General features: G+C 57.7%; 48 protein-coding genes, 1 other RNA gene and 3 pseudogenes (1 of these 52 only partly in view). 25 read left to right on the top strand and 27 right to left on the bottom strand.

The features are described from left to right. Positions 1-388: 388 nt before the first annotated feature. The 3 genes and pseudogenes from CKW25_RS27420 to CKW25_RS26340 all read right to left on the bottom strand — a co-directional run bounded on the left by CKW25_RS27420 (position 389) and on the right by CKW25_RS26340 (position 2,548). Positions 389-1,252, bottom strand: coding sequence for a methyl-accepting chemotaxis protein (locus tag CKW25_RS27420; RefSeq protein ID WP_371855193.1), 864 nt, complete (start codon positions 1,250-1,252; stop codon positions 389-391). Next, positions 1,247-2,173 (bottom strand): annotated as a pseudogene (locus CKW25_RS27415) (methyl-accepting chemotaxis protein); the annotation flags it as partial. The pseudogene CKW25_RS27415 and the gene CKW25_RS27420, both read right to left, overlap by 6 nt. A gap of 171 nt (positions 2,174-2,344) precedes the next feature. Beyond that, positions 2,345-2,548, bottom strand: coding sequence for a hypothetical protein (locus CKW25_RS26340; RefSeq protein ID WP_143497376.1), 204 nt, complete (start codon positions 2,546-2,548; stop codon positions 2,345-2,347). Positions 2,549-2,627: 79 nt separating this feature from the next. Here CKW25_RS26340 and CKW25_RS19685 point away from each other — a divergent pair, with 79 nt between their 5' ends. Both CKW25_RS19685 and CKW25_RS19680 read left to right on the top strand, forming a co-directional pair. Then, a complete protein-coding gene (locus CKW25_RS19685) occupies positions 2,628-3,302 on the top strand; it encodes a histidine phosphatase family protein (RefSeq protein WP_095081727.1) in 675 nt (224 codons plus the stop codon). 27 nt (positions 3,303-3,329) lie between these two features. Then, a complete protein-coding gene (locus CKW25_RS19680; protein WP_172736577.1) occupies positions 3,330-4,163 on the top strand; it encodes a phosphatase PAP2 family protein in 834 nt (277 codons plus the stop codon). A 23-nt stretch (positions 4,164-4,186) separates the two neighbouring features. Here CKW25_RS19680 and CKW25_RS19675 read toward each other — a convergent pair whose 3' ends face one another. Next, positions 4,187-5,641 carry a glycosyltransferase family 39 protein gene (locus CKW25_RS19675; protein ID WP_095081725.1) on the bottom strand — a complete coding sequence of 485 codons (1,455 nt, stop codon included), beginning with the start codon at positions 5,639-5,641 and terminating at the stop codon, positions 4,187-4,189. 75 nt (positions 5,642-5,716) lie between these two features. Here CKW25_RS19675 and CKW25_RS19670 point away from each other — a divergent pair, with 75 nt between their 5' ends. Beyond that, positions 5,717-7,084, top strand: a complete 1,368-nt coding sequence (locus CKW25_RS19670; protein ID WP_095081723.1) for a TonB-dependent siderophore receptor — start codon at positions 5,717-5,719, stop codon at positions 7,082-7,084. A 103-nt stretch (positions 7,085-7,187) separates the two neighbouring features. Here the strand turns inward: CKW25_RS19670 and gstA are convergent, their stop codons facing one another. Further along, entirely contained in the window at positions 7,188-7,823 is a 636-nt protein-coding gene (gene gstA, locus CKW25_RS19665; RefSeq protein WP_095081721.1) for a glutathione transferase GstA, read from the bottom strand. 151 nt (positions 7,824-7,974) lie between these two features. On the opposite strand from gstA, the gene CKW25_RS19660 reads away from it, so the two are divergent. Beyond that, the gene (locus CKW25_RS19660) at positions 7,975-8,298 is read left to right on the top strand and encodes a helix-turn-helix domain-containing protein (protein WP_095081720.1); all 324 of its coding nucleotides are present in this window, start codon (positions 7,975-7,977) and stop codon (positions 8,296-8,298) included. Positions 8,299-8,375: 77 nt separating this feature from the next. Here CKW25_RS19660 and CKW25_RS19655 read toward each other — a convergent pair whose 3' ends face one another. Continuing rightward, the gene (locus CKW25_RS19655; RefSeq protein ID WP_095081717.1) at positions 8,376-9,332 is read right to left on the bottom strand and encodes a threonine dehydratase; all 957 of its coding nucleotides are present in this window, start codon (positions 9,330-9,332) and stop codon (positions 8,376-8,378) included. Between the two features lie 96 nt (positions 9,333-9,428). Between CKW25_RS19655 and CKW25_RS19650 the strand changes: the two genes are divergently transcribed. From CKW25_RS19650 to CKW25_RS19635, 4 genes are all read left to right on the top strand, one after another. Then, the gene (locus tag CKW25_RS19650) at positions 9,429-10,235 is read left to right on the top strand and encodes an AraC family transcriptional regulator (RefSeq protein WP_095081715.1); all 807 of its coding nucleotides are present in this window, start codon (positions 9,429-9,431) and stop codon (positions 10,233-10,235) included. 636 nt (positions 10,236-10,871) lie between these two features. After that, entirely contained in the window at positions 10,872-12,101 is a 1,230-nt protein-coding gene (locus tag CKW25_RS19645) for a hypothetical protein (protein WP_143497374.1), read from the top strand. A 53-nt stretch (positions 12,102-12,154) separates the two neighbouring features. Then, a complete protein-coding gene (locus tag CKW25_RS19640; protein WP_095081711.1) occupies positions 12,155-12,349 on the top strand; it encodes an AlpA family transcriptional regulator in 195 nt (64 codons plus the stop codon). Between the two features lie 407 nt (positions 12,350-12,756). Next, a complete protein-coding gene (locus tag CKW25_RS19635; protein ID WP_095081709.1) occupies positions 12,757-13,755 on the top strand; it encodes an inovirus-type Gp2 protein in 999 nt (332 codons plus the stop codon). A 4-nt stretch (positions 13,756-13,759) separates the two neighbouring features. Here the strand turns inward: CKW25_RS19635 and CKW25_RS27410 are convergent. From CKW25_RS27410 to CKW25_RS19610, 4 genes and pseudogenes are all read right to left on the bottom strand, one after another. Continuing rightward, positions 13,760-13,957: pseudogene (locus tag CKW25_RS27410) on the bottom strand (WYL domain-containing protein); the annotation flags it as partial. Positions 13,958-14,279: 322 nt separating this feature from the next. Then, positions 14,280-14,480: a hypothetical protein gene (locus CKW25_RS19620; RefSeq protein ID WP_095081707.1), complete on the bottom strand. Its 201-nt coding sequence runs from the start codon at positions 14,478-14,480 to the stop codon at positions 14,280-14,282. A 239-nt stretch (positions 14,481-14,719) separates the two neighbouring features. Then, the gene (locus CKW25_RS19615; RefSeq protein ID WP_256577994.1) at positions 14,720-15,781 is read right to left on the bottom strand and encodes an McrC family protein; all 1,062 of its coding nucleotides are present in this window, start codon (positions 15,779-15,781) and stop codon (positions 14,720-14,722) included. Continuing rightward, the gene (locus tag CKW25_RS19610; protein ID WP_218192556.1) at positions 15,756-16,805 is read right to left on the bottom strand and encodes a hypothetical protein; all 1,050 of its coding nucleotides are present in this window, start codon (positions 16,803-16,805) and stop codon (positions 15,756-15,758) included. The genes CKW25_RS19615 and CKW25_RS19610 overlap by 26 nt, the downstream gene beginning before the upstream one ends. 265 nt (positions 16,806-17,070) lie before the next feature. On the opposite strand from CKW25_RS19610, the gene CKW25_RS19605 reads away from it, so the two are divergent. The 4 genes from CKW25_RS19605 to CKW25_RS19590 all read left to right on the top strand — a co-directional run bounded on the left by CKW25_RS19605 (position 17,071) and on the right by CKW25_RS19590 (position 25,464). Continuing rightward, positions 17,071-17,955, top strand: a complete 885-nt coding sequence (locus tag CKW25_RS19605; RefSeq protein WP_095081798.1) for a WYL domain-containing protein — start codon at positions 17,071-17,073, stop codon at positions 17,953-17,955. 129 nt (positions 17,956-18,084) lie between these two features. After that, on the top strand, positions 18,085-20,949 hold the full coding sequence (locus CKW25_RS19600) for an SNF2-related protein (protein ID WP_095081705.1): 2,865 nt from the start codon (positions 18,085-18,087) through the stop codon (positions 20,947-20,949). Then, positions 20,949-22,637 (top strand): site-specific DNA-methyltransferase, encoded by a 1,689-nt coding sequence (locus tag CKW25_RS19595; RefSeq protein WP_095081703.1) that lies wholly within the window; start codon positions 20,949-20,951, stop codon positions 22,635-22,637. The genes CKW25_RS19600 and CKW25_RS19595 overlap by 1 nt, the downstream gene beginning before the upstream one ends. Before the next feature lies 1 nt (position 22,638). Then, a complete protein-coding gene (locus CKW25_RS19590) occupies positions 22,639-25,464 on the top strand; it encodes a DEAD/DEAH box helicase family protein (RefSeq protein ID WP_095081701.1) in 2,826 nt (941 codons plus the stop codon). Positions 25,465-25,510: 46 nt separating this feature from the next. On the opposite strand, the gene CKW25_RS26685 is transcribed toward CKW25_RS19590, so the two are convergent. The 6 genes and pseudogenes from CKW25_RS26685 to CKW25_RS27110 all read right to left on the bottom strand — a co-directional run bounded on the left by CKW25_RS26685 (position 25,511) and on the right by CKW25_RS27110 (position 29,208). After that, the gene (locus tag CKW25_RS26685; RefSeq protein WP_172736575.1) at positions 25,511-25,684 is read right to left on the bottom strand and encodes a hypothetical protein; all 174 of its coding nucleotides are present in this window, start codon (positions 25,682-25,684) and stop codon (positions 25,511-25,513) included. A gap of 10 nt (positions 25,685-25,694) precedes the next feature. Next, positions 25,695-26,192, bottom strand: coding sequence for a DNA repair protein RadC (gene radC, locus CKW25_RS19585; RefSeq protein ID WP_095081699.1), 498 nt, complete (start codon positions 26,190-26,192; stop codon positions 25,695-25,697). 27 nt (positions 26,193-26,219) lie between these two features. Further along, positions 26,220-27,119: a hydrolase or metal-binding protein gene (locus CKW25_RS19580; protein WP_095081698.1), complete on the bottom strand. Its 900-nt coding sequence runs from the start codon at positions 27,117-27,119 to the stop codon at positions 26,220-26,222. 90 nt (positions 27,120-27,209) lie between these two features. Next, positions 27,210-27,821, bottom strand: a pseudogene (locus CKW25_RS19575) (YqaJ viral recombinase family protein); the annotation flags it as partial. Then, positions 27,820-28,785 carry a DUF932 domain-containing protein gene (locus tag CKW25_RS19570; RefSeq protein WP_095081697.1) on the bottom strand — a complete coding sequence of 322 codons (966 nt, stop codon included), beginning with the start codon at positions 28,783-28,785 and terminating at the stop codon, positions 27,820-27,822. The pseudogene CKW25_RS19575 and the gene CKW25_RS19570, both read right to left, overlap by 2 nt. 72 nt (positions 28,786-28,857) lie before the next feature. Beyond that, positions 28,858-29,208: a hypothetical protein gene (locus CKW25_RS27110; protein WP_095081696.1), complete on the bottom strand. Its 351-nt coding sequence runs from the start codon at positions 29,206-29,208 to the stop codon at positions 28,858-28,860. Between the two features lie 326 nt (positions 29,209-29,534). On the opposite strand from CKW25_RS27110, the gene CKW25_RS19560 reads away from it, so the two are divergent. Together CKW25_RS19560 and CKW25_RS19555 are read left to right on the top strand one after the other, a co-directional pair. Further along, complete coding sequence (locus CKW25_RS19560; protein ID WP_095081695.1) at positions 29,535-31,844, top strand: AAA family ATPase; 2,310 nt, start codon at positions 29,535-29,537, stop codon at positions 31,842-31,844. After that, a complete protein-coding gene (locus CKW25_RS19555; RefSeq protein ID WP_095081694.1) occupies positions 31,841-33,790 on the top strand; it encodes a UvrD-helicase domain-containing protein in 1,950 nt (649 codons plus the stop codon). The genes CKW25_RS19560 and CKW25_RS19555 overlap by 4 nt, the downstream gene beginning before the upstream one ends. Before the next feature lie 96 nt (positions 33,791-33,886). Here the strand turns inward: CKW25_RS19555 and CKW25_RS19550 are convergent, their stop codons facing one another. The 8 genes from CKW25_RS19550 to CKW25_RS19515 all read right to left on the bottom strand — a co-directional run bounded on the left by CKW25_RS19550 (position 33,887) and on the right by CKW25_RS19515 (position 44,086). After that, the gene (locus CKW25_RS19550) at positions 33,887-35,143 is read right to left on the bottom strand and encodes an integrase domain-containing protein (RefSeq protein ID WP_095081693.1); all 1,257 of its coding nucleotides are present in this window, start codon (positions 35,141-35,143) and stop codon (positions 33,887-33,889) included. Between the two features lie 184 nt (positions 35,144-35,327). Then, positions 35,328-35,721: a transfer-messenger RNA gene (gene ssrA, locus CKW25_RS19545) on the bottom strand. A 97-nt stretch (positions 35,722-35,818) separates the two neighbouring features. Beyond that, complete coding sequence (locus CKW25_RS19540; protein ID WP_095081692.1) at positions 35,819-36,094, bottom strand: hypothetical protein; 276 nt, start codon at positions 36,092-36,094, stop codon at positions 35,819-35,821. A 398-nt stretch (positions 36,095-36,492) separates the two neighbouring features. Then, positions 36,493-39,303, bottom strand: a complete 2,811-nt coding sequence (locus tag CKW25_RS19535) for an FAD-binding and (Fe-S)-binding domain-containing protein (protein ID WP_095081691.1) — start codon at positions 39,301-39,303, stop codon at positions 36,493-36,495. Continuing rightward, positions 39,300-39,971 carry a lactate utilization protein C gene (locus tag CKW25_RS19530; protein ID WP_095081690.1) on the bottom strand — a complete coding sequence of 224 codons (672 nt, stop codon included), beginning with the start codon at positions 39,969-39,971 and terminating at the stop codon, positions 39,300-39,302. Before CKW25_RS19530 ends, CKW25_RS19535 begins: the two co-directional genes overlap by 4 nt. Further along, positions 39,968-41,425 (bottom strand): LutB/LldF family L-lactate oxidation iron-sulfur protein, encoded by a 1,458-nt coding sequence (locus CKW25_RS19525; protein ID WP_095081689.1) that lies wholly within the window; start codon positions 41,423-41,425, stop codon positions 39,968-39,970. Before CKW25_RS19525 ends, CKW25_RS19530 begins: the two co-directional genes overlap by 4 nt. Then, a complete protein-coding gene (locus tag CKW25_RS19520) occupies positions 41,422-42,246 on the bottom strand; it encodes a (Fe-S)-binding protein (protein WP_095081688.1) in 825 nt (274 codons plus the stop codon). Before CKW25_RS19520 ends, CKW25_RS19525 begins: the two co-directional genes overlap by 4 nt. Before the next feature lie 145 nt (positions 42,247-42,391). Beyond that, entirely contained in the window at positions 42,392-44,086 is a 1,695-nt protein-coding gene (locus CKW25_RS19515; RefSeq protein WP_095081686.1) for a lactate permease LctP family transporter, read from the bottom strand. A 261-nt stretch (positions 44,087-44,347) separates the two neighbouring features. Between CKW25_RS19515 and CKW25_RS19510 the strand changes: the two genes are divergently transcribed. Further along, a complete protein-coding gene (locus CKW25_RS19510; RefSeq protein ID WP_095081684.1) occupies positions 44,348-45,115 on the top strand; it encodes an FCD domain-containing protein in 768 nt (255 codons plus the stop codon). 143 nt (positions 45,116-45,258) lie between these two features. On the opposite strand, the gene smpB is transcribed toward CKW25_RS19510, so the two are convergent. Continuing rightward, a complete protein-coding gene (gene smpB, locus CKW25_RS19505) occupies positions 45,259-45,741 on the bottom strand; it encodes an SsrA-binding protein SmpB (protein WP_095081682.1) in 483 nt (160 codons plus the stop codon). A gap of 118 nt (positions 45,742-45,859) precedes the next feature. Here smpB and CKW25_RS19500 point away from each other — a divergent pair, with 118 nt between their 5' ends. Genes CKW25_RS19500 through CKW25_RS19490 form a run of 3 tightly spaced genes read left to right on the top strand, consistent with a single transcriptional unit; the run spans position 45,860 to position 48,012 of the window. Beyond that, positions 45,860-47,263 carry a sodium-dependent transporter gene (locus CKW25_RS19500; protein ID WP_095081680.1) on the top strand — a complete coding sequence of 468 codons (1,404 nt, stop codon included), beginning with the start codon at positions 45,860-45,862 and terminating at the stop codon, positions 47,261-47,263. Positions 47,264-47,270: 7 nt separating this feature from the next. Next, positions 47,271-47,705 (top strand): type II toxin-antitoxin system RatA family toxin, encoded by a 435-nt coding sequence (locus tag CKW25_RS19495; RefSeq protein WP_095081678.1) that lies wholly within the window; start codon positions 47,271-47,273, stop codon positions 47,703-47,705. Continuing rightward, on the top strand, positions 47,698-48,012 hold the full coding sequence (locus tag CKW25_RS19490) for an RnfH family protein (RefSeq protein ID WP_095081676.1): 315 nt from the start codon (positions 47,698-47,700) through the stop codon (positions 48,010-48,012). The genes CKW25_RS19495 and CKW25_RS19490 overlap by 8 nt, the downstream gene beginning before the upstream one ends. Before the next feature lie 59 nt (positions 48,013-48,071). Here CKW25_RS19490 and CKW25_RS19485 read toward each other — a convergent pair whose 3' ends face one another. Further along, complete coding sequence (locus tag CKW25_RS19485) at positions 48,072-48,596, bottom strand: outer membrane protein assembly factor BamE (RefSeq protein WP_095081674.1); 525 nt, start codon at positions 48,594-48,596, stop codon at positions 48,072-48,074. 97 nt (positions 48,597-48,693) lie between these two features. Between CKW25_RS19485 and fur the strand changes: the two genes are divergently transcribed. Next, a complete protein-coding gene (gene fur / locus CKW25_RS19480; RefSeq protein WP_095081672.1) occupies positions 48,694-49,098 on the top strand; it encodes a ferric iron uptake transcriptional regulator in 405 nt (134 codons plus the stop codon). Between the two features lie 74 nt (positions 49,099-49,172). On the opposite strand, the gene recN is transcribed toward fur, so the two are convergent. Continuing rightward, positions 49,173-50,846, bottom strand: a complete 1,674-nt coding sequence (recN, locus tag CKW25_RS19475; RefSeq protein WP_095081670.1) for a DNA repair protein RecN — start codon at positions 50,844-50,846, stop codon at positions 49,173-49,175. A 250-nt stretch (positions 50,847-51,096) separates the two neighbouring features. Between recN and grpE the strand changes: the two genes are divergently transcribed. The 6 genes from grpE to carB all read left to right on the top strand — a co-directional run. Then, positions 51,097-51,663: a nucleotide exchange factor GrpE gene (gene grpE, locus CKW25_RS19470; protein WP_095081668.1), complete on the top strand. Its 567-nt coding sequence runs from the start codon at positions 51,097-51,099 to the stop codon at positions 51,661-51,663. A gap of 102 nt (positions 51,664-51,765) precedes the next feature. Continuing rightward, positions 51,766-53,682 carry a molecular chaperone DnaK gene (dnaK, locus tag CKW25_RS19465; RefSeq protein ID WP_095081665.1) on the top strand — a complete coding sequence of 639 codons (1,917 nt, stop codon included), beginning with the start codon at positions 51,766-51,768 and terminating at the stop codon, positions 53,680-53,682. A gap of 279 nt (positions 53,683-53,961) precedes the next feature. Further along, complete coding sequence (dnaJ, locus tag CKW25_RS19460) at positions 53,962-55,086, top strand: molecular chaperone DnaJ (protein ID WP_095081663.1); 1,125 nt, start codon at positions 53,962-53,964, stop codon at positions 55,084-55,086. 10 nt (positions 55,087-55,096) lie between these two features. Beyond that, positions 55,097-55,903 carry a 4-hydroxy-tetrahydrodipicolinate reductase gene (gene dapB / locus CKW25_RS19455; RefSeq protein WP_095081661.1) on the top strand — a complete coding sequence of 269 codons (807 nt, stop codon included), beginning with the start codon at positions 55,097-55,099 and terminating at the stop codon, positions 55,901-55,903. A 259-nt stretch (positions 55,904-56,162) separates the two neighbouring features. Then, positions 56,163-57,299, top strand: coding sequence for a glutamine-hydrolyzing carbamoyl-phosphate synthase small subunit (gene carA, locus CKW25_RS19450; protein WP_095081659.1), 1,137 nt, complete (start codon positions 56,163-56,165; stop codon positions 57,297-57,299). Positions 57,300-57,417: 118 nt separating this feature from the next. Further along, positions 57,418-57,671, top strand: partial view of a carbamoyl-phosphate synthase large subunit gene (carB, locus tag CKW25_RS19445; RefSeq protein ID WP_095081657.1) — the 5' portion only. It continues 2,968 nt past the right edge of the window; the window shows 254 of its 3,222 coding nt (coding positions 1-254); the start codon lies at positions 57,418-57,420; the stop codon falls past the right edge of the window.

Genomic DNA, 57,671 nt, shown 5'->3' with positions numbered 1-57,671 from the left:
GGGGTGTGCTTGAGTTCATCGTGAGCAATCGGGCATCGACCGGTTGCTCGCGTCAAGGCGTGGGAACACCGAGCGTAAATGCTGTGACGAGCGAGCTTACTCGCCACGGAGACAGCGTTCACGCTTGATTGAGCGGCGTGAGTGCGTGCACACCCTTTGTGGGAGCAACAGTCTGATCACATGGCTGCGCTCGTCAATGGCGGACTGCGGAATACCCTGTGGCGAGCGAGCTTGCTCGCGCTGGGCTGCGCAGCAGCCCCAAAACCGCTCACCGGGTGTTATCTGAAAGACTGCAATCGTCTTGTTGGGCGCGCTTCGCGCACCAGCGCGAGCAAGCTCGCTCGCCACAGAGCAAGGGCGGCACAGTGGCCGCCCTCGTCTCGGGGGATCAGACGCGGAAGTGGCTGACCATCATCTGCAACTGATTGCCCAGGCGCGCCAGTTCAACGCTGGACGCCGCGGTTTCATCGCTGGCGGCGGCGGTCTGTTCGGAGACGTCGCGCACGTTGATGATGCTGCGGCTGATTTCTTCGGCCACCGCACTTTGCTGCTCGGCTGCGGCGGCAATCTGCTGGTTCATCGACTGAATGTTCGACACCGTGCGGGTGATGTTCTCCAGTGACGCGCCGGCCTTGCGGGTCAGCTCGACGCTGCTGTCGGTCAGGCTGCGGCTGTTGTTCATCACGGTCGCCACTTGCTGGGTACCGTTCTGTAGCGCGGCAACCAGGCCTTCGATTTCCTCGGTGGACTTCTGCGTGCGCTGGGCCAGGCCACGGACTTCGTCAGCCACCACGGCAAAGCCACGACCGGCTTCACCGGCGCGCGCCGCTTCAATGGCGGCGTTGAGCGCCAGCAGGTTGGTCTGTTCGGCCACGGCCTTGATCACGTCCATGACGCTGCCGATCTTGTCGCTTTCCTGTTGCAGTACGGTCATGGCTTCGGTGGAACGCACCACCTCGCTGGCCAGGCGTTCGATCTGGGTGATCGCCTGGTTGACCACCTTGTCACCGTCACGGGCTTCACAGTCAGCCGCGGCGGCCGCTTGCGAGGCTTGCTCGGCGTTGCGCGCGACCTCCTGCACGGTGGCGGTCATTTCGTGCATCGCGGTGGCCACCTGATCGGTTTCCACCTTCTGGCTGTTGACCCCGGCGCTGGTTTCTTCGGTGACGGCGGACAGTTCTTCTGCGGCGCTGGCGATCTGGGTCACGCCATCGCGAATGCCGCTGATCAGGTCGCGCAGGGTCACCCCCATGCGGGCGATGCCTTGTTGCAGCACGCCGAGTTCGTCGCGGCGAGTCACGCGCACGTCCTGGGTCAGGTCGCCGCTGGCGATGCGCTCGACCACCGCCAGGGTTTCGCGCAGCGGACGGGTGATCTGCCGGGTGATGACCACGGCCGCCAGCACGCCCACCAGCAAGGCCAGCAGGGTGCTGATCAGTTGCAGGGTGCGCGCACGGGCGCTTTCGGTGTCGCGGCGATCCAGCTGGATCTGATACAGCGTGTCGCTGCGGCTGACGATGTCACTGCCCTGGACTGTCATTTCCTGACGAGCCTGGACGGCTTCACGGTTGGCAGCCTTATAGGCCTGCAACGCACTGCGGTAGCTGGTCAGTACGCGTTCGAGCTGGCGCAAGGCGTCTGGCTGAGTGTCGGCGAAGTGGCTGTTCAGCACCTTTAGGCTGGCAATGGCCGCGTCCAGTTGTACCGCGGCCTTTTGCTCGGTGGCCGGGTTGCTGTCGGCGGTGTAGCCCCGTACTTCGTAGCGGGCGAGCAAGAACTGCTCCTTGGCTTCGGTGATGACCTGGAACTGTTCGAAGCGCTCATCGCTCAGCGGCATCTGCCGCGCGCGGGTGTTGATGTCGTTGATCAGGGTGTTGGCGCCTTCGGCGTTCTCAGCCATGGCCTGACGCGCCGCGTTGGCGGTGCGGTAGGCGTTGCGCATCTTGTTCAGGGATTGCTGGTAGGCGTCGATGACGGCGCTTTGTTCCCTGAGCAGCTTGAGGTTTTCAGGGCTCTTGAAGCTCGACAGCAGGGACTGCTGTTGGGCCTTGAAGCCATCGAGGGAGGTTTGCACGGTCTGCGCCACGGTCTCGTCGCCGTTGGCCAGCATGTATTGCAAGCGGGTAATGCGCAGTTTGGTCAGGCTCGCGTTGAGCTGGGTGATGTCGCTCATCCAGTTGCTGCGGTCGATCAGCCCGCCCAGGCTGGTCCAGCCGGTCAGGGCAAGGATGCAGGTAAGGGCCAGCACCAGGCCGAAACCCAGGCCCAGCTTCAGGTTGACGCTGATATTGGCGAACCAGCTATTCATCGAAAATTCCTCCAGGAACGTTGCGCTTCTTGATCGTCAGTTGGCTGGAAGATTATTTTTTTTGGGAGCCAGCAAGGGGTATAGAAGGCCTGTATCGGCAGCCAGCGAGATAGCTGAACCTGTTTTCGTTACGAGAAATTGCAAGGGAAGCAGATTGCCGGCTGACAGTGGGTTTCGACAAAAAATGTCATCGCTCACGTTTTTTTTCACATTCATTTCACCAGCCTCCGACTTGCCCATCTTTATTGTCCTGCCATCGTCGGCATCAGGCCGACACATGCATTTATCTGGCTGGCAATGCCACAGGGGCGGTTGGGTCGTGGGGTCAAGAATCGAATCGCTGGGTGCCAGTCTCCCGCCCGGTCTGGCGGGGATCAGGCGTTACAAGCGCACCGTCATCGCGCTGTTGCTGGGGCTGTGCGTGCTGCTGTCGGCGGTTTACCTGTTGCGGCCGGCACCGGTTCCGGACCTGGCGCAGGGCAGTGCCTCGGATCTGGCGCGGCTGAAGGCTGACTGGGCGGCTGGCGAGATGATTGTGTTGGTCCGGCACGTTGAACGTTGTGATCATTCCAACGCCAGCTGTCAAAACACCCCGGATGGCATCACCGACCGTGCACGGGATGTGGCGGTGGAGCTGGGGGCACAGTTCAAACACTTGGGGCTGTCCCATACCGACCTCTACAACAGCCCCGTGACCCGTGCGGTACAGACGTCCAGCTACATGTTCAGCTCGGTCACGACCGGCCAGGACTGGCTGTTCAACTGCAAGGGGACCCTGCTACGGGATGCACTGGCCCACAAGGTGGCGGGACGTAACCTGGTGTTGGTCACCCACAGTGAGTGCATGGCCGGACTGGAAAAAGAGCTGAACGTGCCGGGCACCCGCTACGGTTACGGAACAGCGCTTTTTTTATCCACCGCCAAGGGTAACGCCAAGGCCCACCTCCTGGGGTTCCTCGACGCCACTGACTGGCGCTCGGTGTTCACGCAGTAATCGATCAACGTGCAGACGGGACGAACGATGCAGATATTTGTGCGCCAGCGGTTTTATTGGATGAACTTTGGTATCCCGCTGCTCTGCGCCGCGGTGGTGTTTCTGTTGTTCGACATGACCCACATCGATATTGCCTTCAGCAATCTGTTCTTTGATCCGCTGACCCAGACGTTCCCGATCGACCACATTCGACTCTTTGAAAAAATCACCCACAAGTGGACGCGCGTGATTCCGGACTGGACTGCCGAGGTCGCCTTGATCGGGGCGTTGCTGTCGTTTGTCTGGCCGCGCTTCAACACACAGAAACACCCGCGCCTGGGCGGTTTTCTGGAGCGGACCAAGGTAGCGTCGGTGCTGCGGTTTACCACCGACCATCGTCGTGACTTCTGGTTCGTGGTGCTGGCGTTCGCCCTTTGCACCGGCGTGATTCACTTCCTCAAGGCGCACACCAGCGTGTACTGCCCGATTGAAACCACGCTCTACGGTGGAAAAATCGCCCACATGGAGTGGTTCAACAACTTCCAGCTGTTCAAGGAGGCGGGCGACGGCCGTTGCTGGCCGGGGGGGCATGCCTCCGGTGGTTTCACCATGCTCGCCCTGTATTTCGTGGCGCGTCGTTACCAGTGGCGCTATTCGCAGGCCATCCTGTGGGGTTCGCTGCTGCTGGGCTTCATCTTTGGCACCACGCGGGTATTGCAGGGCTGGCACTACATGTCCCACACCTTCTGGGCCGGGATCTTTGTCTGGCTCACCTGTTTGCTGACGGCATTGGCGTTTTACGGTCGCGTGCGGCTGGATGTGCCGGTGCGGCAGAAGGTGACAGCCCGGGTCGGTGGTACCGAGGTGCAGGTGTCGGGCTGAATTCGGCGGCACTTTTTTTTATTTTACTGCGCCACGAAGTAATACGCCTGCCGGCTCACCCTCATGGTCTTCAGCACCTTCAAGGGCGGTCCGGGCTCGCGCTCGCTGGCGATCAGTGCCACATGAGTGGGGGACGCCGCGAGGAAGGTGGACAGTTGCGCCTCGGTCTGCAAATTCTTGAGCAACCCCTGGGTGTAGAAAACGCTCGCCCCGGCTGTCCGTTCGTTGGCCTGATACAGCGCCACGTCCTGCCCCATGGCTTGCATCGCCTGGATCTGCTCGATCAACGGCAGGAACGACAGTGTGCGGTCGGCGCGCGGGGCGGCCCATTGGGCGGCAGACAGATACGCCATGACGATCAGGCTGATGAGGCCGATCGCCCATGCACGGCGATGACGGGCCAGCTTCCCGAGCCGGCCTGACGCCTCCGTGTGCTGGCGCAGGCGCTCATACAGCACGGCGGCATACTCCGCAGCGATAACTGCCGCCGCCGGTGTCAGCGACATCAGGTACACGGTGCGCTTGCTGGAGGCCAGGGTCAGCATCACGAACTGGGCCAGCAACCACAGGGTAAAGAACAACAGGTAGCGGTTGTTCGCCAGGTGTTTGCGAAAGTGCCACAGCCCCAGGTAGACCAGGATGTTCCACGGCAGGAACGCTTCCGGCAGTTTGGCCAGGTAGTAAAGGAACGGCTCATAGTGCCCGGCCTCGACGAACGAGCCATTGAAGCGACCGAGACTATTGGTCAACAGCACTTCGGCCAGGGCCTGTGAGCCGCCGCGCTGATACAGCAGGAACAGCCAGATCAGCAAGGGGATCAAACCGAGCACTGTCACCAGCGCCGGTCGTGTCCAGCTTGTCAGTGTGAAGCGCTTGTCGATCAGGCTCTCGGTCAGCAGGTAGGCGAAGATCACCACGCCCGGCATTGCCAGGCCGAGCACGCCCTTGCTCAACGTGGCGATGGCAATGCCGAGGGCAAACAACAGCCAGCTGCCCGTGGCGGGTTGCTGCCCCGTCTGTTGCTTATGCGCCTGGTAGAACGCCAGCAACGCCAGGGTGACACCGAGACTCAGCAGGGCATCTTCACCGACCCCGCGTACGTTACCCCAGTAGCTGGCCATGGTTGCCAGCATGATCCCCGCAATCAGGGCGAGGTTCGTCGGCCGTCCCCATCGGCGCAGCATGGCGTACAGCAGCATCACGCTGAACAGCCCGGCAAAGGCCGACGCCAACCGAACCGCCCAGGGCGAGCCCCCAAACGCACGAATCGCCCCGGCGTCCAGCCATAGGCTCAGGGGTGGTTTTTCCAGGAAGGGTTGCCCCAGCAGGCGCGGCGTCACCCAGTCGTTGTCCAGGTGCATCTGCATGGCGATACCGGCCACCCGGGCTTCGGTGGAGCCTTGCAATTGGTGATTGCCGAGGGCGAAGAAGAACAGCAGGGCGGCGAGCAGGAACAGGAGCGGCGCGGGGCGTGACATGGGTATCAGGCTACCGAAAGGGTGGGCCGGGAGAGACAGGCTATAAAAGTATACGAGGGCAATTCTGAACCATTGATGAACTGCTCGCGTAGAGAGACCTGGGGCAAGTGCTCGGCCGCAAAGTCGGCTTGCGAGCGTGCATGTACCAACAGCACGGTCTTTGCCAATATCGAGCAGCAACTGGGCAATGACTGGCGAGCCAAAGTCGCGTTCAGCCATCAGTCCGACAAGGACGATTCGCTGATGATGTCGGCATCCGGTGGCTACCCGGATAAAACCACGGGTGAGGGTGTGTTCCAGTACCGTTGTCATTGCAATGGCGAGCGCCGCTCGAACAATGTCGATGCATATGTGCAGGGGCCGTTCGAGCTGTTAGGCCGGTTGCACGACTTGACCGTCGGCATGACGGGCAGTCGCTCGCACTTGATGCAGGACCGCTACCAATACTCCACCGACACCCGCGTGGACAACTTCTTCGAGTGGGAGGGCTACGGTCCGCGGCTGCAATACATGAACGATGGCAAGGACGAGCAGGAAGACACCCAGACGGGCTATTACGTCTCTGCGCGGTTCAAACCCTACGATCCGTTGTCGATCCTGCTGGGTGCGCGCGTTACCAACTTCAAGCGTGAAGCGACCAGCGAGCGTGTCGACCCCGAGAGCATCAGCTTGATGTACCCGGACCAGACGTATCAGGAGTCCGGGCGAGTGATCCCGTATGCCGGGATTGTTTACGACCTGAACGAGATATTCTCAGTCTATGGCAGCTACACCAGCATCTTCCGGCCACAGGGCTACCACGATGCCAGCGGCAGCTTCATCGATCCGGAGGAGGGCGACAATCTTGAGCTGGGTATCAAGGCCGAGTTCTTCGACGGTCGCCTGAATGCCAGCGCGGTGGTGTTCCAGGTGACTCAGGACAATTACGCCAGCTACGTCACCAGCATCACCTTGCCGGACGGCAGCCCGCGCGATGTCTACACACCGCTCGATGGCACCAAGACCAAGGGCTTTGAGCTCGAGGTGTCCGGTGAGGTGGCGATCGGGCTACAAGTGGCGGGTGGCTTTACCCATCGTGAGGCCAAGGACAAGGACGGCAACAAACTTCAGGGCGACCAGCCGGATGATCTGTTCAAGCTTTCCACGGCCTATAGCTTGCCCGGTAGCTGGAGTGCCCTGACCGTGGGCGGCAACATGACCTGGCAGAGCAAAGTGTTCCATGAGGCGGACGTTGGTTCGGTGAAGGCCCGTGCCACCCAGGACGATTACTACCTGGTAGGTCTGTTCGGTCGCTACAGAGTCGATGAACACCTGACGGCCAGCGTCAACGTCAGCAACCTGTTCGACAAACACTACTACAGCACCTTTGGCCGTGACTCCTACGGCAGCGTGCTGTACGGCGATCCGCGCGCGGCAGTGCTGTCGATGAGCTACCAATTCTGATTCTCGCGGACAGAAAAAAAGGCACTGGTGGGAATCGCCAAGTGCCTTTTTTGTGATCTCAGGTCATCCGTCATTCGGTTTAATGGTCACGCTTGCCGGTAACTTAAATCCCCCCCAATCTTTCCGCCTGGAGAGCCCTCTGAACGGAGGGTCGTTCATGCACTCGCCCATACCAGGCCTGGAGGCTTTTCAAATCGTCGAAATGAATGTCGGCCTGGTAATAGCTCTTCAGCCAGGAGGCTTGGCCCCAGCCAATCAATGCGAACAGATACGCATCGACCACGGTGAAGGTATCGCCCATCAGGAACTGCCTATCGGCCAATTGTTCGTTGATCCACGCGAAACGTTGTTCAAGCTTGGGCTTGGCAGTGTCCACGTACTTACCGGCCAGTCCCGCGTACAGCAGCGGGATAAAACCCTTGTGGATTTCGGAAGTCAGGAAGCTCAGCCACTCCTGCAGTCGGTAGCGATCCATGGTGCCGTTGGCCGGTGCCAAGCCTAGTTCCGGCTTCTGATCGGCCAGGTACTGCACGATCACCGCGCCCTCACGCAGGAAAGTACCGTCGTCAAGTTCCAGTACGGGGACGTAACCCAGTTCGTTCACGTTGTGATAGCTGTCGCCCAATTCAGTGGTCTGCTTTTTGTTGTCGACCTTGATCAGAGTGACATCAATACCGAGCTCGTTAAGCACGATATGGGGAGAAAGGGAGCAGGCGGCGGGGATGTAATACAACTTCATTTATGAATTCCAGATAGTGGCGGTGATGTATCGCATCCAATGAAGAGGCGCTCCACGTATTCTAGAGTCATGGTATAAAATCGGAAGAAGGCACTATTTTGTGGTGTAGGTACAAAATGTATACCGCTATCAGTACGGAGATTGTCTCACTGTGAAAGACAACGTATCGGGTTGCTCGGTAGAAGAAGCGATGCGCTTGTTGGGCGGTCGTTGGCGCCTTCTACTGGTGTCGTATCTGCTTGATGGCCCAAAGCGCTTCAATGTTCTGCGGCGCGACATCCCCGCGATATCGCAGCGGATGCTCACGCTTGATCTGCGTGCCCTGGAAGAAGCAGGTCTTGTAAAGCGCACGGTGTATCCCACCGTGCCCGTCAAGGTGGAGTACGAGCTGACCGAGGATGGCAGGCGCCTGGAACCTGTCGTTGAGGTGATGAAGCAGTTTGGATTATGGATCAAGAGCCGCCCGACGGCCTGACTCCTACAGTCTTTCATCCGTTGAGCTCACTCAGTGGTCACTTCGTGAGCTGCAGGCAGCCGAAATACGGCAGTCGTTCAGGTAATCACCCTCGCATACACCGGCCTGTCGATATTCCCGCCGGACAACACTACCCCGACCCTTTTCCCCTCCATCGCTTCACGTTCTTGCATCAGTGCTGCAAGTGCCGCAGCTCCCGCACCCTCGACCAGATTGTGGGTGTCGGTGTAGTACACGCGCATGGCCTCGGCAATCTCTTCTTCGCTGACCGATACGATCCGTGCCGCGCCTGCGGCATAGCATGCAAAGGCTTCGGGGACCGGTTTACGCACTGCCAGGCCGTCGGCAAAGGTATTTGCCGAAGCGGTTTCCCGTAGTTCGCACGCGTCGAACGATAACTTCGCGGCCTCAGCTTCGGTGGACACTACGCCGATCACCTGGGTCTTCAGGCCCAGCGCGTCGCGGGCCGCGATCACCCCGCAAATCCCCGACCCGCAGCCGATGGGGACGTAGACGCTGTCCAGGTTCGGCGCCGCATTGAACAGCTCCAGCGCATAAGTGGCGACACCCTTGACCAATTCACGATGGTAGGGCGGTACCAGATAGAGGCCCTGCGTCTCGGCCAGGCGCGCAGCCTCTTCACGGGCCTCGTCGAAATCCCGGCCGAACTCGACGACCTCGCCGCCAAAGCCGCGCATGGCGTTGTTCTTTTCTACGGAATTGCCCACCGGCACCACAATCAGCGCCCTCAGGCCCTGCGCCCGGGCGGCCAGGGCTAAGCTCTGACCGTGATTGCCGCGAGTTGCAGTAACAATACCCACGGTGGTTGGGTGTGTGCGCTTGAGCCAGTGCATGAATGTAATGCCGCCGCGCACCTTGAAGGCGCCTGTCGGGGTATGGTTTTCGTGTTTGACCCAAACGGTGCAGCCCAACCGTTCGGCCAGCAAGGGCCACGCGTATTGGGCGGTGGCTGGCATTACTTGATACACCTGGCGGGCAGCGTCTTCGATGTCGTCGCGGGTCACGTTGTGCATGGGCATTCTCCCTGAGGTTTTGCCCAGTCTAGGCAGCGACACGGGCCGCTGGCTTTCAGAAAACTGACCTGATCTTTGTGGTCGTCCTTCAGTAGTATGGTGTTCATGAACCGCCGAAGCTGCTTACCTTTGCCGCGCCTGCACGAACCGGTCCGTCGAGCCGAAGCAGGGCCGTGGGCGATCGAATTGCTGCCCAGCGCCGCCTACGAAAGCCGATACGTAGCGACCCAGGCGGCCATTGGCTTTGCCTTCGACAGCCAGCGAGGCGTCCACGCCATTGGCAGCGATCGGGTGCGCCAATTCAATGCCACGCCCAACGGCCTGGCATTCGTACCCGTCGGGTGTGACGTGTTTTCCGAGTCGCCCGAGGGCGGTGAATATCTACGGGTCATCCGAACCGATGGCACGCCCTTGATGGGGGACCGTGCTTTCAACAACCTCATCGATCGGCAGGCGATCATCATTGCGCAGCGAATGCGCGGAGCGCTGTTGCGGGCCTCGCTGGAAGACGACTGGGAGGCGTGGGCACTGGCATTGGCAGAGCGGACGAAGGGAGGCGAAGCGTTGCCGACGCCGCCCCGGGGCTCCATGACCGCCAAACGCCTGCACCTGCTTGATGAGTTCGTTGATGCCGGGCTCGACGGGCCACTGAGTGTGCAGGCGATGGCAGGGTTGCTGGGATTGTCCGAGGGATACTTCATACGCGCATTCAAGGCCGCAACGGGCAAGAGCCCGCACAGCTACCTGATCGACAGGCGCCTATTCCGGGCCCGGCTCATGTTGCGCGGCTCGGTGGACCGCTTGGCGGACATCGCCCAAGCCTGCGGATTCTCCTCCCAAGCGCATATGGCCACGGCCTTCAGGCAACGATTGGGGGTGAGTCCAGGAGAGCTGCGGGGGTGATGGAAGGCGACAGTCGGTTTACAACTCAATTTTTTTGAAAGGTGCGCGGGGGGATACACGGGCAGTGTTTATAGGCGTAGATAAGGAGATGCGGCCAGAAACAAGAAAGCCCGCACGGGGCGGGCTTCTTGGGGTGTTTCCGATCATGTGGGAACATGTGGAAACTGGTATTTGGTGGGCCGGGGTAATTTGAACTGACAACACAAGATATTGAATATAAAACAAATTATCGGTTTTATTTTTTTGTTGGAATGCCATTTGGAATGCCAGTGAGATTTGCTTGGTACCTTGGAGCTGCGTGATGGAGTCGGCTACCTGCGTTCCCGGTCATTGCCCGTCCTCCCGCTAATTTTCATTGATCAATTCTAGGGCTTAGTCTCTCCCTTCGCCATCGTTTGTGAACTGTTATTCGTTGCGTTATGCGGTAACGTTATTTGAATTTATACAGGGTGTATAATCTGTATTTTAAATCTGGATTATTTAAGAATGTCCCTGTGCATCGAGCCCTTCCTACAGAAGCTGACTGATTGCGGACCAGAGGCGCGATTTATATTGGAGGCCATCGCAAGGGGCGGCTCGTGTGGTGGGAGTGACGGCGAGTGCTTCCGATGCAAACCGCTTGCGAAACAGCTCCACATGGTGGAAGGAGTAGTCAGTGCTGCCTTGGGGGAACTTGTGGCGGTTGGTGTGGTGGAACGTTTGGAGTCGGCCCTTGCCGGGAAAGGTCGGCCAAAGGTCAGCTATCAAATTGCTCCGCAGTCGCTGGCGACTCTTGAGGGCCAACCATCTCCACATGCCTCTCACCCGGACCATCTGAAGCGGCTTTTTTCTGGAGCTGATATCCCGGCAGAAATATTGGGGCCGCAGCCGAAGTCCCAGAAGGAGAGGGCGATAGTTACCAGGCTTGGAAAGCCTGCGCCTCCGGGGGCTCGTAGTAGATTGAGCATCTGTAATCGATTGCTGCTGGGGGCGTTGCTCGCGAATGCCGATCAATTTGGTGTTGTGGCGGGCCTCAGCAACCTGGACCTGAGGCGACTGACAGGGCTCGACTCCGAGAGTTTGAGTCATCGACTGCGGCGTCTCAGGGGAGTTGGCTTGATCCGCAGCTACGTGCCAGGGGTGACGAGTTCGGTTTTTTGTACGAAGAAAGTCAACAGCACGTATTTCCTCAACCTAAATCATCCAGGCTATGGCTTGAGTGGAGAGGGGGCGGTTCTGGTGCACTGGCTGCCGCAGTCCAAAGTTCGGAATGATGCTTTCGACGTGTTATTGCGGGATGTTCAGGGGTTTCGCCGTCCTCCAGCGCTGAATCGCGCAAAGACGCCCAAGGAGGTTCTTCACTTTCTAGCTCGTGAGCGGCGACCTGTTTTCAATGTCTTGCGGCTCATGCTCTATCGATGCGCGTCCGAATTGCTCTCGCGCCACTGGTTTGATCTGGCCCGTGATGGTTCTGGAGATTATGACTGGCTACGCGATCGGATTGAGGCAGACCTGCAGCCTCCGCTCGGCTTTGGGGCAGGAGAGGTTCAGCCTGATCGGGCGTGGGGGGAAATCCTCCGCCATTTCTGCAAGCTGGTAGTGGGGATTGCTCAGACCTACAGAGCGAGATTTGGTGCGGCGAATTGGATTGGGTTTGACTCGGTTGGGCTCTGCATTTTGCCAGTGTTGGAGGGCGAAGGAGACGAAATCATGGTGCTGCTCCTGCAGCCACGGCCGGTGGAGATTTCCACATGCGCAATTCTGAGAGAGTCTCACCGTGGTGAGTTGGCCCTCGAGAGCTGGGGGGAAGAGTCGGAAATGCCGCTGGAGTATCGCTTCGGTTGCGGGTTGTTGACACCCCCAGCGAGACGGATACTGAAAAGCTAAGTCATTTTTTACCGCACCTGCAGATCCTCTGAGCCATACAGAGGAGCCCGCTCATGAGAATCATCCGCCTGAAAGAAGTCATCGATTCGACCGGTCTGGCACGGTCAACCATCTACAAGTACATCGGGGAAGGCCGGTTCGTCGCCCCAGTCTCGTTAGGTGATAGAACAATTGGATTTGTCGAAAGCGAGGTCCAAGATTGGATCCTGGCCAGGATCGAGGAGCGTGATCTGGCCGCGAGCGCGTGACCCAGCAAACCATGGCGAGTAAGTCTTTCCATCCAGCATAAACACCATGACCAGCTTGTTGTTGGTCATGGTGTTTATGCCGACTGGTGGTCATCAGCTCTCAGCTAACTCCCACAGACGATGGATTGACAAATTCCCCGGCTGGTTTGGTAATGTTGATCTTCATTGCCCTGTCAGGTCGGGAGCGTTCACTTGAGTCGGAGCTGCATCTATTTATATAGCAATAGATAGCTATAGCTCCTAGGTAGACATTCACGACCCAATCTACTCGCCATGAAGCACTCATCGACGATCTATGAATAATCTCCCTATGGTCCAGTCATCGCTGGTTATCAAGGGAGTAGGTTACCGGTTATAAATTGCACAGTCGGTATCTGGTATGTGAACAACCAACCAGGTACTCAACCATGAGCCATAGCAACCCCTATACCAGTCTCCCCCAATCCGATATCGCCATCCAGATTGAGAGACTCGTCAAGTCCATCGAGCGGCACGACACTCCAGCATTCCGGCTGCCAGGCGCACGCTCAAGGAGCCAGCAGATTGAATCGACCTGGCTTTCCAGGTACTTCAAGCACATCCGGCAAATGATGGACCTGTTCGATGATCGCTGCGCATACCAATACAGTGCGCACCTGCAAGCGTTCTGGGACGCCTGTCAGGACATTGGGCTGGAGCGGAGTCCTACCGGGCCTGTGTGCTTGAACGAGAGCGCTACAGCCTACCTGGACCATCATCGCAGCATGAACGTACTCGTCGAGCGCATCCGTCAGCTAACAGGTGAGCTATGGTATCGCCGAGAGAAGAGAGATCGTCGCGATTTGGCCAGGCAGCAGGCGGACCGTGTCTGTGATTACTCCGACGCGATGCTGGATCGCTACTCGCGGACCCTGATCATTCGGGTCAATCTGTATTACCACCAACAGGTCCAAGTTAGGCAGCGGGTCGAGCACGTATTCGACGATCTCGACCGGTTGCTAGCTGAGCGTGAGCGTAACCCGATATATGACCACCTCATTGGCTATATCAGCGCAGTGGAGCAGGGGGAGGATTGTGGCTACCACCTTCATGCCGCTTTCTTCTTCAATGGCAACCAGGTACGCGGGGACGTCTACAAGGCCCAGCAGATTGGTGAGTTGTGGGAGCGTATTACTCGAGGGCAGGGCTACTACCACAGCTGCAACCACGACAAGGAAAAGTACAAGGACGAAGACAGCGGAAAGGGCAAAGCCAAAGACAAAGACGAGAAAAAGCGCGGGCTGGGTATTGGCATGATCTTTAAGAACGACCAGGCGATTCGTGCCCATGTCCACTATGCGATGGTTTACTTGGTCAAGGATGCTCAGCACCTGCGGGTGAAGCCGCTCCGGAGTAAATGCCTGCGAATGGGGCTGGTAGGCAGCTAGCCCGTCACTGATAGAACCGTGGCTGCAGTTCATCCAGATTCGCTACCACGATCTGCTGCGCTGTAGCTTTTGCGTGCGCCCTAGTCGGATCAATTTGGTCGCGTTGCAGCACGTATTACACAAACGCACCACAAGTATTGATCACAAGCTGGCCGACACTCATGCCAACGTCAGTGTCGAGGATGGCTGTCTGCTCGCCTGTTACTCGCACAGCTGCAATCACGACAAGGGTCAATATAGCGACAAGTGTGGTATCGGTCGCATCCAGAGGGACGATCGAGCAATTCGGCTTAATACCGATGAGGCTATGATGCACCTGGTCAAGGATGATCAGCACTTGCGTCTTAGGCCGGAGGGGGCTCGCTGCCTGCGTAGGGGCACTCTGAGTCGTCTTCGTCGATGCTGAGGGGATAAGCCCGTTACAGGCGCCTGAGCTGTTACTAAGTCCATTTGGAGTCTTACGAGAGCTCGGCATCAATCGCGAGGGGCGCTTCGAGTGCTGCTTGGGGAGCTGGTCCATTAGGCTAGCGATTCATCCCAATCTCCGCCTCTACTCTATAGATCACTCCCCGCAGCAGGCGCTTTTCACTTTCGCTGTTTGGTGTATCTAATAGCTGAGATAGCCGGTCTTGAGCTTTGCGCAAAATCTTTCTTTCTGCCCGTTCTGTTTCGCGAGCGAGACCGTCCAGGTCAATCAGCAGCGCTTGTATCTCGCCGGTACTCATTGCCGCACTTCAGCCAGGCAGCGGCTGCGCAAAGCATAATCTTGGATGGCATAGCATCGACCGGGGCAATCGTGGGCGAGTGCCAGGCAATAGGTTCTGGCATCCGCTTCTGCCATGTTGTAGCAACTGGATGCGTCAGCGGCGTTTGCTGCTGACGTGAATCAAAGCAGCAAGCTTGCAAAATAGCGACTGATCATGGATACGGCTCCTATGGTTTGATCCTGTACAAGAAGTTGAGCTCAGGTGGTTTGGGAGAAAAGTTGGTCGAGGCTGCCGCAAGGCGGTAAGAGGATTCGCTTGGTATGCAAGCAGAAAGGCAGAACCCACAAGCGCATCCCTGGTGACTTGGGAAAGTCAAATACTGCCAGGGGCTGGCTGAAGGTTTCTGTTTTTGGATAGATCAGAACCACATCACCGTCTCCGTCGAGATAGCTCTGGCCGTAAGCTTGCAACTGGTAGAAATCGCTTTGATCTAGTCCGTACTTTTCCTTGCTGTTGGCTTTCTTTGCATCGACCAGCTTCCACTTGGTGTCGAGTACCAAGCGGTTGGTTTTGGCTGCCTGTACCAGGAGGTCAGGCTTGAGCTGAAACCAGTCCTGCTCCTTATGCCGGACAAGCCTTAGGCTTCGTGTTTGAAGGCGCAGGTCGAGGCTTGGGTTGAGTTGACGGGCAAGGTGTTTGGCGACAAAGGCTTCAAAGACCGCCTCCATTGGGAACAGCAGGGACGGTGCGGGATGTTGGCCCGTGCCAGTGAGCGGTGACTCGTCCTGAAGGATCAGGCGCGCCCAAGCCAATGCTGCATCGTAATGCGCCATGCCGCGATCTGGCCGAACCCTCGCAAAATCCGCGTTGCTTTGGTCTGATGTAGGAATGTCGGCGAACACGAAACACAGCTCTCGTGCTAGTTGCTGGCTTGCCTGTGAGGCAGTCCATGTCAGCGCACGCCTGAGGGCTGCGTGCAGTAGGCGGTTTTCCGGTCGGTTGAGGGAAAACTCGTCGAACTCGGTATAGAACCGGTCGCGGCGGCATAGGTTGAGGCGCAGGTGCTGAGCCATGTGTAGCTTGCCGCGCAGGGTAAACAGGTTGTCTTGTTGTGCAAGGTAATCACTGCGTAGGCCGCGCTTGACGGTGTGATCCACAGCCCGCAAGAATTCGCCGATAAATACCTCCAGCAGCGGCATGCGGCGGGCTAGTAATTGGGCGCTGCTGGTCTGTATGTGGCGGAAGGAGCCTAGGCAGCGCAGCATCTCGATTAGGAGATGCCGTGCATCTTCTTCACCATTCGTTTTGCCTAGGGTCACCAGCCAATGCTGCCAGTTCGGCTAAATCTGTGCCGAAGAACGGCTTGAGCAAAGTGCTCTCGAACTCCGGCAGGTCGTGAGCAGGCACTTGTTTGAAGGTCGAGCGGTAGTTGGGCGTCCAGCCTTTCTGGCCGCCTTGGTAGCCACCGAGCTTGATGCTCCGCTTCAATATTCTGTAGCGGCGTTGGAGCCAGCCTTCATCTTTGGCGCAGGGGGCCGGATCAGAGATGAACTGGCCGACCAGAGGAAGGCTTTCATTACCGTGGCACAAGTAGAACAGGCTTCCGATGGGCGCTTTCTGGAACTCCTTGCCCTGACCTTTAGCGGTATCACTGTGCATTACACCCAGTTCGTCCAGAAGGTACTGCTTGCGCTCTTCGGCGGGAAAGTCGCTTAGACCGTGTGAGAGCTTCCAGATTGCCAGATTTTTTTGGCTCCATGCCTCCCATACTTGTCGCCCGAACTCCAGAATACCAACGCCTTCAGGGCGCTTAGCGAGCGTCGCTTTCTGCAACGTTGCCATGCTCTGGCTGGAGGTGCCACCAACGAATACTGCCAGTGGCGCGCGCTTGAAAATGGCTACGATCACGGGCGTCTGCCGGTTCTGGTAGTGAAAAGCGATCTTCCACTTAAAGGCTTCGCCCAGATGCTCGAAAGACTCGATGGCTTCCAGATCGCCCGTGGCGGCCCAGCCCGCTACCTGCGCCACAAAACTGCGGACTTTTTCAAAGGCAGCTTCGGCCGATGTAGCTAGCGATGAGTACCAGCCGTGTGTTTCTGAATAGGAGAGTTTGGCGTCGGAGTTTTTGTTTTCACTGTCTTTACGTGAGAACACGCCAAATTTGAACGACGAGCCGCCCCAGATGCTACCCAGCTCATCGAGCCGAGATTCGATCCAGTAGGTGAAGCTTTCCTTCGATCCGGCCTGGCTGTATTCGTCCAACGTCATGGTGGCCAGTCGGGAGGCCGGCCAGGCCGACAGAAACTCATCCCACAGGGCGTATTTTTTTTGGAGGTCACTCATCGTGTTCGCGCCTTACATCTGCGACTACGAATGGTCAGGTCATCGCGCGCTGCTTTTCGCGCGACGGAAAAGAAGCTGAAATTGGTAAGTAGCCACATGTTGCGATCCCTCCCTGGAGTGGTGGGTCGAGCAGTGTGATGCTCGACGATTGCGCTAGGCTATTACGAATCAAAATGATCTGTAAATGATGCTTTCATGATTTTTAATTGCGGGTGTTGTGATCGCAATTTATGCTGTTCTCGCTTTCACTACGACTAGTCCAATCATGACCACTGAAGCTCTATCGCAGCTAACGCATGCCCAACGCGACCGCTTGGCCTATCTGGAGTTACGCCTGCGATTCGTTGGAGAGATTGGTCGGCACGACTTAATTGAGCGTTTCGGTATTCAAACGGCTGCCGCCACTCGCGATCTTGCTACCTATCGTGAGCTGGCAGGAAACAACCTGGCGTATGACCGCAGCAGCAAAATCTACACGCCGACCAAAGAGTTTCGGCCGATCTTCACCTTTTCTGCTGACCGGGTACTGGCCTGGTTGGCAGAGGGGTTTGGGGATGGCGAGCCGGCAAACAGTGCGCCGGGAATCTCCTGCGTGACGTCTGGGCGGCTTATCCAGCCGGATATGGACACGCTGGGTATGGTGACGCGCGCCATCTACCATCGCTGCCCTCTGCGAGTGGAGTATTACTCCCTGTCTAGCGGCAAGACCCAGAGAGAAATTGTCCCATTTGCCCTTATTGATGCGGGGCTGCGCTGGCATGTGCGCGGCTACGACCGCAAGCGCGGTGCATTTCGGGATTTTGTGATTACCCGCATCAAGCGGCCAAAGCTGCTGACGGAGTCTTCTGTCGCTGAACACGAACAACCAGAACAGGATGTCCAGTGGAGCCGAATACTGGAGGTCGAGCTGGTACCTCACCCGGATCAACCGCACCCAGACATCACGGCCATGGACTACGGCATGAGCGGTGGGGCCTTGCGTTTACGCCTGCGCGGTGCCACTGCCGGCTATGTGCTGCGCAAATGGAGTGTCGACTGCTCGTCTGATCATCGGCTGCGTGATTCGGAATACCGCCTTTGGCTGAAAGACCCGTTGCTGCTCTACGGAGTGGAAACGGCGGTGCTGGCTCCGGGTTACCGAACAGGGTGAGCAAGTAATTACACAGGCAGTGATTAATCACCCTTGGCTCCGTTGCCTCTGATGGCCGGGGTAAGGTCGTTAGGTTCTCTTAGCCTGCCATTGCAGGAAGGCCTCAAGTTAAAAGGATTTGTTTTCCCAATGATCTACAGCCCCTATCAAGCCAAATATTTTGCTCATTTCTTAACGCGTGAAGGCATCGGTGCCGATGAGTCTTTGACTCAGTCCTTGTCTTCGGCACGTGTGGATCTGAACCCACATCAGGTTGATGCGGCTATGTTTGCCTTGCGTTCGCCGTTATCCAAAGGTGTGCTGCTGGCTGATGAAGTAGGGCTTGGCAAAACCATCGAGGCGGCGTTAGTGCTCAGCCAGCGTTGGTGGGAGCAGCGCCGAAACCTTCTGTTGATTGTGCCAGCCTCTCTTCGCAAGCAGTGGGCCACGGAGCTCCGTGAAAAGTTCTCATTGCCCTCGACCATCCTTGATGCTAAACGCCTTAAAGACTTGGCGGCCAGCGAGCGACCCAATCCCATTGGGCGTAAGGAAGGCATCATCATCGTTTCTTACGAATATGCTGCTCGTATCGCCCATCAGCTGCAAAAGGTTGCTTGGGATCTGGTCGTGTTTGATGAGGCGCACAAGCTGCGTAACGTCTTTAAGGCTGCCAACAATTCCCGAGCAGCGGTCCTGCGCGATGCCTTACAGGGTTGTCAGAAACTTTTGCTTACGGCAACGCCGTTGCAGAACAACCTGATGGAGCTCTATGGCCTAGTTACGATCATTGATGAGGCTTACTTTGGTTCGGAACAGGCCTTTAAGGCCGAGTTCGGCGGCAAGGGTAATCTTGCTGCTATGACCTTACTGCAGCATCGTTTGGAGCCCATCTGCAAACGCACCTTGCGTCGTCAAGTCCAAAAGGCTGGATTGATCAACTACACCAACCGCTTGCCGAAAACCTTTGATTTTACTCCCAGCAAACTTGAGCTGGATCTGTACGAGTCAGTGTCGGCGTACCTGCAAAACCCAGACACCATTGCCCTAGGTAAAAATGGCCGTCACCTGGTTACCTTGTCCCTGCGTAAGATCCTTGGTTCATCCTCATTTGCCATTGCCAAAACCTTAGACAAGATGGTCAACCGTCTGCAAGCCAAGTTAGTGGTTGATGACGATACCCTGGATGATCTCGATGGTTTTGCCGAAGATGCAGAGGATTGGCGTGATGCTGATTCTATAGCCGCAACTGAAGCGGATGCAGTCGAAGACCATACGGATGATGATATTGATGAGGTTGATCCGAAAAAACTGCAGGCCGAGATCGCCGAGCTGACTCATTACCGGGATATCGCCATCTCAATTAACGACAACGCCAAAGGGCGAGCGCTCTTGGAGTGCTTGCCCATCGTTATGGCTGAGATGGAAGCCAAAGGCGGTCAGCACAAGGCCGTGGTATTTACCGAGTCCGTACGCACTCAAGCCTATCTGCGTGATCTTTTGGAGCAAAACGGCTGTGCCGGCCAGACTGTGATCCTGAACGGCTCAAACTCCGACAAAGACAGCGCAGCCCTATACAAAGCATGGCTTGCGAAAAATAAAGGCACTGAGGTTGCCTCAGGCTCTAAAACTGCCGATATGAAAGCGGCCATTGTCGATGCTTTCAAACATGAGCGCTCCATCCTCATTTCCACGGAATCCGGTGCCGAGGGTATCAACCTGCAGTTCTGCTCGCTGCTAATCAACTATGACCTGCCCTGGAATCCCCAGCGGATTGAACAGCGTATTGGCCGTTGCCACCGCTACGGGCAAAAGATCGACGTCACTGTCATCAACTTTCTCAATCGCAAGAACCAGGCGGAGGAACGCATTCACCAGCTCTTAGAGCAGAAGTTCAAGCTCTTCGAGGGCGTATTTGGATCATCTGATGAAGTGTTGGGTGCCATTGAGTCTGGTGTAGATATCGAACGGCGCATTTTGGAGATCGTCCAGACCTGCCGCTCGAATGATGAAATCAATGAGGCCTTCGATCGCCTGCAAGAAGAGTTCAGTGTCGAGATTGATGCGGCCAAACAGGATGCACGCAACAAAATCTTGGCCGAGATGGACGAAAAGGTTATTGAGCGCCTGATGAGCCGCAAGGAGGGCGTTCATGCCGCCCTTGGCGACTTTCGTAGGGCTCTGGTGACCCTTGCTCGCGCTGAACTGCCCGAGGCTCATTTTCATCTAGATCATGCCGAACGTTTTGATTATCAAGGCAACACCTGGTCTACCGAATGGCCTGAGGCAGAAGATAACGGCTGGCGCTTCTTCCGCTTGGGCGACGGAGGTTTAGCTGATCAACTGGTGACGCAGGCCAAAGCGCGATCAACTCCCATGGCCGCGCTTGAATTTGACTACAGCGCCTATGCTGGCAATCTGGGGGATGTGGCCAGCTTGCGTGGCCAATCAGGTTGGATGCGACTCGCGCGTCTGTCGCTGCAAACTCCCGCTCGTATTTGGGATGAGCTGATCTGTGCAGCCTTCACCGATGACGGCAGCGTGCTTGACCCGAGTACCTCCGAACGCTTGCTGCACATTCCTGCCCGAGAGCTTGGCGCACCTATGGGGCAGTCTCCTGAGGCTGAATTGGCGGGCGTTACTGAGGTGCGGCAAACGGCCCTTGTCGGGCATGCGCAAGAGCGTTTGGGCGAGTTTCTCAACGAGGAAGAAGACCGCCTTGATGCGTGGCGTAATGACGCCCGGGTGGCCTATGACCAGCAAATTAAAGAGCTGACTAAGCAGGCCAATGAAAAGAACAAACTCGCCCGTGCAACCGCTAATCTGGCCGCCAAGCTTGAGCTACAGCACGAAGCTAAAGCCTTAAAGCGCCAGGTGGATGAGCTACAACATCAGCTCTATACCCGCCTGCGTGAGATCGATAGTGAGCGCGAAACCATGTTAGATGCCATTGCCGAACAACTTAACTTAACGCCACAGGTGGATCACCTGTTTACGATTCGATGGAGCCTGATCTAATGGCCGGTAAAACCAAACTTGAACTGACCTGGATTGGTAAAGACGAACGTCCGCGCCTTGAGCCGCGCATTCTGATTGAAGAACCCGAATTTTCCCATCACGCCGAAACACGGCGTGAGGGTGATCATTTCGACAATAGGCTGATACATGGTGACAATCTTCTGGCGCTCAAAGCGCTAGAGACGGATCCGAATGTGCGCGGCAAGGTGAAATGTATCTTTATCGATCCGCCATACAACACGGGATCCGCATTCGAGCACTACGATGATGGGCTCGAACACTCATTGTGGCTAACTATGATGCGAGATAGGTTGTCCATTCTATGGGATTTATTGTCAGATGATGGCTCGCTTTGGATAACAATCGATGACAACGAAGCGCATTATTTGAAGGTTTTGTGCGATGAGTTGTTTGGAAGGAAGCGGTTTCTAACGAGTATTGCATGGCAAAAAGTCTTTGCAAAAAAAAATAAGGCGATAATTTCTGGTAGTCATGACCATATATTAGTCTATCTCAAGGACCCGCTTAAGTTTCGTCGGAATTTGTTGCCGCGGGAAGGTGCGTCTGCTGATGCATTTAAAAATCCCGATTGCGATGAGAGAGGGGCGTGGCAGAGTGTTTCATATACCGTTCAATCGGAAGATTCGGATAAACGCAAAGCCTACAGATATCCCATTAAGCTCCCTTCGGGCCGTGAGGTTTATCCACCACAGGGCCGACATTGGAACGGCCTCCCTGAGCGGACAGAAGAGCTACGCAGAGATAATAGGCTGTGGTTTGGGAAAAGCGGTGATAACGCACCTAGATTAAAAGTTTTCAGAAACGAAGTCCAAGACGGCATTGTGCCTAGTACTTGGTGGACTCACGATTTCGCGGGAAGCAATCAAGACAGTAAGAAGGAGGTACTTGCGCTCCTTCCCGATGCTGAGCCGTTTGGCACTCCTAAACCTGAACGGCTTATTTCAAAAATTATTCAGATTGCCACCAACACCGGTGACATCGTACTCGATTCTTTTGCAGGCTCTGGAACCACCGGCGCAGTCGCCCATAAAATGGGCCGCCGCTGGATTATGGTCGAGCTGGGCGAGCACGCTAAAACCCATATCGTGCCGCGCATGCAGAAGGCTATCGATGGCACCGATAAAGGCGGCGTGACTGAGGCTGTAAATTGGCAAGGCGGCGGTGGCTATCGCTTCTTTAAGCTCGCGCCTTCGCTGTTGCAAAAAGACAAATGGGGCAATCTGGTTATCAATAAGGATTACCGGCCAGAAATGCTGGCCGAGGCTATGTGTAAACATTTCAATTACACCTACGCGCCATCCTCCGAAAATTATTGGCTGCACGGTAAGGCCACAGAAAACGCCTTTATCTACGTGACTACCAACAGTTTGACCTTTGATCAGCTTAAGGCGCTGTCTGATGAGGTGGGTGAAGAGCGCAGTCTTTTGGTTTGCTGTATGGCCTATGAGGCCGCAGGCGATACCTTAATGAACCTAACCATTAAGAAAATACCCCGTGTGGTGCTCGATAGCTGCGAGTGGGGTAGGGACGATTATTCCTTAAAAATCGAAGCCTTGCCCCTGCAAGACGAAGAGCCCGAAGAAGCAGAAGCCACGCCGGACAAATCCAAAAAAATCAAAACGTCGGTAGCACAGACCAGCCTATTCGATGGCCCTGAGGAAAATTGAGATGACTGAACTAAACAAGGATCGTGTAGTTTCCCAAATTAGTCAGCGCCTCTCGTTACGTAAGCCTCAGGCAGAGGCGCTTCGGCGCCTCGATACCATCGTCGAGCTCATTGATCCGAAAAAAGGCACTGATGTAGATGCCGCCAGGGAGCAAGTACGTCAGGTATTCAGTGAGGTCGCTGATGCGGACTTTGCAGATTTCGAACGCGACTTTCCATCGGTTTGTTTCTCCGTTGCCACCGGCGTCGGCAAGACCCGCTTAATGGGCGCGTTCATCAGCTATTTGCACATGATCGGCAAGAGCCGGAACTTCTTCATTCTGGCACCAAACCTGACGATCTATGAGAAGCTGCTGTTCGATTTTGATCCGCGCAGCCCTAAATATGTGTTCAAGGGCATTGAAGCCTTTGCCCATAACCCGCCTTTGATTGTTAACGCTGAAAACTATGAGGAAGGTCGTGGTGTGCGCGGCGCGGATCTATTTGGCCGCGAAAGTGTGATCATCAATATCTTCAACATTTCGAAGATTAACTCCGAGGTACGAGGCGGGGCTGCTCCTCGTATCAAACGCCTGCAGGAGTACATTGGCGACAGCTATTTTTCGTACCTGTCTGAGCTTGAGGACTTGGTTCTGCTGATGGATGAAGCGCACCGTTATCGCGGTAGCGCTGGACTTAAAGCTATTGCCGAGTTGCAGCCGATTATGGGCCTTGAGGTGACGGCGACGCCGAAAACTACGGGTAGTAAGCCCCAGCCATTTAAAAACGTGGTTTACCGCTACAATCTGCCTGATGCGATGGAGGACGGTTATGTGAAGGAACCTGCCGTTGGTACTCGGGCGAACTTTAATCCGAAGTCAGTTGATGCCGATGCGCTGGAACGCATCATGCTTGAGGACGGAATTAACTACCACGAGCATGTCAAGGTGGCGCTGGAAACCTACGCCAAAAACTACGATAAGCCGATAGTACGACCGTTTATGCTGGTGGTGACCAAGGACACCACGCACGCCTCCGAGGTAAAACAGTTTGTGGAGTCAGACGGATTTTTCGGTGGCCGTTACAAAGGTCGTGTCATCGAGATTCACTCAAAAACTTCTGGGGAAGAGAGTGACGAGAATGCGCAGCGCTTGCTGAACATCGAAAAAAGCGGCGATACCGACATCGTTATTCACGTTAACAAACTCAAAGAAGGCTGGGACGTTACTAACCTGTTCACCATTGTTCCATTGCGTGCCTCAGCTTCCGATATTCTGACCGAGCAAACTTTGGGGCGTGGTCTGCGTTTACCTTATGGCAAACGCACGGGGGTGGCTGAAGTCGATCAGCTCACCGTGATTGCCCACGACCGCTTCAATGAACTGATTGAGTTGGCCAAAACGGAAAACGGTGTTACCAAGAAACTCAAACAGGTGTTTATTGGTGAGGACGGTGACGTTACCTCAACGAAGCCTGAGGTCGTCACTACGCCAAATGTGGTGCAGCACTTGGTGCAATCCATGCTGCCGAAAGCAGAAGGTAGTGAAAAAAGCACTGCCTACCAAATTCCTGCATCCTCGAGCCCTGTCGGTGTGGCAGAGACACCAGCGCCTTTTATTTTGCAAACAGCGCAAGAAGTGGAAGTGGCCGAGAAGACCCTTCAGATTGTGGTTCAGCAGACCGCTAAACAAGTAGGAAGCCTTGCGGATATCAATAAGCCGGAAGTGCAAGCCGCTATTGTTCAGGCCATTCAAGCGGAGCAAACACTGCAAGCTGAGATCTTCCCGGTTGAAACGCTGAAAATTGAAGCAATCGTGAAGTCGATTTGCAGTCAGTTCGTTGAGCGAATTATTGCCATTCCGGCATTGACCATCACACCGACCCAAAATGTGTCTTTTGGTTTTAAACCTTTCGCACTGGATCTTAAACACTGGAACCATCAACCACTCTCGAACGAGTTATTGATTCAGGTTTTACGCACAGAGAAAACGCAGTCCATTACCGGTGATGCCCATGATGAGCAGCAAGAGTGCCTAGAGAACTATATCGTTGCCAAACTCATGGACTTCCCAGAGATTGATTACGACTCGCACACCGAGGTGCTTTACCAGCTGGCTGGCCAAGTGGTTGCTCACTATCAAGCCAAATACGATAAACTCGAAGAGTTGCGTAGTGTGCTGCAAGGCCACTCTCGACAAATGGCCGATGCCATATTTGCGGACATGAAGAAAAATATGTGGCGCGGGAAAACCAATTACCGCGTTACCGTGAGTGCGGCCTTCCAAGAATTGCGTCCACAAACTTTCGAGAATGCGGGCAGCCAATATTCATTGGACTTCCGCCAAGCACCACCAAAGTTGAACGAGATCAAGCGTTATATTTTTAGCGGTTTCAGTAAGTCCTGCTATCCACTGGCTAAATTTGATTCAGATACGGAACGTAAACTGAGCGAAATTTTAGAAAAAGAAAACGGCGTTAAGCTGTGGATGAAACCCGGCCCCAACCAATTCAAGCTGTATGACTCAGATGGTTTGCCTTACCAGCCGGATTTTGTGGTTGAAATGCAAGACCGCATTTTAATTATTGAAACCAAGCGCGCGGATGAAATTAACGATGCGGTGGTATTGCGCAAAGCAGAAACCGCGGCGCTTTGGGCACATATCGCCACTGAGTTCCATGCGAAGAAAACTGGCGGTAAGCCGTGGTCTTATTTATTAGTGCCACATACGGACGTGGTCGGAAACTCTACGTTGGCAGGTCTTGCCGCAAAATACACGCGCCAAGCAGACTTTGAGCTTTTGACTCGCTATGAGCTATCTAACGAGCTGGATGTAGCTCTGCATACATAGGCAGCCACGCAAAAAGGGTAGCTTCGGCTACCCTTTTTTTTGCTGCTCATGGATGAGCCGTATTGCGTACTTTGCAGTAAATCCAACACGCCACAACCACGACCAGAATGAGTGGCGGAAATCGCACTATCAGAATCACCAGCAGCAACACTGTAAAGCAGCCCGCAAGGATGCCGGCAAATACGAATACTGCCGCAATGGTTCGCAGTAGTTGCTTCATTTGAGCTTCCTCACAGAACCCCAAGTTCTGCCATTGAATTGCAACCCTCACGTCCAACTACGATGTGGTCGAGCGTGCGCACCCCCACAAGACTCAAGGCCTCCTTTAACTTTTGGGTAAGTACACGATCTGCCTCACTGGGCTCGGGGTCACCGGAAGGATGGTTGTGTACCAGGATCATCGCTGCAGCGTTGTATTGCAGCGCAATCTTCACTACCTCTCTTGGGTAAACGCTGGCACTATCCAGCGTGCCTCTGAACAGTTCGTGAAAGCCCAGCACCTTGTGTTTGCTGTCTAGCATGAGTAAGGCAAAGACCTCATGTTCGTAATCTGCGAGAAGTGTTTGCAGGTGGCTGAATACCTCTTGGGGTGAAGTCAGAGCCCGCCCGCGACGCAAGCGCAGATTGGCCAATTGTCTGGCCATCAGCAGAATGTCGTCTTCGGTCACAGGGGATTCAACTTCATACGCGCCCGCCGTTTCGCTGGCTTTGAGTTTGTGTAATCTCATCTTCAGCTCCGTTGGCTGTTGGCCGTGTTAGTGGTTGAGTGATTGATGCTGGGCTTCGAGCTTCTCAGCCAAGCTGACCTTGTTGATGGTGACTAGGGTTGGTGTGGGCGCAGGCGGTGCAGTGCTTTCAGCGGTAAAGAACTCTTCAATCAAAGCGCCGCTATCTTCTTCGCTGTCCTCGAATGCACCGTTGGCAAAGCCACGTCGAGCTGCCTCATCCAATGCGTTCTGATCGAAGCCGGTGCTTAGCCGCTGTTCATCGAGATTGTTGGCAGCCTGCAGCGCCTCAGCCATGTTCATGCCACCGCGTACAGTCAGGTCGACATAGAAGATCGGCGTACCATGGCTCTGGCGAGTCGACTTTCCGCGTAGGCGCAATTCCAGCGGCAGGCATGCCAGCCGATTGCCGGAAATTGCCTGGAAGTAATGCAGCCGAGCGGCCAGGGTGCGGATGCTGTTAAATCCAGTGGTGCGGAACACGAAGCTGCCGAGCGGATCATCATCACCGATCAGCACGTTCAGCCGACCGTAGGGTTTACAAGCGCCACCTTTGGCCAGCGGGCAGGCATCCGGCGATGGGCAGGGCAACGACTGCATGCCGTCCTGGGTGACACGCTTGCAGGTCTCGCCATTGCCGACGCAAAGTGGCCTGCCAGACTGCCGGTCAAAGAGCGTGTAGTCAGCGCGGAAGTTCAGCTCAGGCTCGTTGAATAGCAGGCGTACCGGGATGCTGCGCAGTTTGTCCTGCTGACTTTTGCGCAGTTCCTCATTGAGCGGGTGCAGTAGCCAACCGTCCCTCCCTTGTACCTGCGAAGTAATGGTGAACTGATCATCTTTCTCCGGCAGGCGTTTGCCGTTCTTCTCGATAACCTTGCCGATGGAAATTCTGCCCAATACGGGCGGGGTTATTGCCAAACCTTTGAGCATGGTGATTCTCCTGAAAATGGAAAAGGCCAGCCACGCAGAGCGAACTGCATGGACTGGCCAAAGGGAGGGAGTGGTTGAAGTTGGTGAGAGTCAGCCGACCAGAAAGCGCCGCGCCCCGGTTTTTAGCAGCGGGTATTTGGCCTGCAGATGGGGCTTTTCCTTGAGTAGTTGCGGCACGTCGAGACCGATGCTGTTTTTGGCTTTGCGCCAGCTGATAAAGCCGTTGCTGAACTCAGCTCGGGTCGCTTCCCCCATGGCTTGCTGCAGCAACTGCTTGAGCTGGGCTTCGCGCGTTTCCTTCTCGCTGATGTACTGGCGTACAGCTTTGAGCTCCAGGTAGGCCGCTGCCAAACCGGCGCGGCCACTGAAATCGACGGTCTGGCCGTTGTCCTCTGGGTATAGAGCGCGCAGCGCCGTTTCAGCCGAAGCAGAGCCGTCGGCTGGCGGTGGCGTGTCGGTCTCGACGTAGTGCCAGAACTTACGCTCCAGCTCGATCAGGCGGGCAATCATCTGCTCGTCCCGTTCGATGCGGTGTATCTCCAGCGTCTGACCACCGAGCAATACCGCCACATCCGCCGCTTGCTTGCCGGTGACCGCGAGCTGGTGCATTACCTGCAGTTGCACATACTCGGGCACGCCCTCTTTCCAGAGGCGTGCGCCGTTTATGCCGGCTGTCTTGCATTCGAGGATCTGCACATCGTCAGGCGACCAGTTGCAGAGCGGTGTCCAGGGCGCGTTGCTTGATCTGCGCGCCTTGGCCGAACCAGGCCGAGTCCATGCGGTACTCGTTGCTGCGGGCGCGGCGCTCGTGATCGACAAACTCGGTCACGGCATTGAGCAGGCCCCATGCGGTGCCACGTGCCGAGTCGAGCTGACTGCCCCGACCACGACCCTCGTACAGTTCCTGGACCTTGCGCAGGGCACGCTCGTTGGGCAGAACCTCCGGCAGAGCACCGGTCGGATTGGTTTCGCACAGCACGTTCATGAAGAAGCCCAGTGCCTCATGCCACTGCACCTTGCGTTCTGCCAAGGCGCGCATGCGGTACATAAAGTCGTCCCATTGCGAGACGGCGATACCGAGCTGATTCTTTACCGCCTTGGGATCGAAGCGCGTGTTGTGCGGCACCTTGATCGCGCGGCTGGTGCCGTCTAAGGCGATGGTCAGTGTGTTATTGCACACCACCCGGACGGTGGTGGGTGTCGCGGTAGTTGCCAGGGTGCCGTCGCAGGAAGTTGCCAACAGCAGGTAGCCATTCACTTGGTCGTTACCCTTGAGCGCTGCACCTTGCCCGGTACGCGCCAGCGCCCAGAACTTGCGGCCACCTTTGAGCACGCCGGCTGTTTCCAGTTCGTAGCCAGAGACCTCGGTCAGGTCTCGGTAGAACTCCAAAACTTCCCTTGGCTGCACGGTGTGATAGCGATTGGAGACCACCGATAGCGGTGCCTTGGTGTCCGAGCGGAACAGTACCTTCTGTTCGGGGTACGAGTGAATAGAACCCAGATGAGCAATCGCATCTGCCTTGAAATGTACGGGGCTTTCCTGGATTTTCCAGTCCATGCCGGCTTCGCGTTGCCAGACCTCGATGGGTTGTTTCTGAGTGAGCTGATTGCCCAGGCCATGCCATGGGGCTGCGCCCGCGTAGGCCATTTCGACGAGATGAGCCATGGTTGAGATTCCTTTAGGTGCACGCCGGCATAAAGCGCTGAGCATGCTCAGTCCCGGTAATGATTGATGAGGTTATAAGCTAGGAGGTTGTTTGGATGTAGGCAGGTTGAAGCGATGACCACAGAGCAGGCAGAGGTTGTGGGCCAGGACGTGGCGGTCGAGCGATTCGCCCAGTTGCGCGCCGAGCGTGCAACCACCAACCCCACCGGCCAAGCCGCCGAGGATGGCACCCGATACGGAGCCGAGCATGATGCCGACAGGCCCGGCGATAGAGCCAATAAGCGCACCAGCCTGACCGCCAGTCAGTGCAGCACTTACGCCACGCGCAGCACCGCTCACGGTGCCGATGGCTGCGCCGATTTTCATGGCGTGATGGAAGGAGGCGACTTTGGGGGAGTGACAGCGAGGGCACTGCAATGACATGGGGCGAACCTCTTTGGTGGTGATGTCATTTCAGTTATGTAGGGCTGAGTTTTTTTTGATTCGAATGGCTGTGCTGAGAGCGACTTATCCAAGGTCGTAAGGGGCTGCAGTCGGCAGTGGATTTAATCCTAAGTTGCCTGTTGCGTGGGGCAGAATGCGACCAACAGCCGAGGGTCGTTAGTAGCAAGCACGTTGCTGGTTTTTCTTCGGGCGTTACCCCGGCAAAGCCATGTGGCTTATTGCAATCAACAACATGTAGGATCGATTGGGTGCCCTAGGCTTTTGTATAGGAGCGTATCCCCATATTTCGGTTGAGAGTCGCATCAATGCCAGAAGCAGCCCCAGCTTTCCCCGTATACGAAGGCATCACGCTTCGGTTTCTGGAACTCTGCCAGTTTCGTCGGCTGGGTAAGGTTCAGTTGGATATCGACAAGAAAACGACCATCCTGGTCGGCGCGAACAACAGTGGAAAGACCTCGGTCCTTGCCGCTCTGCGCCACTTCGTTGCGGACGGATCCCCATTCGGCGCCTTCGACATCAGCCTATCTCAGTGGCCAAAACTGCGAGCTCTTGGCAAAGCGTGGGAAGCACTGACCGAAGACCCATTAACAGTAGTCGGGCCTGAAGAACTCTGGAAAGAGCAGCTCCAGACACTTCTTGCGGCCATGCCGACGTTAGACCTCTGGTTCGATGCAGAGGTCGGAATGTATCACTATGTCGCGCCATTCCTTTCCAAGTTCAGCTGGAAAGGAGGTGCCGTCGGGGTTCGTTTACGATTGGAGCCAGCCGCCAGCGTTGATGAGCTCAAGCAGCTGGCCTGGGCGTATCACTCTGCGCGCTCGCCGGTAAAGGATATGGGGGCGGACTCGTTAGCGTGGCCCATTGACCTTCTTGATTTCTGGCTGCGTGAGCCATCGAAGCTCGGACAGGTTCGCGCATACAAGCTAGATGCAAATAACAACCCTATTGCGGGTTTCGCGGCCTATGCCACTCAGGCACTCGCTGCAGATGCCTGTCCAATTGAGCGTAAGCACCTGTCGAGATTGATGCGCGTTGACTTTGTCGCGGCCCAGCGTGGGCTCGGAAGCGAAGAGGCTGATTCACGGTCTGCCTCGGGGCCGCATCGGGTTGGCATGTTTTCAAACCAACTTCTCAAGTTTGCGCGACAGCACTTGAACGTTGCCAGCACCGGGCATGGCCAACGTGCTGACCTTATCAAGGCCGTGGCTGAGGCGCAAAGAGACTTAGACAAGAAGATTCACGAAGCCATCGCCGATTCTGTTGAGGAAGTGAGGGAGCTCGGCTATCCGGGTCTGAATGACCCACAAGAAATTCGCTTCCGTACGCGCATCCAGACGGCTGATCTGCTCGATCATGGAACCGCTGTTCAGTACAGCATGCAAAAGGAGTCATTCGAAGAGCTCCTTCCCGAATATTCCATCGGGCTCGGCTACCAGAATCTCCAGTCCCTCAGCTACCAACTGGTTTCCTTCAAAGCCGCCCGGCTCAAACCTGAAAAAGGCTCTCCTGCACCCGTTCACCTAGTGATGATTGAGGAGCCTGAGGCGCACCTCCATGTTCAGGTGCAGCGCATCTTCCCCGGTAAGGCGCACAAGCTCATCAGCCCGACAGAGAAAAACGCGTCAGCCCTCAAAAGCCAGCTACTCATTAGTACCCATTCGAGCCATCTTGCTCACGCGGAGAGCTTTGACCGGCTTCGATACGTTCGCCGCATCGCGAAGAGCGCGGCGAACCCCATGCCAACAACCGAAGTGGTCAATCTGGGGCAGGTCTTTGGTGATGACAAAAAGACCCGTCAGTTCGCGGAACGCTACTTCCGCGTTCAGCACACAGACTTGCTGTTTGCCAACGCAGCCATTTTCGTTGAAGGCGTTGCAGAGCGCATGTTGGTGCCGCTTTTCATTGAACGCGACTTCAAAACACTGAACAGCCGCTACGTGTCATTTCTGGATATCGGGGGGAGCCATGCTCACCGACTCAAGCCACTCGTCGAGAAGCTCCGGATTCCTACGGTCATCATTACCGACATCGACCCCTCCGAAGAAAAGGAAGGTAAGCCTAAGAAAAATGGTGAGCCGACTAAAAAGCTCGTCGCGGTTGCGAATACGGGGCAAGCTGGACTTTACTGCGGCAACCCGACTCTTCGCGGCTGGCATCCGAAGCTGCAGCAACTCGATGATTTGAAGAACCCGACTGACGCTCAATTGGTATGGAATGAGATCGCAGATTGCCTGGTGCGTTTCGCCTGGCAGTTGCCTGTCGCCGAAGCTGACGGCGGCTGGCCCAGCACGTTTGAAGACTCACTCGTCCTCACGAACGTGGCTTGGTTCAAGGGCCTGATGGATGAGAAATTCGATGAGAGTGGCGTGGAAATTGAAGCCCCGACAGGGGCACTTGGCTCTGTCTCAAAAAGGGCGGCTGAGGCTGGAAGCTTTCCAGAGCTGCTAGGTGCACTTCACACACTCATGCACAGTTCGTTCGATAAAGGGGACTTCGCCGCGAGTATCTTTGAAATGGTCTCGTCGGATGAGCCAGTCGTATGCCCAAAGTACATCGCGGATGCCCTGGCCTGGCTGCAGGCGCAGCTTGAGCCAAATCAGGAATCGATGGTATGAGCGCGATCCCTAACGTTGCCAACAACAACCGAGATGCCGGGGTTGTCGAAGAAATCTGCGGGTATCTCACGGAGGATCCTCCGCGCAGCTACTTCCTATTTGCCGGCGCGGGCTCTGGGAAAACACGTACGCTTGTAGAGGTGCTACGTCGGATGACGGGTGTCGTGGAGCACGAGAAAGGCAGCTGGTTTGCGCGGCACTTGAGGATGTACGGGCGCTCGATACGCGTGGTCACGTACACGAAGAACGCGGTCGCGGTCATTCGCGGGCGCCTCGGTGACAACGATTTGGTAGGGGTCTCCACTATCCACGCGTTTTGCTGGGAACTCATCAGCGGATTCAACGATGATATCCGCACGGCGCTCATCGCACTTAAGGAGGCTCAGTTCGAAAAGGAAACGGCGGAAGCGCTAGCAAAGCCGAGGGGAATCACGGCTGCAAAACAGCGGGACCTGGATGAAATCAAGGAGGACATAGAAGGGTTCAGGGGGGCGGATGTGTTCATTTACCATCCGGACCGAGAGACGTATGGTTCCGGTGCGCTTGCCCACAAGCATGTTCTCGACGCAACGGCCTGGCTCCTCAAGAACAGGCCTACGCTCCAGACTATCCTCAAAGACCGTCACCCTGTGGTACTCATCGATGAGTCGCAAGACACGATGAAGGGCATGTTGGATGCCTTGATGGGGCTTGCGGAGCCAAGGGGGAGTGGCCTGACTCTCGGACTGCTCGGCGACCATCGGCAGCGGATCTATACCGACGGGCATTCGGATCTTCCGAGTCTAGTTCCTCCGAACTGGGCGACGCCGGAACTGCAGATGAACCATCGCAGCCAGCGCCGAATTGTCACCCTCATCAACAGCATTTGGGAAGCGGAGCTCGCGGGTCGGACTCAACCTGCGAATGGCGTAGAACAGCATTCAAGAACCGAGAAGACGGGCGGGGTTGTCCGGCTCTACGTCGGTGACACGTCGCTTTCTCCAGAAAGTAAGGTTCTCGGTGAACGCTGGTGCGCAGACCAGATGCGGGAGGTGAGCGGGTCAGCCGCCTGGAGCCAAGGCGAGTACCAGTTGCTCGCATTGGAACACAAGCTCGTCGCAACGCGCGGCTCGTTTCTTGAAGCGTTTGGCGCCATGGCCCTGCTTGACCCGAATGCTGCCGCACCTACTGGAAGTGGCGAAAACAAGGGGCCTGCAGCAGTACAGGTTCTATTGAACGAACTTGCCCAGCTAGAGGCGTGCGTTGGTGCTGATGGCGCTGTTGATGAGTTCAAGGCCACAGAGGTTTTTCGGCGCTACGGCCGTCTCGATGACATGCCCGAGAACACTGAGGAGCGAGCAAGCCGCGTCGACGAAATGCTTCAAGCCATTGAAGTTTTCGCCGCAGCTTGTGCAAATCCGATTTCGACCGTGGAAGAGGTGCTTGAACCGGTCTTGAGAGCAAAGTTGTTTGAGGTTGATCACCGTATCTCGGCGGCATACGCAGACAAGTCGCCCCCACCTCCAGTGCCCGGTAGAGGCGAAGAGGAGTCCAAGCAGGACCGGATGCGCCGTGGCTGGTGTGCATTGTTCGATTCCCCTTGGAATCAGTTACAAAAGTACCGCACCTACCTCGCCGGGAATTCAGTGCTGGCCACCCATCAGGTCGTCAAGGGCTCTGAGTTTCTCCATGTCATGGTTGTGATGGACGACAAATTAGCTGGCGGCAACCAGATTTCCTACGACAAGATTTTTGGTGGTACGGAACTCAGTAAGACGGACAACGATAACGTAGGGAAAGGCAAAGAAACTACCATCGACCGTACTCTACGACTTTTGTACGTTACCTGTAGTCGTGCCCAGGAGTCGCTAGCTCTTGTGCTCTGGTCATCCGATCCTGCAGCAGCGCTAGCGCGAATTAAAGACAACGGCTGGTTCGCTGACGGGGAATTTGAAGCGATTCCGTAGACTGCTAACCGATGACATAAGTGTTTTCGAAGCGTCCTCCTCTCGGTGTAAGCGGTTACAGGCGGAAGATCGCTTGTGGCCGGTATTAGCCCTTGATCAGCGTATCGATACGACCTTTTTGTCCTGGCTTTCCCTGATAGCTGACACGGAGAGGTTGCCAGTGGCAGCCTCTTGGATGTGCTCGCTCCACCAGGCCATCATTGGCCGTCTGCGCTCGATATAGTCCGCCCGGTTATAGGCGCTGCGAACCTCGTCCTTGTCAACATGGGCAAGTGCCACCTCGATCAGTTCAGGGTCCCAGCCGCGCTCGTTGAGGATGGTGCTTGCCATTGAGCGCATGCCATGGCTAACCAGCCGGCCTTCGAAGCCCATGCGCTTTAGCGCCATGTTGGCGGTTTGGCTGTTGCAATGGGTCCGCGGATTCCGGTCCGCAGGGAACACGTATTCCCGGTGCCCGCTGTAGGGTTTAATTGCCTCCAAAAGCGCGAGTGCTTGATCAGTAAGCGGCACGATGTGTATACGTCGTTTCTTCATGCGTTCAGCAGGAATCGTCCAGATACGCTTTTCGAAGTCGATGTCGGCCCAGCGCGTGGTAGCAGCCTCTGCTGGGCGAGTCATAGTGTTGAGCTGCCATTCGATCAGACAGCGCGTAGTTCTTTTTATGCTGGCATTGGCAATTGCCACCATGAGCTCTTTCAGCTCATCGGGAGCAAGCGCCGCCATGTTCTTCTTTTTCGGTTTCTTGAAGACGGAACGAATCCCGCTAAGCGGGTTTGCGTGAATCAGTCCCGAGTTGACCCCGTGAATCATGATCTCGTTGAGTCGCTGACTCAGCCGCTTGACTGTTTCCAGGCTACCTTTGGTTTCAAGTGGTCGGAGTAAGTTAATGACCCGAGGGGCGCTGATGGCTGCAATCGGTGTGCTGGCCAAGTCGGGGAAAACGTGCAACGTCAACGAGCGCCAGATGTCCTCGGCATACGCTGGTGTCACTGCATCCTTCTTCAGTTCATACCAGGACGTCGCAACATTCTGAAATGTGTGCTCAGTTTCAGCTTGCTTTGCTTGCAGCACTGCATCTCGTTGATCTTTAGGATCGAGGCCTTGGGCAAGTGCTTCTCTCGCTGCAATGGAACCCTTTCGTGCCTGCGCTAACGAGACTTCAGGGAAGGTACCTAAGCCCATGTTGATCCGCTTCTTCGTCACGGGGTGTCGATAGTTGAAGTTCCATAGCTTGGAGCCATTGCTTCTCACTCGCATTTGAAGTCCGCCGCCATCAAATAGGACGTAGTCTTTTTCAGCAGGCTTGGCAGATTTGATTTTGAGTTCAGAGAGGCGAGTAGCTTGTGCGCACATTGGCATTCCAGAATTGATTTTGGCATTCCAAAAATTAGCACCTAAAGGCTTGGAATGCCATTTGGAATGCCAAAAGGCGTGGCTGCTCATGGACGTCAGTGGACCCCGGTAGCGCTGAAAGCCCCGGATTTACTGGATTTCAGGCACAAAAAAAGACGTCCGTGGACGTCTTTGAATGTAAAGTTGGTGGAGCCGGGGGGAATTGAACCCCCGTCCGCCAGTACTCCGCTGTCGGTACTACATGCGTAGCCGTGTCTATTAAGTTAACCCTCAGCGACCCGACGGGCAGGGTGCTTTGGGCGAGTTGTGTAAGTTTTAGCCGATTCGTCCACAACGTACTGCACGGCGATTCTGTTCTATATGACAATCACTTTGGGTTTACAGACATCCCCTGATGATTGCTGGACCCGAAGGTACCAGGAGGGAAGGGCTAAGGCTGCTTACGCAGCGAGAGCGTATTCCCCGTAGGTTTCGTCATTGGCAACTATAGGAAGTTGCAACAGTGGATTTACGAGTTCTGTTACCAACTCGGCATGCACCTAAAGTTTCGCAACCGGCGTCGAATCCAAAGCGGCCCCGAACTCACTGCTCTGTGAATCAATGTGAGCAGCAAGCCTGTGTAGTGTACGCCAACGCAGGCGATAAGGCCAACCCGAAGGTTGGCCTGGCCGTACGTCAGCCCTTGTCGGGGCTGCGGGTCTGGATTTTTGTCAGCACACCTTGAGTGATTCCGATGCATTCCTTGTGGTCACCGGCGGTCTGGGCTGCTTTTGCTTTGTCCAAAGATGCTTTTACGTTGTCCACGGCGCTCTCTGACACTGCGGGATCAGAATCCAGTGCCTGCTGAATGAGTTTGATATTGCTTTCACAAAGATCTTTATCCGCGGCAAAAACCGGCGACGCCAACAGTGCCGCGGTGATGAACATTCCAGCAATTGCAGTGTGCTTCATGGGTATCTCCTTGCGCATGAGGGCTCGGTGCGACCGCTCGAGGTGGCGGTTTGCCGAGGGGGTTATAAGCCCGATCGGGGGACTTAGCTAAATGACTATAGCTGCACGCAGGAAATCGGTAATTTTTTGCAACGCGAATGGGGCCTGTGGGAAATGTCGCTAGGGGCAATGAAGAAAGGGCCGAGCGGCTAATGCCGATCAGTTAAGCCAAAGACCAGCCGAACATAGTACCCGTGGCGAGGGAGCTTGCTCCCGCTGGGCTGCGTAGCAGCCCAAAAACAGGGCCGCTTTGCGCCCCAGCGGGAGCAAGCTCCCTCGCCACGGGTTTCGTGTTCGGCTTTATTTCTCTTAACTGACTGGCATTGGGCCGAGCGGCCCTTTCTTTTATTGCGGATCGCTTAGCGCGAGCGCGCCTGTGTCACGCGGTCCACCAGGTAGACCAGCCCGTGATAGTCGATCCCGCCATGCTGGCTGAGGCCGATTTCACAGGTGCGGCTGGTGGAGATGCCTTCGCTGCAGTACTGCACGGCGTCCTTGAGGGTGCGCAGTGAGTGAGCGTTCAACTCCGGTGTGGTGAAGCCCTTGTCGCCGGCAAATCCGCAGCAGTGAATGCCTTCCGGGATCACCACGTTATTACTGCAACGTCGGGCCAGGTCGATCAGCGCCTGGCTTTCGCCCAAGTGCTGGGTGCTGCATGTCACGTGTACGGCAATGGGGGCTTCCTGGGGGGTGAACTCCAGTCGATCCAGCAGGAACGTGCGAATGAAGCGCACCGGGTCGTAGAGGTCCAGGCGTGTCTCACCCAGGTCTTGCACCAGGCGCAAGGTACAGGGGCTGGTGTCGCAATAGATCGGATCGAGCCCGCCACGACTGGCGTGCAGCAAGGCGCCAATCAGTTCCTGGCGCTTGTGTTCGGCCTGTTCGGCGTAGCCTTTGGAGGCGAATGGCTGGCCGCAGCAGAGGCTGTCCAGGTTGTCCGGGAACACCACCTGATAGCCGGCCTTTTCCAGCAGGCCACGGGTCTTGTCGTGCAGCGACATTTGCTCGGTGTCGGCGGCTGCCGGGCCCATGACCCGCGACACACAGGCCGCCAGGTACACCACGCGCGGACGCGCATCGTCGAGCGCCGGACTGAAGCGGATGGCCCGCTCCGGTTGGGGCATGGCGTTGGTCCACTGGGGGATGTTGCCGTTGGACAGCTTGCTCAACGCGGCCGAGACCTTTGCCAGTCGAGGGGCGCCCAGCAGCTTTCGAGCACCGTTGGCCACGTGTAGGGTCAGGCGCGCGCCTTGCAGTACCGTGGCGAAGTTTTCTTCGAGCAAGGTCGCCGTTTTCTGATGGGTTGCGGTGCGGCCGCGCAGTTTTTTCACCAGCTCGCCGGTATTGATTCCCACGGGACAACGCTGGGCGCACAGGCCTGTGGCGGCACAGGTGTCGAGGCCCTGGTATTGATAGGCCGCTTCCAGTTCCGAGGTGTCAATGCCGGCGCGTTTCTTCGCCTGGATATCACGCCAGATCACGATGCGTTGGCGCGGGCTCAGGGTCAGTCCCTTGGACGGGCAGACCGGTTCGCAGAAGCCGCACTCGATGCACTTGTCCACAATCTCGTCGGCAGCCGGCAAGGGCTTGAGGTGCTTGAGGTGAATCTGCGGGTCCTCGCTCAGGACCACGTCCGGGTTGAGGATGCCGTTGGGGTCGAGCAGGCGCTTGAGTTGCCACATCAACTGATAGGCATCGCTGCCCCATTCCAGCTCGACGAAGGGCGCCATGTTGCGGCCAGTGCCATGTTCGGCTTTCAGCGAACCACCAAACTCCACCGCGACCAGTTGCGCCACGTCGTCCATGAACGCTTGATAGCGTACGACTTCTTCCGGGCTGTTGAAGCCTTGGGTGAAGACGAAGTGCAGATTGCCTTCCAGGGCGTGGCCGAACAGGATCGCTTCGTCGTAGCGGTGCTTGTCGAACAGCGCGATCAAACGGTTCACGCCGATCGCCAGTTGCTCCACGGGGAAGGTGACGTCTTCGATGATCACCGTGGTGCCGGTCTTGCGCACGGCACCGACGGCGGGGAAGGTGTCCTTGCGAATCGCCCAGAGCCTGGCGTTTTCCGCGGGGTCTTCGGTGAAGTCGACCTGTTTCTCCACCGGGAACGGGGCCAGTGAAGACATGATCTGCGCCAGTTGCTCCTGCAGCAGCGAGGACGATGCGGCGCGAGACTCGATCAGCAGCGCGCAGGCGTTGGCCGACAGTTGCTGGACGAAGGCCGGCATGCCGGGTTTGTCCTGCACCGAGCGCAGGCTGCGGCGGTCCAGAAGCTCCACCGCCGCCACCGGCTGGTGTTTCAGTACGGTCACCGCGTTGCAGCAGGTCTCCACATCGGGGAAGACAATCAGCGCCGAGGCTTTGTTCGGGTGGTCGATCACCGTGTCGTAGGTCACTGCGCTGATAAAGCCCAGGGTGCCTTCGGAACCCACCAGCAGGTGGCTCAAGATATCCACAGGCTCGTCGTAATCCACCAGGGCATTGAGCGACAGGCCGGTGGTGTTTTTCAGACGGTATTTGTGGCGGATCTTCGCGGCGAGTGTGGCATTGGCCCGGGTCTCGCGGCCCAGGGTCGCCAGGCGCTCCAGCAGTTCGGCGTGGCTGTCGCGAAAGGCCGCGACGCTGGCGGCATCCTCGGTGTCCAGGCGGCTGCCATCGGCCAACACCAGGCGAATACCGGCCAGGGTGTGGTAGGTGTTTTGCGCGGTGCCGCAGCACATGCCGCTGGCGTTGTTGGCGACGATACCGCCGATTTTGCAGGCGTTGATCGAGGCTGGGTCCGGGCCGATCTTGCGCCCGAACGGTGCCAGCCAGGCATTGGCCTGGGCGCCGATGACCCCAGGTTGCAGACGGATCTGCGTGCCCTGTCCACGGATTTCCCGACCGTTCCAGTTATCGCCGAGAACGATCAACACCGAGTCGCTGATGGCTTGCCCGGAGAGGCTGGTGCCGGCCGCGCGGAACGTCACCGGGACCTGATCGCGCTGGGCCAGTTTCAGCAGGGCAACCACTTCGTCTTCGGACTCGACGCGGATCACCAGCTTCGGGATCAGCCGATAGAAGCTGGCGTCGGTGCCAAAGGCCAGGGTCGAGAGCGGGTCGCCGAAACGCCGCTCCCGGGGGATCAGTTGCTGCGCATCGCGCAGGAAAGCCGCCGGTAGGGTCATTGGTCCTCCAGGATCAGCACCACCAGGTCTTTCGGGCCGTGGGCGCCATAGGCCAGGACTTGTTCGATGTCGGCGGTTTTCGACGGGCCGGACACCAGCAAGGCGTTGGTTGGCATGCCTTGGGCCCAGTTGAACTCGCACTGTACCTGATAGAAATTGTCGCGAATTTCACTGGCCTTGAGCAGGGCGAAATGCACCGGTGGCACCAGGCTCATCAGACGTGGTTCTTCGCGGGTCGGCCAGAGGATCAGGCTGCCGGTAGCAGCGATGGCACCGAGGGTGGTGGTCAGGCTGGCCGGGGTGTCGTTGAACAACTCGGCTTTCCACTCGTCCACCGGACGGTCGTAGGCTTTTAGCGTCGGCAGGTCGGGATGGTTCGCCCAATGTTGCGTGATTCGTTGCCCATGGGGGGTGGTTGGGGCGATCAACAGGCTCGGCAGTTGGCGTTCGCGCAGCAAGTGCGCGAGCAACTCGGGCCAGCCTTCGCCAGACGTCAGGTGGATTTCGGTATGCACCGCTTCCATCAGCTTGCGCAACTGCGGGATGCGTTGTTCGGCGGTGTAGGTGTAGGGTTCGGTCACCAGTGCTTCGTCGAAGTTGTCCGCCACTGGCGTGGTGCCGGTCAGGCTGTTGCGCAGCTTGGCGAGGATGTTCTGCTTGGCGCTCATCGGCGATCTCCCTGTTTGCCCAGATGCTCGCGGGCCATGTCGTGCAGTGAGCGGGCGGCGGGTTTTGGCGCGCTGTGGTTTTGCGTCCAGGGGCCGACGTTGCTTGGCGTGAGGGCGCGCAGGCGCGTGGCGAAGAAGCCGAACAGGCGATACAGGGTCGGCGAGCTGTTGAGTCTGGCCCAGGCGTTCCAGATGAAACGCTCCTTGCGCGAGTACTTGCTGCCCTGGCCGCGCATGACCTGATGCGGGCTGTCGGGGGCCTTGACGTTTTCTTCGCGCAGGCGCCGCAGCAGGGCCGGGATCGGAATCTTGACCGGACAGACTTCACCGCAGGCGCCGCACAAGGACGACGCGCTCGGATGGTCCGGGACTTTCGCCAGGCCGACCATGTGCGGGGTGATGATCTTGCCGATCGGACCGGGATAGACCTCGCCATAGGCGTGGCCACCGATGCGGGTGTAGACCGGGCAATGGTTCATGCAGGCACCGCAGCGGATGCAGTTCAGGGTCTGGCGCAGTTCACTGTCGGCAAAGGCCTGGCTGCGACCGTTGTCCAGCAGCACCAGGTGCACTTCTTGCGGGCCGTCGAGTTCATGGGCTTTGCGCGGGCCGGAGATCATGTTGACGTAGGTGGTGATCGGCTGGCCGAGGGCCGAGCGGGTCAGCAGCGACAGCAGCGGCACGACATCGCGCAGGTTTTCGACGACTTTCTCGATCCCGGTGACGGCAATGTGCACGGGCGGCACGGTGGTCGACATGCGACCGTTGCCTTCGTTTTCCACCAACAGCAGGGTGCCGGTCTCGGCCACGGCGAAGTTGACGCCGGAGACGCCGATGTCGGCCTCGAAGAACTTCTGTCGCAAGACTTTGCGGCCGATCTGGATGAGTTGGTCAACGTCCTTGGTGTACTCCACGCCAAGTTTGTCGTGGAACAAGGACGCGACCTGACCGGCATTCTTGTGGATCGCCGGCATAATGATGTGTGAAGGCTTCTCGTGGTCGAGCTGGACGATGAACTCGCCCATGTCCGATTCCAGGCATTCAATGCCCTGTTCAGCGAGGACATGGTTCATCTCCATCTCTTCGCTGACCATCGATTTGCCCTTGATCACTTGCCGCGCCTCGTGAGCGCGGATGATCGAGAGGACGATGCCATTGGCCTCGTCCACCGTTTCCGCCCAGTGCACTGTCACACCGTTGCGGGTCAGGTTCTGTTCCAGTTGCTCGAGCAGGTCGGGCAGCTTGGAGAGCGCGCGAGCCCGGACGGCATTGCCCAGGGCGCGCAGGTGTTCTCTTTCATGGGCATCGCTGAAGGACGTTGCCCGCTTGGCCATCAGTGAATCCATTGCACTGCGAAAGTTGTTTCGCAGTTGCTGGTCGCCCAGGGCCTTGTGAGCCCGGGCGCGAAAATCTTCTTCGACGGTAACCGTCGGAATCAGTGTGGAAGTGCTCATACAGCACCTCCCGTACGTTGCCAGAGGAAGCTGGCCAGGTGTTGGCCGCGCAACGCTTCCTGCTGTTTTTCCAGTGAGCCGTTGATGTTCATCAAACAGCCACAGTCCGCGCTCAGTACCTGGTGTGCGCCGGATTCCTTCAGGGCGCGGGTCTTGTCAGCGACCATCGCTCCGGAAATGTCTGGCATACGGACGCTGAAAGTCCCACCAAAGCCACAGCATTCGCTTTCATGGCTGTGGTCGACCCGTTCCACATTGCTCAACTGCGCCAACAACGCGCGGCCGTGCAGGTGGGTGTTCATCTCGCGGCGTGCCGAGCACGAGGTGTGCAGGGCGACCTTGACCGGATCGCCGCTGTCCTTGAGCTGCACCTTGCAGACGAACAGCAGGAATTCGGCCAGCTCATAGGTCCGTGCCGCCAGGGCCTGGACCTGTTTCAAGGTGTCCGGCTCGTCCTTGAACAAGTCGGCGTAATGTTCGCGCAGCATGCCGGCGCAGGAGCCCGACGGCACCACCACCGGATAATCCCCGGCAAACAGCGCCAGTTGCGAGCGCGCCACGGTCCGGGCCTGTTCGGTGTAACCCGAGGTGTAGGCCGGCTGTCCGCAGCAGCTTTGCCCTTGCGGGTACTCCACGCGAATGCCTTCGCGTTCGAGCAGGTGAATCGCGTCCATCCCGGCTTCGGGATAAAACAGGTCGACCACACAGGTGCCGAACAGGTAGACCCGTTGCGGTTTTACGCTGGGGTACTGGCGCGGTTCTGGCAGTGGCGGGGCGACACGGGTCGCGTTCGGCACAGCGTTGTAAAAAAGCTCGCTCATCAGGCGTGTCTCTCGGCCGGTTATCCGTCCGCTGAGATTGCTGACTGTAAAGCGCGTAGCTTTCAGCAACCTTGCAGACCGGGTTGTGAGTCGCAGACGCCGGGTTCAGGCCCGGCGTCGGTTTTTTCCGTATTACCTGTAGTGCTTAGTGCACCAGCATGCCGGTGAACCAGTAGGCCTGGGCCAGGGTGATCAGGCCGACAATGGTTGCAAAGAATAGGCTGTGCTTGAGGGTGAAGCGGAACAGGTCCGATTCCTTGCCCACCAGGCCGGTCGCGGCGCAGGCCACGGCGATCGATTGCGGCGAGATCATTTTACCGGTCACGCCACCGCTGGTATTGGCCGCCACCAGTAGGGTGTCGTTGACGCCGATCTGGTGCGCGGTGGTGGCTTGTAGCGAACTGAACAGGGCGTTGGACGAGGTGTCCGAGCCTGTCAGGAACACGCCCAGCCAGCCGAGGAACGGCGAGAAGAACGGGAAGGCCGCACCGGTGCCCGCCAGTACCAGGGCCATGGTCGACGACATGCCCGAGTAGTTGGTGACGAAGGCGAATGCCAGCACCATGCCGATCGACAGAATCGGCCAGCGCAGTTCAACGAAGGTTTCCTTCAAAGTGGTCAGACCAGTTTTGAGGTGGATCTTCAGGACCCACATCGAAATCAGCGCGGAGAAGAAAATCGCCGTGCCGGTCGCCGAAATCGGGTCCAGCTTGAACACGGCCGGAATGGCGGTCGGAGCCGTCACGATAGGGGCGACCTTGATCACCATTTGATCCAGGTGCGGGATGGCGAAGTTGAACACCCAGCCGTACATCGAACCGCCTGCGGCAAACATCGCCTTGAACGGTTTCAGGGTCCAGATGGTGACCAGTACGGTGAGGATCAGGAACGGCGACCAGGCCTTGATGATTTCACCCAGGCTGTATGGCGAGGCAACGGTGGTGCGCTTCTGGCCAAAACCGCCGACGCTGGCAGTGACCGCTACGCTTGAGGTCGCACCGGCGATTTGCGCGCCCGCCGTACGTTTTGGCTGCCAGACCTTGAGGAACAGGGTCAGGGAAACCAGGCTGGCCAGGGCCGAGGTGATGTCCGGCAGTTCCGGGCCAATGAAGTTCGAGGTGAAGTACTGAGTGATGGCGAAGCTCAGGCCGGCGACCAGCGCCGCAGGCCAGGTTTCACGCACGCCACGCAGGCCGTCCATCATGAACACCAGCCAGAAGGGCACGAACAGCGACAGCAACGGCAACTGGCGGCCGGTCATGGCGCCGATCTTGAAGGCGTCGATGCCCGTGACCTGGCCGGCGACGATGATCGGGATCCCCAGGGCGCCGAAGGCCACTGGCGCGGTGTTGGCGATCAGGCACAGGCCTGCCGCATACAGCGGGTTGAACCCAAGGCCTACCAGCAGGGCGGCGGTAATGGCGACCGGTGCACCGAAACCGGCGGCACCTTCCAGGAACGCACCGAAGCAAAAGCCGATCAGCAGTACTTGCAAGCGCTGGTCGTCAGTAATCGACAGCACCGAGCTGCGGATCACCTCGAACTGACCACTCTTGACCGTCAGTTTGTAGAGAAACACCGCTGCCACGATGATCCAGGCAATCGGCCACAGTCCGTAGGCAAATCCATAGCCCGCCGCGGCGAAGGCCATGTCGACCGGCATCTGGAAGGCAAGGATCGCCACCAGGATCGACAAGGCCAGGGTGATGCTCCCGGCCACGTGTCCTTTGAGGCGGAACACGGCCAGAGCCAGGAAGAAAAACACGATGGGGATAACGGCCGCGAGCGCGGACAAGCCGAGGCTGCCGAGCGGGCTGTAGAGCTGTTGCCAGGTTTGCATATGGGGAGGCCCCTAATTGTTGTTGGTCAGGCACTGATCAGCGTTCTTGGATAATTGGTAAGACCAATTTACAATCGCTGTGGGCTAGGTTAAAAGCCTTGTGGGCGGTGTGTCAATTTGCCGCCCTAAAACTTTTGTCGAATGAGTGCGGCAGGGCTGATCTGATCTGCTTGATCGGGGGCGTTCTGGTAGGTGCTGGCACGGCGTCAATAGGCCAGAATAGAGAGCCCGGCGAACCGTCGGGATCGTGGAGAGTGAGTTATGGGGTTTGATCAGATTCGTCAGCGCCGTTTGTCTGACGATATTGTCGAGCAGCTTGAGGGAATGATCCTGGAGGGCACGCTGACGTCCGGTGAGCGGCTTCCGGCAGAGCGCGCCCTGGCCGAGCAGTTCGGTGTTTCACGCCCTTCATTGCGCGAGGCCATCCAGAAGCTGACCGCCAAGGGCTTGCTGGTCAGCCGCCAGGGGGGGGGTAATTACGTGGTTGAATCCCTGGGCTCGACCTTCAGCGATCCGCTGTTGCATCTGCTGGAGAGCAACCCCGATGCCCAGCGCGACTTGCTGGAGTTTCGTCATACCCTGGAGGCGTCATGCGCCTACTACGCGGCGCTGCGAGCGACGGAGGTCGATCGCGAGCGATTGACGTCGGCATTTGAGCGGTTGCAGGACTGTTATGCGCGCCATGAAGAGGTGAGCCGTGCGGAAGAGGGCGCGGCGGATGCGCAGTTCCACCTGGCGATTGCCGAGGCCAGTCATAACGCGGTGTTGCTGCATACCATTCGCGGGCTGTTCGATCTGCTCAAGCGCAACGTGGTGACGAACATTGGCGGCATGTACAAGCAGCGCACGGAAACCCGTGACATGCTGATCGGCCAGCACCGGGACCTGTATCAGGCGATTATCGAGGGGCGGGCGGAGCAGGCGCGGGAAGTCTCCAGCCGGCACATTCTGTATGTGCAGGAAGTGCTCGAAGAGGTGCGTCAGGAAGTGCAGCGCGTGGCTCGGGCCGAGCGGCGCAAGGGGATCTAGATTTGGTCGGCGGAAGCGACTGTGGCGAGGGGGCTTGCTCCCGTTGGGGGGCGAAGCAGCCCTGCGTTTGATCGCCACCGTCGCGAAGACTCCTGGCGACGGGAGCAAGCTCCCTCGCCACAAAGTCGCGCCAGGGAGGAGAGCTAGTCTTCCTTGCCCTTGTTGCGCACCGCGCGTTGCAACTCACGGTTGGAGTCGCGCTCGCGCTCGGTGTCACGCTTGTCGTATTCCTTCTTGCCCTTGCCCAGAGCGATCTCGCACTTGATCAAGTGCTTGCTCCAGTACAACGACGTACAGACGCAGGCGTAACCCTTCTGCTGCACGGCGGCAAACAGCTTCTCCAGCTCGCGCTGGTTGAGTAGCAGTTTGCGCGAACGTGTCGGGTCGGCAATGACGTGGGTGCTGGCGGTGGTCAGCGGGGTGATATGACTGCCGAGCAGCCAGGCCTCGCCATCCTTGAGCAGCACATAACTGTCGACCAGTTGTGCCTTGCCTGCACGCAGACTCTTTACTTCCCAGCCGGCCAGGACCATGCCAGCCTCGAACCGCTGTTCGATGAAGTAGTCGTGTCGCGCTTTTTTATTCTGCGCGATGGTCCCTGTGGGGTGTTTCTTCTGTTTAGCCATAGGGGCGGCATTATAGGGAGTTGCACGCGAGTCGGCTACGGTGAACCTGCATGCTTGAGCGCATTGAGTGAATCCCGGACAATGCGCCCTCTTTTTTGATCGGTTGGGCGTGTCAACAATGTCGTCAGACAAGGTTTCAGTCCACGGCAGTTGGGCTAGCCGTTGGATTTTCATACTCGCTGCGACCGGTTCAGCCGTGGGGCTGGGTAGTATCTGGAAATTCCCTTACATGGTCGGCGTCTATGGTGGCGGCGCGTTCGTGCTGGTGTTTCTGGCGTGCATTGCGCTGATCGGCATACCGGTGATGCTGGCCGAAACCCTGATCGGCCGTCGCGCCCGACAAAGTCCGGCCAATGCCTTGAAGGTGTTGGCGCTTGAGGCGGGGCACTCGGCGAAGTGGTCCTGGGGGGCGTTCGCCGGGATGATCACGGCGTTGCTGATCCTGTCTTTCTACAGTGTGGTGGGTGGTTGGTCGTTCGACTACATCATCACCATGGGGCGTGGTGACTTTCAGGGGGTGACGGCGGATCAGGTCGGCGCCTACTTTGCCGGAGTGATTTCCGATCCCTGGCGCCTGACGCTGTGGCACACGTTGTTCATGCTGCTATCGGCCGCGATCATCGCCAAGGGGGTAGTGGCGGGGCTTGAGCGCAGCTTGCGGATCATGATGCCACTGCTGTTCGTGATGCTGCTGGTGCTGCTGGGCTACAGCATGACCACCGGGCATTTCATGGAAGGCGTGCATTTCATGTTCGACTTCGATGCCTCGAAGGTGCTCGATGGCTTGCTGCCCGCCATGGGGCATGCGTTCTTTTCCCTGAGCGTGGGTGTCGGGTCGATCATGATCTATGGCGCCTACATGCCCAAGCATTCGTCGATCTCCGGCACCGTTGTCGGTGTCGCCTTGCTGGATACCTTTGTCTCGCTGCTGGCGGGGCTGGCATTGTTTCCGATTGTGTTTGCTGGCGGTTTGAACCCGAGCGAAGGGCCAGGGCTGATGTTCGTCAGCCTGCCATTTGCCTTTGGCAACGTGGCGTTCGGCCAGATCATGGGCGTGGTGTTCTTCGTGCTGGTGGCCATTGCGGCCTGGAGTTCGGCCATTTCCTTGCTGGAGCCGATGGTGGCCTATCTGGTTGAACGGACCAAGGTCCGTCGGGGCTGGGTCACCTTCTGGCTGGCCTTCAGTTGCTGGTTTGTTGGCCTGGGTACTGTGTTTTCCTTCAATATCTGGAAACAGGCAAAGTTTTTCGTGAGCGAAGGCGGCGGGTTCCACCTCTACCAGTGGGGGGCACAAGGCGGCCTGGACTTCTTTGGTGTCATCGATTTCTTCACCTCGCGGATCATGTTGCCGCTCGGTGGTTTGTGCTTTGTGGTGTTCGCCGGTTGGGTGATGGGCCGGGGTGCGGTACGCGACGAACTGTCGATCCGCAGTCCAGCCTTGTTCGCGCTGACCTTGTTCTTGATGCGCTATGTAGCGCCCATCGGCATTCTTATCGTATTTGCCGCCCAGCTGTGGAAGTGACGCTGACATGACGACTCATATTCAACGTTCGGCCCTGTTGCCGTATCCGGCACAAGCGCTGTATGACCTGATCAACGACGTGGCGCGTTATCCGGAGTTCCTGCCCTGGTGTTCCGAGGCCAAGGTCATCGAAAGCTCTGCCGAGCACATGCGCGCCAGCGTGGGGGTGGCCAAGGGCGGGTTGAGCCAGCACTTCGTGACACGCAATACGCTGGTGCCGGGGCATTCGATCGAGATGAATCTCGAAGAAGGGCCGTTTACCCAGTTGCATGGCGTCTGGGTATTCAAGCCGCTGGGCGAGAAGGCGTGCAAGATCAGCCTGGACCTGACCTTCGACTATGCCGGCCCGATTGTTCGGGCGACCCTGGGGCCGTTGTTCAATCAGGCGGCCAACACCTTGGTCGATGCGTTCTGTCAGCGGGCCAAGCAATTGCATGGCTGAGTCTTTGATCAGCGTCGAAGTGGTGTATGCCGCTGTCGATCGCCAGGTGCTGCTCACAACCCGGGTTGCGTCGGGTACAACTGTGCGTGCGACCCTGTTGCAGTCAGGGGTCGCCGAGCAATTCCCTGGGCTGGATCTGGCGAGTTGCCCTGTCGGGATCTTTGGCAAGGTCGTTGCGGATCCTGATAGCCAGCAGGTTCAGGCAGGCGACCGGCTCGAGATTTACCGGCCGTTGCTGGCTGACCCGAAGGAAGTGCGTCGACTGCGTGCCGCGAAGGCGGCGCAGGCCCGGGCACAGGAAAAGTAGACGCCTGGCGACAGGCAAGAAAAAGCCCGGACATGCCGGGCTTTTTCTTGTGCGCTGAATTACTGCGTGGTGTCCAGGGGTTCTGGCGTCGGGACTGGAACGGTTTCTACACCGTCGACGTCCTTCTGGATCTGATCCAGCAGCGATCCCGGCTTGGCCGGTTTCTCAGGCTTTGGCTGTTCGATGTTTTCAACAGGGGCGGCCACGGTAGTGCCGCTGTCCTTGCCCATCAAGGCCTCGTCACGGCTTACGCCCGGCATGAAATCGCCCGACAGGCTGACAAGTTGATCGTTCGAGTTGAAGATAACGCTGACGCGTTCCTGTTGGCGTTCACCGCCGCCAGGCTGCAAGCTGTACAGGTAATCCCAGCGATCGGCATGGAACGTGTCGGTCAGCAGAGGGTTGCCCATGATAAACCGTACTTGCCGACGGGTCATTCCCGGGCGTAACTGGTCTATCATGTCCTGCGTGACGACATTGCCCTGCTGGATGTCGATTTTGTAAACCCCGGGGAATGAACAACCGGCGAGTGCGAGCAGTCCCACGAAGGTGAAACTGGTTAGCAAGAGCTTGGTGTTTTGCATCGGTGGGCGACTTCCACTATCTTGGCTGGGACAACGTAAACGCCGATCATACCCGCATTAAGAGAAGCTGCGAAGCAGCATCGCGAGAAAGCTGACCATGGTTGAAAATAGCGAACTACGCAAAGCAGGCCTCAAAGTGACCCTGCCACGGGTCAAGATTCTGCAAATGCTTGACTCCACCGAGCAGCGTCACATGAGTGCCGAGGATGTCTACAAGGCACTGATGGAAGCTGGTGAAGATGTCGGTTTGGCCACGGTTTACCGTGTACTGACCCAATTCGAAGCCGCGGGTCTTGTGGTCCGTCACAATTTCGACGGCGGCCACGCGGTCTTCGAGCTGGCGGATGGCGGCCACCACGACCATATGGTCAACGTGGAGTCCGGTGAAGTGATCGAATTCTTCGACGAAGAAATCGAAAAGCTTCAGAAGGCGATCGTCGAGAAGCACGGCTTCGATTTGGTGGATCACAACTTGGTGTTGTACGTACGCACTAAAAAGTAAGCATGTCGCGCAGGTCCTGACCTGCGAAACGAACGAAGGCGACCCAAGGGTCGCCTTCGTGCTGTCTGGCGGGATCAATTCCTGGCGGTCACCACCATTTTCCTGGCGTGGGCCAGGGATTCCTTGGTCAGGTCGATGCCGCCCAGCATCCGGGCCACTTCTTCGATTCGCTCATTCTTGCTCAGCCTGGACACGGCGGTGTGCGTGGCGTCGTTGCCGCGAACCTTGTGGACAAACAGGTGCTGATGCCCTTGCGAAGCTACTTGTGGCAGGTGGGTGACGGTCAGGACTTGCCCGCGGTCCCCGAGGCGGCGCAGGAGTTGGCCGACAATTTCCGCGGTCGGGCCGCCAATGCCTACGTCAACTTCGTCGAACACCAGGGTCGGTATGCGTGATGTCTGCGCGGTGATCACCTGGATGGCCAGGCTGATGCGCGACAGTTCGCCGCCCGAGGCTACCTTGGCCAAGGCCTTGAGGGGTTGCCCGGGGTTGGCGCTGACCAGCAGTTCGACCTGTTCCAGGCCGTTGGGCAGCAGTTCGGTGCTGGTGTTGGGCCGTAGCTCGATGGTGAAGCGGCCGCCCGGCATGCCCAGGCGCTGGATTTCCTGTTCGACGGCATGGGCCAGGCTGCTCGAGGCCTGGTGGCGCAGATCGCTCAGTTCCCGGGCCTTTTCATGATAGTGCCGGGCGTATGCCCCCAGTTCTTCGCTCAGGCGCTCGATGGACTCGTCGTTGGCATTGAGGGTCTCGATCTCGTCCATCAGTCGCTGCGCAAGCTCGGCGACTTCGGTGGGCTGGATTCGATGTTTGCGCGCCAGGGTGTAGATAGTGTCCAGGCGTTCTTCGAGTTGCTGGAGGCGTGCCGGGTCGGCATCGAAGTTGTCGAGGAAGCGGTTCAGTTCGCCGACCGCTTCTTCTACCTGGATTTGTGCGCTGGTGAGCAGGTTGGTGGCTTCGCCCAATGCGCCCACCGAGTTGTTCACGCTGGTCAGGCGATTGAGGCTGGCCGTCAGGGCATTCAGTACGTTGCCCGAATCACTCTCGCTGCACTGCTCGACCACCTGCCGGCAAATGCCGAGCAGGGTTTCGGCGTTGGTCAGGTTTTTATGCTCTTGCTCAAGCTGCTCCAGTTCGTTCTCGCCCAGGCCAAGGTTTTCCAGCTCTTCGAGTTGATAACTGAGCAGTTGGTGACGGGCGCGCTGCTCGTCGCCGGAGTTGGAGAGACGCTCCAGTTCCTGGCGAGTCTGGCGCCAGCGCTGGGCCGCAAGCTGCACCTGGCGGGCAAGGTCCGTCGCTCCTGCGTACTCGTCCAGCAGTCGGCGGTGGGTGTCGGTTTTCAGCAGCGACTGGTGTTCGTGCTGGCTGTGAATGTCGATCAGCAGTTCGCCGAGGGCCTTGAGGTCGCCAAGGGGGCAGGGGCTGCCGTTGATGTAGCCACGCGAGCGACCTTCTGCGGTGATCACCCGGCGCAGGATGCACGGGCCGTCGGTGTCGAGGTCGCGCTCGGCCAGCCAGGCGCTGGCTTCCGGAATATCGGCCAGGTCGAAGGTGGCCAGGATGTCCGCCTTGTCCGCGCCTGGGCGTACCACGCCGCTGTCGGCGCGATCACCCAGGGTCAGGCCCAGGGCGTCGAGCATGATCGACTTGCCGGCGCCGGTTTCCCCGGTGATCACGCTCATCCCGCGATCCAGTTCCAGGTCGAGGTGTTCAACGATGGCGTAGTTATGTACGGACAGGTGCACCAGCATAGAGGCCGCTCCCAGGCTAAAAAGTCTGGTTATTTATACAGTGTTTTATTTGTGCCTGACAATGCCCGTGTTTAGCTCGATTTGCTTGGCGTCGGGATTTTTTTAAAACCGGTGTAATGATCTGTCGGCGGTTTTTGTGCGGGGAATGCTGCCTGGTGCAAGGCAAGCCCTTGAACCTGCAAATTGCGACCCCATATACCGGGGCAGAAGCGCGAGTCGAGTTCGCGCACGATTTTGAAAGGAGAAATCTATGGCTGACGAACAGACGCTGGATACGCAAAATCTAGACGCCAATCAGGCTCCCGAAACATCGGGTGAAGACCTGGTGGCTCGTGTGCAAGTGCTCGAAGAGCAACTGGCCGGCGCTCAGGATCAGGCTTTGCGTGTTGCGGCTGATCTGCAGAACGTCCGCCGTCGCGCCGAGCAGGATGTAGAGAAAGCTCACAAGTTCGCGCTGGAAAAGTTCGCTGGCGACCTGCTGCCGATCATCGACAGCCTGGAGCGCGGCCTCGAGCTGTCCAACCCGGATGACGAAAGCATTCGTCCGATGCGCGAAGGGATCGAGCTGACCCTGAAAATGTTCCAGGACACCCTGAAGCGTTATCACCTGGAAGCGGTCGATCCTGAGGGTGAGCCGTTCAATGCCGAGCATCACCAGGCGATGGCCATGCAGGAAAGCGCCGACATGGAACCCAACAGCGTGCTGAAGGTGTTCCAGAAGGGTTACGTGCTCAACGGTCGCCTGTTGCGCCCGGCCATGGTCGTGGTCAGCAAGGCCCCGGCGCCGGTTGCGCCGTCGATTGACGAGCAGGCTTGAAATTCGCCGCAAGGCCCCCATTTATAAGTCAAGCGTTTAAGTGCTACCGCAGTTAGCCACCACTGCTGCGGCAACCAAATCCAAAGTTTCGGGAGAGTGAGCATGGGCAAAATTATCGGTATCGACCTGGGGACTACCAACTCCTGCGTCTCCATTCTTGAAAACGGCAACGTAAAAGTTATCGAGAACGCCGAAGGCGCGCGTACCACGCCGTCGATCGTCGCGTACGCCAACGATGGCGAAATCCTGGTTGGCCAGTCGGCCAAGCGTCAAGCCGTGACCAATCCGCATAACACCCTGTACGCGGTGAAGCGTCTGATCGGTCGTCGCTTCGACGAAGAAGTGGTACAGAAAGACATTCAGATGGTCCCTTACAAGATCGTCAAGGCTGACAACGCCGACGCCTGGGTTGAAGTGAACGGCCAGAAAATGTCGCCGCCGCAGATCTCGGCTGAAATCCTCAAGAAAATGAAGAAAACCGCCGAAGACTACCTCGGTGAAGCCGTGACTGAAGCGGTCATTACCGTTCCGGCTTACTTCAACGACAGCCAGCGTCAGGCGACCAAGGACGCCGGCCGTATTGCTGGCCTGGACGTGAAACGTATCATCAACGAGCCAACCGCAGCTGCGCTGGCTTACGGCATGGACAAGGCCAAGGGCGATCACACCGTGATCGTTTATGACCTGGGTGGCGGTACTTTCGACGTTTCGGTTATCGAAATCGCCGAAGTGGATGGCGAGCACCAGTTTGAAGTGTTGGCAACCAACGGTGACACGTTCCTGGGTGGTGAAGACTTCGACATTCGTCTGATCGACTACCTCGTTGACGAATTCAAGAAAGAAAGCGGCATGAACCTCAAGGGTGACCCGCTGGCCATGCAGCGCCTGAAAGAAGCCGCTGAAAAAGCCAAGATCGAGCTGTCTTCGAGCCTGCAGACCGACGTCAACCTGCCGTACATCACTGCAGACGCGACCGGTCCTAAGCACTTGAACGTGAAAATCTCCCGCGCCAAGCTGGAAGCGCTGGTGGAAGACCTGGTTCAACGCACCATCGAGCCTTGCCGCATCGCTCTGAAAGACTCGGGTATCGACGTTGGCAAGATCGACGACGTGATCCTGGTCGGCGGTCAGACCCGTATGCCGCTGGTTCAGAAGGCTGTTACCGATTTCTTCGGTAAAGAAGCCCGTAAAGACGTGAACCCGGACGAAGCGGTTGCCATGGGTGCTGCTATCCAGGGCGCTGTACTGGCCGGTGACGTGAAAGACGTGCTGCTGCTCGACGTTAGCCCGCTGACCCTGGGTATCGAAACCATGGGTGGCGTGATGACTGCGCTGATCGAGAAAAACACCACGATTCCTACCAAGAAATCGCAAGTGTTCTCGACTGCCGACGACAACCAGGGCGCCGTGACCATCCACGTGCTGCAAGGCGAGCGTAAGCAAGCTGCCCAGAACAAGTCCCTGGGCAAGTTCGACCTGGCCGAGATTCCACCAGCACCACGTGGCGTGCCACAAATTGAAGTGACCTTCGACATCGACGCCAACGGCATCCTGCACGTAGGCGCCAAGGACAAGGCCACCGGCAAGACTCAGTCGATCGTGATCAAGGCCAACTCCGGTCTGTCCGAGGAAGAAATTCAGCAGATGATTCGTGATGCTGAAACCAACGCCGACGAAGACCGCAAGTTCGAAGAGCTGGCAACGGCTCGCAACCAGGGCGACGCGCTGGTTCACTCGACGCGCAAAATGGTTGCGGACGCTGGCGATAAAGTGACTGCTGAAGAGAAGACTGCAATCGAAGCCGCAGTGGTTGCCCTGGAAGCCGCCGTTAAAGGCGACGACAAGGCTGTCATCGAAGCCAAGGTTGAAGAGCTGTCGAAAGTCTCCGCTCCAGTGGCGCAGAAGATGTACGCCGAACAGGCCCAGCCAGCTGAAGGCGCGGCACAGCAGGGCGAATCGGCTGAAAAGGCTGACGACGTTGTCGACGCCGAGTTCGAAGAAGTCAAAGACCACAAGTAAGTTGTTGGTCGGCCGGTTGACTGCCTTTGTGCGGTGACTGGTAGGATGTCGCCGCGCGGGAGCTTGCTCCCGCGTTGGCGTGTCTGGAGTAGACGAATTTTTACAGCATGTTGGTGGTATGGCCGGAAATGCTCCTGCTTTTCGCGCCGCAAGTACCGCAAGAATCAAAGACCAGGATCGTTGAATTGACGTGAGTTGGGTCCGGGCCTGTATTGGGGCTCAACGAGTTCGGCAAACTCAGGAGGGTTTTGTCGGACGTCCTCAAGAGTGCAAAGACTTATGGCAAAGCGTGACTATTACGAAGTGTTGGGTGTTGAGCGTGGCACGAGCGAGGCAGACCTGAAAAAGGCCTACCGCCGCTTGGCGATGAAGCACCACCCGGACCGTAATCCTGACGACAAAGCGTCGGAAGAAATGTTCAAAGAGGCCAACGAGGCCTATGAAGTGCTGTCCGATTCCGGCAAGCGCGCGGCCTACGACCAGTACGGTCATGCTGGCGTCGATCCGAGCATGGGTGGCGGCGGTGCCGGCTTCGGCGGGCAGAACTTCTCCGATATCTTCGGTGACGTGTTCAGTGATTTCTTCGGCGGTGGTCGCGGCGGTTCCCGTGGCGGTGCCCAGCGCGGCAGCGACTTGCGCTACACCCTGGAGCTGAACCTGGAAGAAGCGGTGCGCGGCACGACCGTGAATATCCGTGTGCCGACACTGGTCAACTGCAAGCCGTGCGACGGTTCGGGCGCCAAGAAAGGCTCCTCGCCCGTGACCTGCCCGACCTGCGGCGGTATCGGCCAGGTGCGTATGCAGCAAGGCTTCTTCTCGGTGCAGCAGACCTGCCCGCGCTGCCATGGCCAGGGCAAGATCATTGCCGACCCGTGCAACTCCTGCAACGGCGAAGGCCGTGTCGAAGAGTACAAGACCCTGTCGGTGAAAGTGCCGGCTGGCGTGGATACCGGTGATCGCATTCGTCTGTCGGGCGAAGGCGAGGCAGGTACCCAGGGTGGGCCGACAGGCGACCTGTACGTGGTGATCAATGTGCGCGAGCACGCGATCTTCCAGCGCGACGGCAAGCACCTGTTCTGCGAAGTGCCGATCAGCTTCGTCGATGCGGCCCTGGGTGGCGAGCTGGAAATTCCGACCCTGGACGGTCGGGTCAAGCTGAAGATTCCTGAAGGTACGCAGACCGGCAAGCAGTTCCGCGTGCGCGGCAAAGGCGTCGCCCCGGTTCGTGGTGGCGGTGCGGGTGACCTGATGTGCCGTGTTGCCGTCGAGACTCCGGTCAACCTGAGTCGTCGTCAGCGTGAGCTGTTGGAAGAGTTTCGCAGCTCCCTGGCGGATGACAACAGCCACTCACCCAAGACCACGGGTTGGTTCGAAGGCGTGAAGCGTTTCTTCGGCGATCTGTAAGGAATCCGGTATGCGACGTATAGCTGTGATGGGCGCTGCTGGGCGCATGGGCAAGATTCTGGTGGAGGCGGTGCAGCAGCGCGCACCGCTCACCGGCCTGACGGCGGCAATCGTGCGCCCGGGCAGTACGCTGATTGGTGTGGACGCTGGCGAGCTGGCATCCCTGGGCCGAATCGGTGTGCCGTTGTCGGCCAACCTGGAAGCGGTGGCTGAAGAGTTCGATGTGTTGATCGACTTCACGCTCCCGGAAGTCATGCTGAAAAACCTGGCGTTTTGCCGCAAGGCGGGCAAGGCCATGGTGATCGGCACGACGGGGCTGGACGCTGCGCAGAAGCAGTTGCTGGCCGAGGCGGGCAAGGACATTCCCATCGTGTTCGCGGCCAATTTCAGTGTCGGTGTGAACCTGTCGCTCAAGTTGCTGGATATGGCGGCTCGGGTGCTGGGCGATGATGCCGATATCGAAATCATCGAAGCCCATCACCGGCACAAGATCGACGCGCCTTCAGGTACGGCCCTGCGCATGGGCGAGGTAATCGCCGAGGCGCTGGATCGTGACCTGCAGAAGGTCGCGGTCTATGGGCGTGAAGGTCATACCGGTGTGCGCGAGCGTGAAACCATAGGCTTCGCCACGGTTCGTGGTGGGGATGTGGTCGGTGATCATACGGTGCTGTTCGCCTGCGAGGGTGAGCGACTGGAGATCACTCACAAGGCCTCCAGCCGCATGACCTTTGCCAAGGGGGCGGTGCGAGCGGCGTTGTGGCTTGATGGTCGCGAGCCGGGTCTTTATGACATGCAGGATGTGCTCGACCTGCGGTAAGATGCGCCACCGACGGGGCTCGAGCTTGCGCTTCGGGCCCTGTTTTCAACCGCTACGCGACGTCCTGTCGCATTCTCCTGCCTTTAAGGCTCATTAGCGGTGGACCAAAATAGCCTTTTTCTGTAAGCTACAGCTTTAGTGTGTCCACTAAAAGCGCGCAGAATAATTCAGTGAAGAAGCGGAGTGACGTGTCCATACGTCACTCCGCTTTTTTGCAACCTGCGATCGCCCCTTCAGGCTTTATTTACGGGAGGTCTTCTTGACTAAGCCAGCCATACTCGCCCTTGCTGATGGCAGCATTTTTCGCGGCGAAGCCATTGGAGCCGACGGTCAAACCGTTGGAGAGGTGGTGTTCAACACCGCCATGACCGGCTATCAGGAAATCCTTACCGATCCTTCCTACGCCCAACAGATCGTTACCCTGACTTATCCGCACATCGGCAACACCGGCACCACGCCGGAAGATGCCGAGTCCGACCGTGTATGGTCCGCCGGCCTGGTCATCCGTGACCTGCCACTGGTTGCGAGCAACTGGCGTAACACGATGTCCCTGTCCGACTACCTGAAGACCAACAACGTTGTGGCCATCGCCGGTATCGACACTCGCCGCCTGACGCGCATCCTGCGTGAGAAAGGCGCGCAGAACGGCTGCATCATGGCCGGTGACAATATTTCCGAAGAGGCTGCCATTGCCGCCGCCCAGGGCTTCCCTGGCCTGAAAGGCATGGACCTGGCGAAAGTCGTCAGCACCAAGGACGCCTACGAGTGGCGTTCGACTGTCTGGGATCTGAAAACCGACAGCCACGCGACCATCGAGGCCTCCGAGCTGCCGTACCACGTGGTGGCCTACGACTACGGCGTCAAAGTGAACATCCTGCGCATGCTGGTCGAGCGCGGTTGCCGCGTGACCGTGGTGCCGGCCCAGACGCCAGCCACCGATGTGCTGGCGCTCAAGCCTGATGGCGTGTTCCTGTCCAACGGCCCGGGTGACCCCGAGCCATGCGACTACGCGATCCAGGCGATCAAGGACGTGCTGGAGACCGAGATTCCGGTATTCGGTATCTGCCTGGGTCACCAGTTGCTGGCCTTGGCCTCCGGCGCCAAGACCCTGAAAATGGGTCACGGCCACCACGGTGCCAACCACCCGGTTCAGGACCTGGACTCCGGTGTCGTCATGATCACCAGTCAGAATCACGGTTTTGCCGTAGACGAAGCGACCCTGCCAGCCAACGTGCGTGCGATCCACAAGTCGCTGTTCGACGGCACCCTGCAAGGTATCGAGCGTACCGACAAGAGCGCCTTCAGCTTCCAGGGTCACCCTGAAGCCAGCCCTGGCCCGAACGACGTAGCGCCACTGTTTGATCGCTTCATCAACGAAATGGCCAAGCGACGCTGATCGCTCGCCCTGATGTAGCGAAGCTTGAGGGTGGTCCCGACACCGGCGGCCCCCTCAGGTCTTCAGAGATTGAACAAGACGGCTTGCCGACTGACCTGCGGATTTGAGTGACAAACCCATGCCAAAACGTACAGACATTAAAAGCATCCTGATTCTCGGCGCTGGCCCGATCGTTATCGGCCAGGCCTGCGAATTCGACTACTCTGGCGCCCAGGCCTGCAAGGCCCTGCGCGAAGAGGGTTATCGCGTCATCCTGGTGAACTCCAACCCGGCCACCATCATGACCGACCCGGCCATGGCCGACGCCACCTACATCGAGCCGATCAAGTGGCAGACCGTTGCCAAGATCATCGAGAAAGAGCGTCCGGACGC

It is taken from the genome of Pseudomonas sp. Irchel s3h17 (assembly GCF_900187505.1).
GTDB lineage: Bacteria > Pseudomonadota > Gammaproteobacteria > Pseudomonadales > Pseudomonadaceae > Aquipseudomonas.
This window is presented reverse-complemented; position numbering and strand designations above follow the sequence as displayed.

Coding starts and splice junctions, on each gene's coding strand:
- CKW25_RS27420 (WP_371855193.1), bottom strand. CDS start 1,252: ATGGGGGTGACCCTGCGCGACCTGATCAGCGGCATTCGCGATGGCGTG.
- CKW25_RS26340 (WP_143497376.1), bottom strand. CDS start 2,548: ATGGGCAAGTCGGAGGCTGGTGAAATGAATGTGAAAAAAAACGTGAGC.
- CKW25_RS19680 (WP_172736577.1), top strand. CDS start 3,330: ATGCAGATATTTGTGCGCCAGCGGTTTTATTGGATGAACTTTGGTATC.
- CKW25_RS19675 (WP_095081725.1), bottom strand. CDS start 5,641: ATGTCACGCCCCGCGCCGCTCCTGTTCCTGCTCGCCGCCCTGCTGTTC.
- CKW25_RS19670 (WP_095081723.1), top strand. CDS start 5,717: ATGAACTGCTCGCGTAGAGAGACCTGGGGCAAGTGCTCGGCCGCAAAG.
- gstA (WP_095081721.1), bottom strand. CDS start 7,823: ATGAAGTTGTATTACATCCCCGCCGCCTGCTCCCTTTCTCCCCATATC.
- CKW25_RS19655 (WP_095081717.1), bottom strand. CDS start 9,332: ATGCACAACGTGACCCGCGACGACATCGAAGACGCTGCCCGCCAGGTG.
- CKW25_RS19650 (WP_095081715.1), top strand. CDS start 9,429: ATGGTGTTCATGAACCGCCGAAGCTGCTTACCTTTGCCGCGCCTGCAC.
- CKW25_RS19645 (WP_143497374.1), top strand. CDS start 10,872: ATGGTGGAAGGAGTAGTCAGTGCTGCCTTGGGGGAACTTGTGGCGGTT.
- CKW25_RS19640 (WP_095081711.1), top strand. CDS start 12,155: ATGAGAATCATCCGCCTGAAAGAAGTCATCGATTCGACCGGTCTGGCA.
- CKW25_RS19635 (WP_095081709.1), top strand. CDS start 12,757: ATGAGCCATAGCAACCCCTATACCAGTCTCCCCCAATCCGATATCGCC.
- CKW25_RS19620 (WP_095081707.1), bottom strand. CDS start 14,480: ATGAGTACCGGCGAGATACAAGCGCTGCTGATTGACCTGGACGGTCTC.
- CKW25_RS19610 (WP_218192556.1), bottom strand. CDS start 16,805: ATGAGTGACCTCCAAAAAAAATACGCCCTGTGGGATGAGTTTCTGTCG.
- CKW25_RS19605 (WP_095081798.1), top strand. CDS start 17,071: ATGACCACTGAAGCTCTATCGCAGCTAACGCATGCCCAACGCGACCGC.
- CKW25_RS19600 (WP_095081705.1), top strand. CDS start 18,085: ATGATCTACAGCCCCTATCAAGCCAAATATTTTGCTCATTTCTTAACG.
- CKW25_RS19595 (WP_095081703.1), top strand. CDS start 20,949: ATGGCCGGTAAAACCAAACTTGAACTGACCTGGATTGGTAAAGACGAA.
- CKW25_RS19590 (WP_095081701.1), top strand. CDS start 22,639: ATGACTGAACTAAACAAGGATCGTGTAGTTTCCCAAATTAGTCAGCGC.
- CKW25_RS26685 (WP_172736575.1), bottom strand. CDS start 25,684: ATGAAGCAACTACTGCGAACCATTGCGGCAGTATTCGTATTTGCCGGC.
- radC (WP_095081699.1), bottom strand. CDS start 26,192: ATGAGATTACACAAACTCAAAGCCAGCGAAACGGCGGGCGCGTATGAA.
- CKW25_RS19580 (WP_095081698.1), bottom strand. CDS start 27,119: ATGCTCAAAGGTTTGGCAATAACCCCGCCCGTATTGGGCAGAATTTCC.
- CKW25_RS19570 (WP_095081697.1), bottom strand. CDS start 28,785: ATGGCTCATCTCGTCGAAATGGCCTACGCGGGCGCAGCCCCATGGCAT.
- CKW25_RS27110 (WP_095081696.1), bottom strand. CDS start 29,208: ATGTCATTGCAGTGCCCTCGCTGTCACTCCCCCAAAGTCGCCTCCTTC.
- CKW25_RS19560 (WP_095081695.1), top strand. CDS start 29,535: ATGCCAGAAGCAGCCCCAGCTTTCCCCGTATACGAAGGCATCACGCTT.
- CKW25_RS19555 (WP_095081694.1), top strand. CDS start 31,841: ATGAGCGCGATCCCTAACGTTGCCAACAACAACCGAGATGCCGGGGTT.
- CKW25_RS19550 (WP_095081693.1), bottom strand. CDS start 35,143: ATGTGCGCACAAGCTACTCGCCTCTCTGAACTCAAAATCAAATCTGCC.
- CKW25_RS19540 (WP_095081692.1), bottom strand. CDS start 36,094: ATGAAGCACACTGCAATTGCTGGAATGTTCATCACCGCGGCACTGTTG.
- CKW25_RS19535 (WP_095081691.1), bottom strand. CDS start 39,303: ATGACCCTACCGGCGGCTTTCCTGCGCGATGCGCAGCAACTGATCCCC.
- CKW25_RS19530 (WP_095081690.1), bottom strand. CDS start 39,971: ATGAGCGCCAAGCAGAACATCCTCGCCAAGCTGCGCAACAGCCTGACC.
- CKW25_RS19525 (WP_095081689.1), bottom strand. CDS start 41,425: ATGAGCACTTCCACACTGATTCCGACGGTTACCGTCGAAGAAGATTTT.
- CKW25_RS19520 (WP_095081688.1), bottom strand. CDS start 42,246: ATGAGCGAGCTTTTTTACAACGCTGTGCCGAACGCGACCCGTGTCGCC.
- CKW25_RS19515 (WP_095081686.1), bottom strand. CDS start 44,086: ATGCAAACCTGGCAACAGCTCTACAGCCCGCTCGGCAGCCTCGGCTTG.
- CKW25_RS19510 (WP_095081684.1), top strand. CDS start 44,348: ATGGGGTTTGATCAGATTCGTCAGCGCCGTTTGTCTGACGATATTGTC.
- smpB (WP_095081682.1), bottom strand. CDS start 45,741: ATGGCTAAACAGAAGAAACACCCCACAGGGACCATCGCGCAGAATAAA.
- CKW25_RS19500 (WP_095081680.1), top strand. CDS start 45,860: ATGTCGTCAGACAAGGTTTCAGTCCACGGCAGTTGGGCTAGCCGTTGG.
- CKW25_RS19495 (WP_095081678.1), top strand. CDS start 47,271: ATGACGACTCATATTCAACGTTCGGCCCTGTTGCCGTATCCGGCACAA.
- CKW25_RS19490 (WP_095081676.1), top strand. CDS start 47,698: ATGGCTGAGTCTTTGATCAGCGTCGAAGTGGTGTATGCCGCTGTCGAT.
- CKW25_RS19485 (WP_095081674.1), bottom strand. CDS start 48,596: ATGCAAAACACCAAGCTCTTGCTAACCAGTTTCACCTTCGTGGGACTG.
- fur (WP_095081672.1), top strand. CDS start 48,694: ATGGTTGAAAATAGCGAACTACGCAAAGCAGGCCTCAAAGTGACCCTG.
- recN (WP_095081670.1), bottom strand. CDS start 50,846: ATGCTGGTGCACCTGTCCGTACATAACTACGCCATCGTTGAACACCTC.
- grpE (WP_095081668.1), top strand. CDS start 51,097: ATGGCTGACGAACAGACGCTGGATACGCAAAATCTAGACGCCAATCAG.
- dnaK (WP_095081665.1), top strand. CDS start 51,766: ATGGGCAAAATTATCGGTATCGACCTGGGGACTACCAACTCCTGCGTC.
- dnaJ (WP_095081663.1), top strand. CDS start 53,962: ATGGCAAAGCGTGACTATTACGAAGTGTTGGGTGTTGAGCGTGGCACG.
- dapB (WP_095081661.1), top strand. CDS start 55,097: ATGCGACGTATAGCTGTGATGGGCGCTGCTGGGCGCATGGGCAAGATT.